Source organism: Kitasatospora sp. NPDC043950 (assembly GCF_056435345.1).
This window is the reverse complement of sequence record NZ_JBWKER010000031.1, coordinates 1-54434: the sequence shown is the minus strand read 5'-3', so window position 1 is coordinate 54434 and position 54434 is coordinate 1. Positions and strand designations below refer to the sequence as shown.

Here is a 54434-nt window from a genome sequence, read left to right as displayed (position 1 = left end):
TGCGCGGGGCGCTCGGTGCGCACCTTCGCCAGCGCCTCGACCAGGAACACCAGACCCTTGAGCGGGACGTCCGCGCTGGAGGTGGTGACGATCCGTCCGGGGACGCGGGCGATCTCCTCGGAGGGCGACCAGAGCCGGGTGTCGGCGCCGATCGGCACCACCGAGATCGCGCCCGGCGCGGCGCCCAGGTGCTCGGCGATCTCGCGCTGCGAGGTGCCGGAGACGGTGATCACGTGGTCCAGCCGGGCGGCGACCCGGCGCTGCATCCGGGTGAAGGCGTACCAGCGGCGCAGCGACAGCCGCTTGACCCGGGTGGTGGCCGCGTCCAGCTCCAACTGCCGGTCCACGGTGATCGGGTGATGGATCGTGGTGACCAGCGGGAAACCGTGCCGGGCCAGGCCGAGCAGGCCGTAGCCGAGCGTCTGGTTGTCGTGCACCACGTCGTAGCGGCCCTTGTGCCGGGCCAGGTACTGGCGGGCGCGCAGCGAGAAGGTCAACGGCTCGGGGAAGCCGCCGGTGCGCATGGTGGCGAACTCCAGCACGTCCACCGGGCTGCGGAACTCGCCGCGGGCGGGCGTGCGGAACGGGTCCTCGGCGCGGTAGAGGTCCAGGCTGGGCAGCTCGACCAGGCGCACCGAACCGGGGCCGTCGACCTCGTCCAGCACCGGGTACGGCTGGGCACCGATCACGTCCACGTGGTGGCCGAGCCTGGCCAGCTCACGGGAGAGGTGGCGCACGTACACGCCCTGACCGCCGCAGAAGGGGTCCCCGCGGTACGACAGCAGGGCAATCCGCAGCGGCTGCGCGGTCATCCTCGGGCCCTCATCTCTAGCTGCTATTCCTGTGCTGCTGCTGTCTCTGCGTTGGCGACGGCGCTGCCGCCGGTCGCTAAAGTAGATCAGGTTTCAGTGGCTGTGGAACTCGTCATCGACCATGTGAACAATGAGAGACCTCGAAGATACCGGCCCGTAGCTTTCCCTCAGGAGCCAGGGCTGGTGATTCCCGCCACGCCGACCCTGCCGACCTTGTGGAGCACGCCGCCACCCACGCGCCCCGGGAGCACTCCTTGCCGCCGCCGACCACCTCCACGAGCCCCACCACCCCGCCCCCCGCGCAGCCGGGCGAGCCGCCGCTGACCGCCCGCCAGGCCGAACGCCGGCGCCGGATCCTGCGGGCCGCCACCGCCCTGGCCGCCCGGGGCGGGTACGAGGCGGTCCAGATGCGGGAGGTCGCGGAGACCGCGCAGGTCGCCCTCGGCACGCTCTACCGGTACTTCCCCTCCAAGGTGCACCTGCTGGTCGCGGTCATGCTGGAGCAGTTGCAGGGCCTCCAGGAGCACATCCGGCGCCACCCGCCGACCGACCCCGAACCGGCCCCGCGGGTCGCCGACACACTCACCCGCGCCTTCCACGCGCTCCAGCGCGAGCCGCTGCTCGCCGAGGCGATGGTCCGGGCCCTGTCCTTCGCGGACCGCTCCGTCGGCGCCGAGGTGGACCAGGTCAGCACCGCCACCGGCCAGCTCATCCTGGACGCCATCGGCCAGTCCGGGCCACCCAGCGAGAGCCAGCGCGCGGCCGTCCGGGTGATCGAGCACACCTGGCACTCCGCCCTGGTCGCCTGGCTCTCCGGCCGCGCCTCGATCGCCGAGGTCCGGGCCGACCTGCACACCGCGGCCCGGCTGCTCACCCTGCCCTGACTGGAACCTGTTCCTGCCCGGGCGGGAGGGGCCGGCCGCCCCCGGCGGTTAAAGTCGACGGACAGCACAACTTCATCCCGTCCCTCCCCCGGGGGAAGCCGGTGCGAATCCGGCGCTGACCCCGCAACCGTGAGCCCGGCCCCCGTGACGGCCCGGGCGAGTCGGACCGCCCGTGGAGGGGCGAGCGGCCAGCCCGGGCCCGCCACGCGCACCGCCCGGCACCGTCGAGGACTACGGAACGGCCCCGCCGGGCCACCACCGCTCACCGAAAGGCACACCTCCACCATGCTCACCGCCGCCCGTCTGGGCGCCGCCGCCCTGTCCGCCGCGCTCCTCGCCGGCGCCACCGCCGGACCGGCCCTCGCCGACAGCCCCGCGCCCACCGCCGCCGCCGTCCCCGACGGCCTCTACGGCAAGGGCGACCCGACGTACGACGGCGTCTGGCGGCAGTCCCTCGCGCTCACCGCGCTCGCGGCGGCCAAGGCCACCCCGGCCGACTCCGCCGTCGGCTGGCTCACCGGACAGCAGTGCGAGGACGGCGGCTGGCCCTCCTTCCGGGCCGCCGGCGCCGCCTGCGACCCCAAGACCGAGGACAGCAACGCCACCGCCGTCGCCGTCCAGGCCCTCGTCGCCCTCGGCGGGCACCAGGAAGCCGTCGACAAGGGCGTCCAGTGGCTCAAGGCCACCCAGAACGCCGACGGCAGCTGGCCCTACAACCCCGGCAGCCCCGGCGACGCCAACTCCACCGGCCTCGCCGTGAACGCCCTCTTCGCCGCGAAGACCGACCCGGCCGGAGTCGCCAAGGCGGGCAAGAACGCCTTCGACGGGCTCGCCCTCTTCCAGCTCGGCTGCGCCGCCCCCGCCGACCAGCGCGGCGCCTTCGCCTACCAGCCCGACCCGTCCTCCGGTGCGCTCGCCCCCAACGCCCTCGCCAGCGCCCAGGCCTCGCTCGCCGCCGCCGGCGGCCACCTCCCGGTCGCCACCACCGCCCGCACCGACGCCGCGCCCAAGGCCCTCGGCTGCGACTCCGCCGCCGCCTCCACCGCGGCTGCTCCGGTCGCGCACGCCGACTCCGGCGAGGCCGCCGGGGCGTACCTCACCGCCCAGCTCGCCGCGGGCGGCAACCACCTCACCCTCACCACCCCCGGCGCCGCCCCCACCCCCGACTACAACGCCACCGCCTGGGCCGCCCTCGGCCTCATCCAGAGCGGCCACCCCCAGCAGGCCGCCGGCGCCGTCGACTGGCTCGCCAAGGAAGGCGCCGGCTGGACCAAGGGCGGCACCGACGCCGCCGCCACCGCCAGCCTCCTGCTCGTCACCCAGGCCGCCCAGCGCGACACCGCCCCGCTGACCGCCGAGCTCACCGCCCTCGGCCCGGCCCTCAAGGCCACCGCCGGCCCCGCCCCGACGACGGCGGCGCCCAAGAAGGACGACGGCATCGGCCAGTACTGGCTGATCATCGTCGGCCTCCTCGTCGGCCTCGGCGGCGGCCTCCTCCTCAGCCTCCAGCGCAAGCGCGGCCAGAGCCTGTGACACACCGCCCCGCGCGCCTGGGCCGCCTGGTCCGCCGCCGTGGCCGCCGCGCTCGCGGCTCGCGGCTCGGCTCGCTGCTCGGTGCGATGCTCGGTGCGGTGCTCCTGCTGGTCGCCTCCGCCGGGGCGCCGGCGGAGGCGGCGACGGGATACCGGTACTGGTCGTTCTGGCGTGCCGGCGGCGACGGGTGGCTGTACCAGCAGCAGGGGCCGGCCGTCGCCGTGCCGCCGGACGGGGCCGTGGACGGGTGGCGGTTCGCGGTGAGTCCGGACGGCGGGCAGGATGCGGCACGGCCCCGGACGGCGGGCGACTTCGCCGCCGTCTGTGCGGACACGCCCGCGCAGGCGGGCCGCAAGCGGGTCGCGGTCGTGCTGGACTTCGGCACCGCCACCGACTCCGGCTCCGGCTCGGCTTCGGGCTCGGGCTCGGGCTCGGCTTCCGGTTCCGGTTCGGGCGAGGCGCCGCCCGAACAGCGGAGCGCGTGCGCCAGCGTCGTCTCGAACGCCACCTCGGCCGAGGTGCTGGCCGCCGTCGCCCCGCCGCTGCGCTACGACGCCAACGGCCTGCTCTGCGCCATCGCGGGCTTCCCGAAGGCTGGGTGCGCCGACCAGCTCGGGTCGGCGGCCAAGCCGGCCGACCCGTCCGGCGACGGCGGCGGCTCGGACTCCGGCCCGGACGTCGGCCTGATCGCCGGTGGCGCGCTGATCGCCGTGCTGGCCGGCGGTGCCGTCTGGCAGGCGCGCCGCCGCCGCACCTCCTGACGCCTCCCGAGCCCTTCTTCCCCCCCTCCCGCACCCCTCCGGACCCCTTCACCTGGACTGACCCATGAGCACCGCCCGCGCCACCCGACCGCCCACCGGACCCCGGCAACTGCACCCCGGGGCCTGGTGGTTGTGGGCGCTCGGGCTGGGCGCGGCGGCGACCCGCACCACCAATCCGGTGATCCTGCTGCTGCTCGCCGCCGTCGCCGGGTACGTGGTCGCGGCCCGGCGAGGCGACGCGCCCTGGTCGCGTTCGTACGGCGCGTTCCTGCGACTGGGCCTGCTGGTGCTGGGCATCCGGCTGGTGTTCGCGGTACTGCTCGGCTCGCCGATTCCGGGCACGCACGTGCTGTTCACACTGCCCGAAGTGCCGCTTCCCACCTGGGCGCAGGGAGTGCGGATCGGCGGCCGGGTGACCGTGGAGGGACTGCTCGCGGCGCTGTACGACGGGCTGCGCCTGGCCACCCTGCTCGCCTGCGTGGGCGCCGCGAACGCGCTGGCCAGCCCAGCCCGACTGCTGCGCGCCCTGCCCGGCGCGCTGTACGAGGCGGGCGTGGCGGTGGTGGTGGCGATGACCTTCGCGCCGAACCTGGTCGCGGACGTCCGCCGGCTGCGGGCGGCCCGCCGCCTGCGCGGCCGCACCGACCGGGGGATCGCCGCCGTGCTGAGCGTCGGACTGCCCGTCCTGGAGGGCGCGTTGGAGCGTTCGGTGGCGCTGGCCGCGGCGATGGACACCCGCGGCTTCGGCCGCACCGCGGACGTCCCGCGCCGACTCGCCCGGGCGACGGCCGCGCTCACCCTGGCCGGCCTGCTCGGGATCTGCCTGGCCGCGTACGGGCTGCTGACCGCGGGCGGCGCGGGCTGGGCGCCGCCGGTGCTGCTGCTGGGCCTGGCCGCCGCCTTCGCCGGACTGCTACTCGGCAGCCGACGATCCGTCAGGACACGCTACCGGCCCGACCCTTGGGCACTGCCCGAGTGGCTGACCGCCGGATCGGGCGCCGCCGTCGCCGGGTTGACCATCTACCTGTCCACGCGCGACCCGGCCGCCTTCGCGCCCACCGTCGTCCCGCCGACCGTCCCCGCACTGCCGCTGGCCGCCGTGCTGGCCGTACTGCTCGGCCTGGTACCGGCATTCGCCGCCCCGACCCCGCCCCGGAGGGCTTCGTGATCACCTTCGAGCAGGTCTCCGTCCGGTACGCGGACGCCGCCGCCCCCGCCGTCGCGGACGTCGACCTGACCGTCCCCGAAGGCGAACTCTGCCTGCTGGTGGGCCCGTCGGGCTCCGGCAAGTCCACCCTACTGGGCGCGGTGAGCGGGCTCGTCCCGCACTTCACCGGCGGCACCCTGCACGGCCGGGTCACGGTCTGCGGCCGGGACACCCGCGAGCACCGGCCGCGCGAACTCGCCGACCTGGTCGGCACGGTGGGCCAGGACCCGCTGGCGCACTTCGTCACCGACACCGTCGAGGACGAACTCGCCTACGGCATGGAGTCCCTGGGCCTGCCCGCCGACGTGATGCGGCGCCGGGTCGAGGAGACCCTCGACCTGCTCGGCCTCGCCGACCTGCGCGACCGCGCCCTCACCTCCCTCTCCGGCGGCCAGCAGCAGCGCGTCGCGATCGGCTCGGTGCTCACCGTGCACCCGCGCGTCCTGGTCCTCGACGAGCCCACCTCGGCGCTGGACCCGGGCGCCGCCGAGGAGGTGCTGGCCGTCCTCCAGCGGCTGGTGCACGACCTCGGCACCACCGTGCTGATGGCCGAGCACCGGCTGGAGCGCGTCGTCCAGTACGCCGACCAGGTGCTGCTGCTCACCCCGGGCGCCCCGCCCGTCCTCGGCGAGCCCGCCGAGGTGATGGAGCACTCGCCGGTGCACCCGCCGGTGGTCGGCCTCGGGCGGCTCGCCGGCTGGCGGCCGCTGCCGCTGTCCGTCCGTGACGCCCGCCGCAAGGCCGCCGGGCTCCGCTCCCGGTTGGACGGTCTGCACCCGGACGCGGCCCCTGTTCCAACCGTTTCGACCGACGCACCGATCGCCGCCGCCGAACGCCTCGCCGTCCGGCGCGGCCCCGTCCAGGCCCTGCGCGGCGTCGACCTGGCGCTGCACCCAGGCGAGATCACCGCTCTGATGGGCCGCAACGGCGCCGGCAAGTCCACCCTGCTGGGCAGCCTGGTCGGCCTGCACGCCCCCGCCTCCGGCCGGGTGACGGTCGGCGGACGCACCCCGCACCGCACCCGCCCGGCCGAACTGATCCGCCAGGTCGGCCTCGTCCCGCAGGACCCGCGCGACCTCCTCTACGGCGAGAGCGTCACCGCCGAATGCGCCGCCGCCGACACCGACGCGGACGCCACCCCCGGCACCTGCCGCGCCCTGGTCGAACGGCTGCTGCCCGGCATCGCCGACACCGCCCACCCGCGCGACCTCTCCGAAGGCCAGCGGCTCACCCTCGCGCTCGCCGTCGTACTCACCGCCCGGCCCCCGCTGCTGCTGCTCGACGAGCCGACCCGCGGCCTCGACTACGCCGCCAAGGCCCGGCTGGTGGAGATCCTGCGCGACCTCGCGGCGGAAGGCCACGCCGTCCTGCTCGCCACCCACGACGTCGAACTCGCCGCCGAACTCGCCCACCGCACGGCGATCCTGGCCGAGGGCGAGATCGTCGCCGACGGCCCGACGGCCGACGTCGTCGTCTCCTCCCCCGCGTTCGCCCCGCAGGTCGCCAAGGTGCTGGCACCCGGCCCATGGCTCACCGTCCGCCAGGTCGCGGAGGCACTGAGCGCATGAGCCGCCCCGCTCCTTCCGGTGCTCCTGCCGGTCGCCCCGTGCCCCTCGGCCGCCGATCCGTAGCGGTCCTGCTCCTGACCTCCCTCGTCGGCGTGGCGGCCTTCGGCTGGCCGCTGCTCGCCTCCACCAAGTCCGCCCTGGTCGGCCACGCCACCGACGCCCCCTGGCTGTTCGCCCTCCTGCTGCCGCTGCTCCTCGCCGTCGTCATCGCCCAGATCTCCGAGGGCCGCACGGCGGGCGGCGGCGCGCCCGGCCTGGACGCCAAGTCCGTGGCCCTGCTCGGGGTGCTGGCGGCGGCGGGCGCGGCACTACGGCCGCTCGGCGCGGGCACGGCGGGGCTGGAGCCCATGTTCTTCCTCATGGTGCTGTCCGGCCGGGTGCTCGGGCCGGGCTTCGGCTTCGTCCTCGGTTCGCTGTCGATGTTCGCGTCCGCGCTGCTCACCGGCGGCGTCGGGCCCTGGCTGCCGTTCCAGATGCTCGCCATGGGCTGGGTCTGCCTCGGCGCCGGCCTCCTCCCGGGCTCCGCGCGCCTGCGCGGCCGGCGCGAGCTCTGGCTGCTCGCGGGCTACGGCGCGCTGGCTTCCGTCCTCTACGGCACGATCATGAACCTCCAGGGCTGGCCGTACATCGCCGGGCTCTCCGGCTCCATCTCCTTCGTCCCCGGCGACCCGCTGCCCGCCAACCTGGTCCGCTTCGCCGCCTACTGCCTCACCACGTCGCTGGGCTGGGACCTCCCCCGCGCCGCCCTCACCGTCGTCCTCTGCCTCACCCTTGGCACCGCCGTCCTGCGTGCCCTGCGCCGCGCCACCCGCCGGGCCGCCTTCGACGCGCCGGTGACGTTCCGGCCGCCGGACTCCCGGCCGCCGAGCAGGTGAACTCCGCAGCCCCGCCCCCTGGTCGACTACGGCAAGGCCCGCGACACGCGCGGAGCCCGGCACTCCCCGCAGACCTGCCCGACACCCGCGACGGGCCGCCCGCACAAGCCGTCCCGCCCGGGGCACTCATGCCGACGCGGCCCCGACCCGCCGCCGCCCTGCGGGGTCAACGGAACGGGCGGCACCTTCGCCAACCGCCCCGCCAGCACGGCCCCCACGCTGTGCGTGACCCTCTCCGGCAAGGGCGCGGCCAGGATCCCCGCCAGCGCCTCCCCGCTCCACCCGCCCGCGAGCAGCCCCTCCACCCGCGCGGCCTGATCGCACAGCGGCTTGCCCGCCAACGCCATCCTGGGATCCCTGCGCCCGAGTTCGAGCAGCAGCGCCATGCCCGCCGTCAACTTCTCGGACGGACGGACGGAGGGAACTTCCGCTTCCTTCACCCTCACCTTTCCGGAAGGGCTTCCCGCCTTCCCGGCGCCCGTCACCCCAGCTCCGGGCCCACCGGCGGCCGGGGGCGCGGGAAGCGGCGGCACGGCGTGAACCGCCTTGCCCGTCACCGGCACTTCGTGCACCGAGACGATCGTCCGCACCTGCCCCGTCACCGGATCCCGCTGCGTCCGCCGCACGTAGTGCCCGGCCGCCTCCAGCTCACGGAGCGCCCGCGCCACCGTCGCCCGGCCCTCGACGCTCTTCGCCGCCAACGTCCGGATGTCCTCCCGCGCACCGTCCGGCAGGCTGAGCAGGTAGCTGAGCAACCCACGCGCCGCCCAACTCAGCGAGTGCTTCCGGACGACGTGGCCGTTGTCGAGGATCGTGTACCCGGGCGAGTGCTTCGGGATACGATGAATGTGCATTCGGGAGTCCCTAACTCCTAGTGCCATTCCCCGGGGTGTTCGCGCACCGCCGGGGCTCACTTTTGCCGCGCACAGGCCGTCCCTCGGAACGCCCGCGCCGACACAATGATCACCGTAATGCGCTAACCGAGCGTCAAACTCCCTACCACATCACCCAAACGGGCGGCGCAAGCGCACACCCCCCAGCGCGCCCCAGGCCCACAAGCCCGGGGCGCACCTCCCAGCCACTGCCGTCAGCCGATCACACAGTCCGGGCCATCCAGCCACACCCGCTGCTCGCCTGCGACGGTGACCGTCACCCCGAACCGATCGAGCCCGGGCGCGCCTTGGCGCTGCCACCAGGCATGGGCAGCCGTCACCTCGTCCCACAGGCTCCGGGGGCCGGACTGCGATACAGCATGCTTGCCGCCCCAGTCGGCAAGGCGGCAATGGGCGTACGACACGCCGTCCCAGACCTCGAACCGGCCGGTGCCGAAGCGGTCATAGCCTGCCCACACCTCCTGCCGGAGGAGATCCGGCATCCGCAGGCCGACCGCGAAGGCGGCGTCGGTGTGGTCGGCCACGGCGGCGGGATCGAGCCCCGACGGACCGCGCCGGACGTCCTCGATATCGAACTGCCCACTCCTCGGCCGCTGGTCGCGCACCCACATGAACGCGACGTCCTCGACGAACGGCCCACTCGCCGAGGTCCCGTCCTCGGAGACGGTGAGCTTGAGCAGACCGCCGTTGCAGAACGGAGTGCCGTAGGGCACGACGATGACGCCGCCGGGCACCGTCTGCTCGATCAGCGCACCAGGGACGCGCTGCACGGCCGCAGTGACGTGGACCCGGTCGTACGGCGCGCCCGCCGGTTGTCCGAGCGTTCCGTCTCCGACAACAGTGGTGACTGGCAGGCGGTTTGCCACCAGCCGACACCGCGCATCGTCGGAGAGGTCGCGGTCCAGTTCCACCGTCGTGACGCTCTCCGCCCCGAGCCGGTGCGCCAGCAACCCTGCCGTCCACCCCGTGCCGGTGCCCACGTCGAGCACTCGCATGCCTTCTTCGACATCGAGGTGCCGGAGCATCTGCGCCACGACCGTGGGCATGGAGCTGGACGAGGACGGCGTGGTGCCGTCCTCGTCCAGCTGGGTCACGAGCGGGATGTCCGAGCCGACCAACTCGTGCCACCGGCATCGGCTTTCTCCCCGGTCGATCCACTCGCCCTCGCAGTGGATCCTGTCCGGTACGAACAGCCGGCGCGGAACGGCTCGGAACGTCGACTCCCAGTCCGCCGACAGCGCCCCGGACTCCCGGAGGCCGTCGGCCAATGCGTCCCAGTTCATGCGATCACTCCCCTCAAGGCTTCGACGGCTTGGGCAGGTTGGTGGGCGGCGCGTCCCGCTGGCCATCGTGCGGTGCGGTGTCCGGCTTTCCGGAGTGCCCACCGCCCTTGCCGCCGCCCGCCTTGCCGGGCCCGTCGCCGCCGGCCCCTCCGCCATGCGTGCCCATGCGCTTCTCCTCTCGTAGTCCTTGCCAAGATCAGATATTGCTCGGGTTGAGACAACAGGGCCGCCCTCACGGGCCGCCGAAACAGAGCGCCAGCAGCATCGCCGCGAGCACGGCCGCTCCCGCAATCGACACCGCGCAGGCGGCGGAGAATGCTTCGTGACGACCACCGGGTGAATCACACCTCACCGGTGTGCGCTCCGATGGTGGCGACGCATCAGCACGCGGGCGTCAACGGCACCGGAGTAGTCGAACCGGGCCGCGGACTCCGCCTCCCGAACGGCCAGTTCGGCGCATTGCGCACAGTCGCCGACCGGCCCCGAAGCGGTATCGCGCCCCGCCCCCATCAGTTCCACCGGGACGCCCAGTTCGCCTCACGTACGCGGGCTTCCAGGTGCTCACGCCGCAGCCGCAGCCACTCGCTGTTCGCGGCCTCGAACCGTACGAAGGCCCGAATGGTTCCGTCGCCGTCCCGCAACCACTCGCCGCCCTGTTCGTCACGTACGCGGTAGCAACGCGCCGCCGGGTCCCAGCGGATGCCGTACCCGTGCGTGGCGGTCGGATCCAGCTCCCGCACCGCCTGCCGCGACAGCCTGGCCGCCCTCACCTCCGCAATCGCTTCCGGCATGGCAAGCTTCCCTCGTACGCCGCCCTCGCACGTCGAGCCCGCGATGCCACCTTTCTGGGCATTCGAGCGAGTCATCTGCGCTTCTCCTTCGTGGCCGGGTAGAGCTCACCACAGGACTGGAATCAGCTCAGGCATGTGAAGAGCCATGAACTTCGAGCGGCAGAGATTTTCGAGCTGCCGACGAACAGACAACTACGCTCGAGGCGGCTGCGGTTAGGGCACAGGCCAATGGCGCATGGTTCATGCAGATCGCGCATGACTGTTTGCCTCGACTCAACTACGCTCGGTTCGCCAGGCAAGGTAACCAGTGCCAGGAGGAGCCATGTCGCGCACGGTCGACGGAGATTCCCCAGCTCGCGGGATCGGAGCTCTGATCCGACGTGCGCGACTGTTGAGTGGCCGGTCGCAGGCCGAGGTGGCCGGCGAACTCGGCTACCACCAGTCGAAGATCAGTCGACTCGAAAGCGGCAGAGGAACTCAGGACGCGGATGTTCTGCGGGCTGTCGCAGCTGTGCTCGATATCCCACCAGAGAGTCTCGGCCTGGCCCCCCGCATCCGTGTGGACCACAAGATGAACGACATGCACCGCCGCAGCTTTCTGGTCGCGAGCGCCGTCTCGCTCGCGACGCCGGCAGTCCAGCCCCAAGCAGGTATCGGGCTCGTGAAGGCACTCCTGCCCGGGCCGACCTCAGCCGGCTGCGCTCCCCAGTCGCAAGCTGCGCTGACAGCTCGGCTCTCCCAAGCTCGCCGACTCTTCTATGCCTGCCGCTATGACGACCTCGAAGGGGCTCTGCCGTCGCTGATCGGCGACTTGCGCCACGCGCGCGACAGCGCCCGCGATAGCGATCGGGACTTGTCCCGTCTACTGGCCACCGCTTACCAAACCACCGCAAGTCTGCTGCTCAAGCTGGGCGACCACGGGCACGCCTGGCTTGCGGTCGGGCGGGCTATGGCCGAGGCCGAGCGCAGTGCCGACCCGGTCGTCACAGCCTCCAGCGTACGGGTCCAGGTTCATGCCCTTGCTCGCGATCGGCACACCTCTGCTGCCGTCACGCTCATCAGGCACACTGCGGACCAGCTCGCAGGAAGCTATGATCGCCGTCCGCCTGAATATCTTGCAGCTCTGGGTCTCATACTGCTTCGAGGCGTGACGGCCGCAAGTGCCGGCGGCGATCGAGGCATGACCGCCGAATTCCTCTCCGAGGCCCGAGAAGTCGCGCGCTACGTCACACTCGATCGGCCCGATGCCTGGGCGAACTTCTGCCCAACCAACGTCGCGCTCCATGCCGTGAGCGCTTCCGTGGTCCTGGGTGATGCCGGAGCGGCACTGCATGCCGCCCAGCCCTTGATGCGCCGGCACATCCCCGTCCCAGAGCGGCGGGCCGCACTCTGGGTGGAGTCCGCGCGGGCGTACAGCCAACAAGGCAGACTGGCCGAGGGATACAAAGCACTCAGAATCGCGGAGAGCTGTGCGCCGGAAGACATCCGTCGGCGCCCCAGTGTGCTGGAGTTGGTTGGCGATATGGCCGCCCGCGACCGACACGGCGCTGTCCCGGAACTTCGCCGCTTCTGCCAGGAATTGGGAGTCCAGACTTGACCGACCAACGCGAGCCGTTCCTCTACGTCGTCGTCTGCGCCTCGGGCATCGCGGACGACGTCGGCACCTTGATCAGCGCCGCCCAGGCCGAAGGCTGGAAGGTCGGCGTCATCGCCACCCCCCATGGGCTCGGGTTCATCGACCCGGAAGCCGTCGAGCGCCAGACCGGCTACCCGATCCGCTCGGCTTGGCGCACTCCCGCAATTCCCCAGCCCCTTCCCCCGGCGGACGCCATCGCCGTAGCGCCCGCCACGTTCAACACCATCAACAAATGGGCCGCCGGGATATCCGACACCCTTGCGCTCGGCATTCTCTGCGAGGCGTACGGGCTCGGCATCCCCACTGCCGTTCAGCCCTACGTCAACTCGGCCCAAGCAGCCCACCCTGCGTACAGCGAGAGCCTGGAACGACTCCGCTCGATGGGCGTCCTGATCGGCGACTACATCCCCCACAAGCCGAAATCCGGCGGAGGCCGCGACAAGTACAACTGGACCCACGTCCTCGACCTGCTTCGCCCCGTACTGGCCCCGGTCACAGAGCAGAACTGACAACGTGCACCCCGGGACCAAGCCCCGGGGCGCACAGGCCGGAGCTGAGACAGCTGAAGCGCGCGGCACCCGCCCGGCCGGGCCCGCGCAGCGCCGGCCAACGGGCAGAGCGGGATCCACAGCCATGCCACCAGCGTAGGGCCGCCGGGTCGATCAAGGCAGCCGGAGAAGGGAATTGGGCACGCCTCGCATCCAGCCGCCCAGGGGATTCCGTCGCGGCGACTACAGTCTCGCCGTGACCGACTCCCCGCACGAAGCCCTGGCCCAGCCGCGCACCGCCGCCGGTGTGCTGTTCTTCGACGAGGAGAACCGCATCCTCCTCGTGAAGCCGACCTACAAGCCCGGTTGGGAGATCCCAGGCGGCTACCTGCACGCGGGCGAGACCCCCAGCGAGGGAGCGGCCCGGGAGGTCAAGGAAGAACTCGGCATCACCCCGCCGATCGGCCGCCTGCTCGTCGCCGACTGGGCACCCCACCCCGCCGAGGGCGACAAGCTCCTCTTCGTCTTCGACGGAGGGGTTCTTCCGACCGCCGAACTCGACCGCATCACCGTCGACCAGGTCGAGATCGGCGAGCACTCCTTTCACCACGTCGACCAACTCGACGCGCTCCTCATCCCCCGGCTCGCCCGCCGAGTCCACGCCGCATACGCCGCCCGAACACAGGGCGAGACCGCCTACCTTGAGCACGGAGCGTCGCACGCGTAAACCAGGGGCCTCTGCGGCAACACCTTTCAAGAGGCACCGAGCCATCGCGACTCGACACGGCAAACCCGCCGTCCGCTACGAAGCGACCGCGCCGGTCACAGCCATCGACGAGTGGCCATGACCAGCTCGGTCATCGTTCGACGCCCGGCTCGTACAAAGGCAGGAAGTGGATGACCGGTTCCTCATACGGATGAGCCGCGCGCACTGCTCGCAGCACAGCCTCGGCCTGCTCGGCATCGCAGACGGATTCGACCCTGCTCTCCTCGCCCTGCCGCACTTCGCCCACTTCACCGTCGTAGGGCCGAGAACCAGGCAAGGGCCTCCATGTCCCCGTGACCCGCCAGGTGCTGGCGCACCGGGCATAGTCGCCGACCCGCCCCGCGCCGGCCGCCTGGAGAGCATCGATCACCTTCTCGACATGACTCTCCGGGACAGCTATCTCGATCTTCAAACGCGCCATGCCCGGACCCTAACAACCAGCGCCGGCCCACACCTTCGCAACCGGCCCTGGATCCCGAGATCCAGCCGACCTGCGAGGCGGCGGCTCCACGCCACGCCGTCACACACCATCCGCGAGGTCGCGCAGCGTCTGCCCGGCCTTCGCGGTCAGGACGAGCGGGCCCTTCCCGTTCGTCCACACGGCCCGCACGTCGAGGCTCCGCAGGCGCCGGCCCTCCGCCCACCTCACCCCGACCGACCCGTCTCGCGACCTTCCATGCGAACCTCCATGTGATCCTCCACACCGGCCGATCTTCGGCCGAACCCCACCCCTCGTCACCGCAACGACTGCCAAGGTTACGTACTGTTCTGAAAGGCGAGTTGACGACAAGTCAGCCAGCCGAACGCAGGACGCCTAGCGACATACGAGGAGAGGGCCCGACATGTCCCGACCAGCACACATCGCCATGGTGAACATCCCGGCACACGGCCACGTCAACCCCAGCCTGGAGGTGATGCGGGAGCTGGTCGCCCGCGGCCACCGGGTCAGCTATGTCAACGACCCGTCGTTCGCCGGGCAGATCGAATCCACCGGCGCCCGACTCGTGCCCCACGACACGACCCTGCCGATCGCCAAGGGCGGGGTCGACCCCAACATCGGGGCCGGCGTGCACACCATGATCTTCGAGGAGGCGCAGGCGATGCTGCCGCGACTGCGCGAGGCCTTCCACGACGACCGGCCCGACCTCGTCCTGTACGACTTCATGGCGTACGCGGGCCGGGCGCTGGCCGACGGCTGGGGCGTGCCGTCCATGCTGATCTCACCGTCCATGATCATCCGGGAGGACTCCCACCTGGCGCGCTTCGAGATGGCGCGGGAGGCCTTGGAGGCGGAGAAGATCCCGGAGCGGTTCGCGCAGTGGCTCGCCGACAACGGCGTGCCGGCGGGCGAACCGTTCGGGTACATGCTGCGCCCGGATCGCGGGCTGGCGCTCATCCCGCGGGTGCTCCAGCCCGAGATCGAGCTGGTCGATCCCCAGATCTTCTCCTTCGCCGGGCCCTGCCTCGGCGCCCGCGAGCACCAGGGCGGTTGGACCCGTCCGGAGGGGGCGCAGAAGGTGCTGCTGGTCTCGCTCGGCTCCACCTTCACCCACCAGCCCGACTTCTACCGCGCGTGCCTGGAGGCCTTCGGCGACCTGCCCGGCTGGCACGTCGTTCTCCAGGTCGGCCAGGCAACCGACCCGGCCGAACTGGGTACGATCCCGGCCAACATCGAAGTGCACCAGTGGGTGCCGCAGTTCGCCGTGCTCCAGCAGGCCGACGCGTTCGTGACCCACGCCGGAATGGGCGGGTGCAGCGAGGGCCTGTACTGCGGGCTGCCGATGGTCGCGGTGCCGCAGGCCGCCGACCAGTTCGACAACGCGGACCGGCTGGTCGAACTCGGCGTCGCCCGCCGGCTGGACACCCCCCAGGCCACCCCGGAGGCGCTGCGCTCCGCCGTGCTGGAGCTGACCGGCGATCCGGCGGTGACCGCCCGGCTGGCCGAGCTCAGCCGCGAGGTCCGCGCCGGCGGCAGCGCGGCCAGGGCCGCCGACCTGGTCGAGGCCGCCCTCATCTGAACCACCCGTCCGCCACCGCCCCGCCGCCCGGGGCGGTGGCGGACACCGCACCGGCCGCCGGGCCCGCACCGCCGCTCCCTCCTCCCCAAGAGACCCTGTTGACCGAGATCATCCTCATGTCCGACCCGCAGGTGGCCGCCGTCCCCGTCCAGGACTGCGGCGACCGCCTCCTGGACGTACGCGAGCACGAACTCCTGCTGGACGACCGCAAGCACGACGACACCGGGGCGTTCGCCCACCTGCGGTCCGGCGTGCTCGACCGGCTCCTCGACGCCCAATCGCACCTCCCGGACGGCCTGCGGCTGCTCTTCGTCGAGGGCTACCGCCCGCCGGCCCTCCAGCGCCGCTACTTCGACCAGTACACCGCCGAGTTGCGCGCCGCGCACCCCAACTGGCCGGCCGCGCAGCTCCGCTCGGCCACGAGCCGCTACGTCTCCCCGCCCGAGATCGCACCACACAGCGCCGGCGCCGCCGTCGACCTCACCCTGGCCGACGCCGACGGCCACGAACTCGACCTCGGCACCCGGGTCAACGCCAACCCGGAGGAAAGCGCCGGAGCGTGCTACACCGACGCCGCCGACCTCTCCCCCGAAGCCCGCACCAACCGGCAACTCCTCAGCCACACCCTCACCCGCGCCGGCCTCGTCAACTACCCCACCGAGTGGTGGCACTGGTCCTACGGCGACCGCTACTGGGCCCTCACAACAGGCGCACCCGCCGCCCTCTACGGCCCCCAACACCGATAGCCCTCACGCGACTGCCCTCCCACGCCCGCCGCAAGCTCCGCCCGACCCGCCGACGACAGGACGGGCCACCCAGAGCGCCCCGGGGCTCGGAAGCCCCGGGGCGCGTCGGTCACTCGGTGAGGCGTCAGGCCTTGGGGCCGGCGGACTGGACGACCTCGAAGGACCAGAGGGTGGAGCCGGAGGCGGCGGGGCGCTTGGGGGCCTCGCCCTCCGGGGCGGCGGGGCGGTGGGCGGCCTGCATGGGGCCCTCCATCCACGCCTTGAAGTCCTCCTCGCTGCGCCAGCGGGTGTAGACGAGGTACTGGTCGGTGCCCTCGACGGGGCGGAGGAGCTCGAACCACTCGAAGCCGTCCGAGTTCTCCACCGCGCCGGCGCGGGAGGCGAAGCGCTGCTCCAGGACCTCCCGCTGCTCGGCGGGAACCGTCAGTACGTTGATCTTGACGACGGACATGCCGCTCCTTCTGCTCCGCCGGGGCCGCGGGTGCGGCCGCCGGTCCGGTGACTGTCTGCGGTCAGCAGTCTCCTACACCTCACACCGCGCGGGTCGGGCGATCCGGGGCCTGTCGATCGTGACGCCCTGCGGCAACTTGCCCGAAGTGCAGGCGGAGAAGGTGCGCGCAAGCCTGGTTGGAGAACCCGAAATCCAACCGAATGGGGCACAGCCATGGGTATCGGCGACAAGTTCCGGGACAAGGCCGAGCAGTTGGAGGAGGAGGCGAAGTCGCGCCTCGGCAGCAAGGCTGGGCGTTACGGCTGTCCCCAGCGCTCCTGAGAAGAGTCCCCGCACCGTCCCATCCCTTATCGGGTGAGGTCAGATGCGAGCACTCTTCCCCGTCTGCACTGTGAGGCGGGCTACGCCTCCGGCGGCACGCTGTAGCGGCTCAGGACGTCGTCCGCCGTGGACTTGTCCAGCAGGCGCAGTTCCCACGGCCCGGAGTTGACGTCGAAGTCCTTGCCGAAGCCAACCCACTTGCCGGCCATGCGGCGGCCGGTCGGGTCGACCAGCAACTGAATGGCGCCGTGGTACCTCGCCCCCTGGTAGTAGCCGTCCTGCGCGGTCTGTTCCACCCAGGAACCCGTCACGACGTTCCGATCAACAGTGAGATCGAATGACAGTGGCGAGTCAGGGTTGGACGACGCACCGGGCAGGGATCGCCCCGTGATCCGGTTCCCGCTCTGGGACAGCACGACGTGATGCAGGCCGGTGAACGTGTTCTCCCGACTGCTGCTGTAGAACTCGTAGTGGCTGACCCATACCCCCGAGTAGTCCTCACCGGTAGGAGTGGGCGCGGCCTGCACGGGCACGCCCGGTTCATCACTGGTCACGTCGTGCCCTCCCGTACCGTCCACGCTGACCCTTGGCGGCAACTGTGGCGAGTCGAAGCCGAGGCGGTCAACGGGAATCTTGGTGACAGCTTCAAGGGCTCGAACGTACACCGGGCGGGGATACCGCACCTCTCCCGACTCCCAGCGCTGAACAAGGCGCTTGCTGGCGTCATTCGGCTCCCCTTGGTCGTCCCCGACCGCCCGCAGCCGCTTCGCGAACTCGTCCTGACTGAGACGGAGCCCGAGGCGTACGGCCCGAAGGGTCTCATTCGGCGTAGTCATGGCTAGACGATAGGCCCAAACGTCGCCCAACGACGCCGAAATGACGTCTTGCCAGGACTCCGGAGTGACGCCCTCACGCCGTCGCAATGGCTCACAAGGTCGGGGCACGATCAGCCTGCTGACAGTCGGAGGACCACGGAATCGGAGTCGGAGAGCGGTGACGATGACACGCGAGGACCACGAGGCCGATCGACACAGGCGACCGCCCGGCAAGCGCGCCAGCCCGGCCTTGATCGCCGCTTGCCGCGCCGACTACCGCGAGGCCAAGGCGGACGACGACCGGCGTCCCCCGGACCCCTTCAAGCACGCCCCGCTGGGGTGGGAGGACGTGACCAGTGGCGCCGCCTGACAGCCGGCCGAGGTGTGCCGTGTGCGCATCCTTCGACAAGATCGACCACGCGTTCGCGGAGTCGCCCCAGCTTCCGGATCAGTCGGTGCTGCGCGAGATCGAACTTCGCCGCCTGGCGCACGAACTCATCTGCAAGGCGGTGGCGCGTGTCGCTTCGTGAGATCGCTCGGCGGAGACCGGACACGCCCGCCCCAAACGCTGATCAGTGCCCCGGCTGCCAGTACTTCGACTTCGCGCAAGCGCAGTACCCGGCCGAGGATTTCCCCACGATCGCGCGGAACTTGGCGCGTAGGCGGGCGCAGCACATCGCGGACAGCGAATGCCTGGTAGTGCACGATGCCGACGAGTGAGCCGGAGTACCTGCCGCCGGACTGGACGAGTTTCCTGGGCGAACCAGTGCCGTACCCGGTTGACCAAGGCGACCAGGACAGCGCCGAGGAGGACGCCTTGCCGCCCTTGGGGCCCGTCCCCGACTCGCCGACCATGGCCCGCCTCAGGATCGCGACGGCGATCGCCAACGCCCGCTCCCGCTGGGGGATTTGAGACTCCCACTCCAAGAGGGTGGGGACCGCAAGGGAAGATCGAGAGAGAGGACAGTGCAATGACCGCCCGTCCCGAATTCGAGTTCGTCACCATCGCGGCGTGCCAGAACACGGTGCGCAAGGCGTGCCCGCAGGTGGCCACCAACATCCCCGGCGTCGTCGCCTTGCGCGACAGCGAGCGGCCCGGTGAGGTGGTCACCATGACCCGTGAGGCGTGGGCGGAGTTCACCTACGCCGTCAAGTGCGGGGAGTTCGACCTGAGCGCGTAGGAGAGTAGTGGACTGTCCGCTGTGTGATCAGCCCGTCGCGTTCGACCCGGAGACAGGCCAAGGCTTCTGCTTCCGGTGCGACCAGTGGGTGACCGTCTACCCGGATCGACCGGATCCGTACCGGTACACGCCCAAGAATCGGCCCTACCGGCCGAGAAGGCACGACCCGAACGACCACCCGGGTAGCAACGGTGGGCAGTCCACGCCCGCATGACCCCGAAAACAGCCCCGTCCATGCATCGTCCCCCGTGACGCATGGGCGGAGCTTCGCCGTTCGGCGACAGTTCCCTCGACGGCCGTGCAGCTTATGTGAGTGGCTTGACACATTCGTTGATCTTGACGACAGACATGCCGCTCCTTCTGCTCCGCCGGGGCCGCGGGTGCGGCCGCCGGTCCGGTGACTGTCTGCGGTCAGCAGTCTCCTACACCTCACACCGCGCGGGTCGGGCGATCCGGGGCCTGTCGATCGTGACGCTCTGCGGCAACTTGCCCGAAGTGCAGGCGGAGAAGGTGCGTGCAAGCCTGGTTGGAGAACCCGAAATCCAACCGAATGGGGCACAGCCATGGGTATCGGCGACAAGTTCCGGGACAAGGCCGAGCAGTTGGAGGAGGAGGCGAAGTCGCGCCTCGGCAGCAAGCCCCCGAAGGGGGACGACGCCCAGCAGAAGGCCGCCCAGACCCAGCAGCAGGGCCAACAGCAGGGTCAGCAGAACCTGGACGACCTCCAGGACGACATCGACGACCGGAAGTAGCGGCGAGGACCGGGCGGGGACGGTCAGGGGTAGGCCCTCGACCGTCCCCGCACCCGTGCCCGGACCGCCGGACCGCCTCGCGGTCAGGCGATCCACGGCGGGAGGAGGCGCTCGGCGTCGCGGGGGGCGAGGCCGCAGGCGCCTTCGGGGGTGACGGCGTCGGGGTTGTAGGCGTGGGCGGGGGACGGTCCGGCGACGATGGCGGTGAAGCCGTCGGCGGTGGTGATCTGGCGGGCGAGGTCGGCGGGGAGGACGAGGGTGTCGCCGGCGGTGAGGGGCACCGGGCCGTCGGGGAGGGTGACGGTGGCGGTGCCGGTGAGCAGCGTCCAGATCTGTTCGACGTCCATGGCGTGCAGCGGGCCGCTCTTTCCGGCCGTCATGTCGACCTGCCACAGGGCGAGGGCGGTTGAGCCCTGGGTGGGTGAGGCGTAGGTGGTCATGACGGCGTTCGGCGTCTCGGTGCGACGGGCGTCGGCGTGGCGGATCACGGGCATGGCGAGGGAACCTCCTAAGATGGTCAATGGCATTGTCTATATGGTCAATGAGGTTGTCTACCTATGTCAAGCGAGCCCGCGAGCACACCCACCAGCGCACCCACGAGCGAACCCGCCCCGCCCGGCTTCGAGTTGCCGCTGCGCCTGCTGCTCGCCTTCCGGACGATCATCGACGAGCTGCACGAGCGCATCGCCCGCGAGGGCCACCCCGACCTGCGGCCCATGCACGGCTTCGTCTTCCAGGCGATCGGACCGCACGGCACCACCGCCGTCGAACTCGGCCGCCGACTCGGCGTCTCCAAGCAGGCCGCCGGCAAGACCATCGAGAACCTGGAGCAGCTCGGCTACGTCGAGCGCGGCGGCGACCCGGCCGACGCCCGCCGCAAGGTGGTCCGGCTGACCGCCCGCGGGGTGGACTGCCTGGTCCGGTCGGCCCGGATCTTCGACGAGCTGCGCGCCGAGTGGTCCGCCACCCTGGGCGAGGAGCGCCTGCGCGAGGTGGAGACGGCCCTGCGCCTGCTCGCCCCCGGCGACCCGTTCCGCCTCGACACCCCTCGCTGGTTCGGGAGTCCGTGAGGGAGGATCAGGAGCGACACGAACCAGGGGCAAGCGGAGGGGGCAGCGGATGAGGCGGCTGGGACGGACGGTTGCGGCGGCGGCCGTACTGGTGCTCGCGGCGTGCTCCTCGCCGGCCCCCGAGTCACCGGCCCCCGAGTCACCGACCCCCGAATCACCAGCCCCCGAGCACATGTCCCCCGAGGCCCGCGGCTACCTCTCCGAGGCCCTGGACCTCATCCAGCAGAAGTCCCTCAACACCGCGAAGGTGGACTGGCCGAAGCTCCGCACCCAGGCCTTCGCCCAGGCGGCCACGGCCCGCACCCCGGCCGACACCCACACCGCGATCAGGGCCGCCGTCACCGCCCTCGACGACCACCACAGCCGCTTCTACCCGCCCGACCAGGCGGCGAGGGTCGACGCCGACCCGGAGGCAGTGAACGCCCCGACCACCCGGCAACTCCCCGGCCGAATAGCCCAGTTGACCCTCCCGGCGGTGAACGGATCGGAGCGCACCTACGCCGAGTACGTCACCCGCGGCCGCGCCGCCGTCGCCGAAGCGAGCGCCTGCGGCTGGGTGGTGGACCTGCGCAACGAGACCGGGGGCGGAATGTGGGCCCCGCTGGCCGTCGCGGCGCCGGTCCTCGGCGACGGCCCGCTGGGCGCCTTCGTCACCGCGGACGGCACCCGCAGCACCTGGTCGGTCCGCGACGGCGTGCCGTACCTGGACGACGCCCCGCAGGCTTCCCCCGCCACCCAGCACGACAAGGCGCCCACCCACCACGACAAGACGCCCGGAACGCCCGTCGCCGTCCTCACCGGCCGCGCGACCGGCAGCGCGGGCGAGGCGGTCGCCATCGCCTTCATCGGCCGCCCGGCCACCCGCAGCTTCGGCCAGCCCACCTACGGGGTGCCCACCGGCAACGCCGCCCACCGGCTGTCGGACGGCGCCGTCCTGCTGCTCACCGGCGCCGCCGAGGCCGACCGCACCGGCAGGGTGCACGAGGGCCCGATCGAGCCGGACGAGGCGGTCGAAACGGCCGACCCCCGCAAGGACGACGACCCCACGCTCGCCGCCGCCGTCACCTGGCTCTCCCACCAGACCCCCTGCGAGGCGGGCTAGAACGACCGCCCCTCGCCCCGGTACGGCGGCTCGTGGGCCGGTCGGTCGGGGCGGTCGCGCCGGTCGGCGCAGAGGGTGGAACTGAGGCGGGTGAGCAGGTCGGCGAGGTCGGCGTACTGCTGCTCGTCCCAGTCGCCGAGCAGGTCGGCGAGTTGCGAGCGCCGGGCGGCGACCAGCTTGACGGCCGCCTCCGCCCCCGGTTCGGTGAGCCGTAGCGGCAGCCCGCCGCTGCGGACGGCGAGGCCCCGGCCCTCGACTTCCCGGACGGCGCTCTCGATGACGGCGATCGGGATGATCCGCCGTTCGGCGAGTTCGGCCGGCTCGACCGAGCCGTGGTGGTGCATCTGCAACAGCAGCCAGCTGGAGGCGGGTTGGAGGTCCAGCCCGGCCCCCTCGGTGATCCGCCGGAAGAGGTCGCGCCGGGCCTCGCGGGAGCTCAGCACCGAGAGCGCGCGGGCGATCTCGTCCAGCGACGAGCGTTGGACGGGGTTGAGGCCGATGGATCCGCTCAGGTCGGGCGCGGTGGCGGTGGAGCGCAGCTTCTGCTCGCGCAGGAACAGTGACAGCACGAAGGCGACCATCGCGACGGGCACCGCGTACAGGAACACCCTGGTGATCGACTCGGCGTACGCGTGGTGGACGGCTTCCTGCGCGACGGCGGGCAGCCGGGTGATCACCCGTGGGTCGGAGGTGATGGCCTCGGGGTGGAAGCCAGGCGGCAGCGGCAGGCCGGTGAGGGCGTCGGCGAGCCGGTCGCGCAGCCCACTGGCGAACAGGGTGCCGAAGATGGAGACGCCGAAGGAGGCGCCGATGGAGCGGAAGAAGGTGGCGCCGGCGGTGGCGACGCCGAGGTCCTGGTAGCCGACGGAGTTCTGCACGATCAGCACCAGTACCTGCATGACCAGGCCCAGCCCGAGGCCGAAGACCAGGAAGTAGAGGCTCATCTCCGTGGTGCTGCTGTGCTCGTCGAGCCGGGAGAGCAGCAGCAGGCCGACGGTGGTGACGGCCGTCCCGGCGATCGGGAAGATCCGGTAGTGGCCGGTGCGGGCGACGATCTGGCCGGAGCCGATCGAGGTGAGCAGCATGCCGAGCACCATCGGCAGCATGTGGATGCCGGACAGGGTGGGCGAGACCTGCATGACGACCTGGAGGAAGGTCGGCAGGTAGGTGAGGGCGCCGAACATCGCGAAGCCGACCACGAAGGAGATCACCGCGACCAGGCTGAACGTCCGGGAGCGGAACAGCCGCAGCGGCAGCACCGGTTCGCTGGCCGTCCGCTCGACCAGGACGAAGGCGAGCAGCAGCACCAGGCCGAGCACGCCGAGCCCGACGATCTGCCAGGAGGTCCAGCCCCAGGTGGTGCCGCCGAGGGAGGTCATCAGCACCAGGCAGGTGGCGACGGCGGCGATCAGCACGGTGCCGAGGTAGTCGATCCGGTGCCGGCGCCTGACCTCCTGGCCGTGCAGGACGGCGGCGATCACCACCAGGGCGACGATGCCGATCGGCAGGTTGATGTAGAAGACCCAGCGCCAGCTGAGGTTGTCGACGAACAGGCCGCCGAGCAGCGGCCCGAGGACGCTGGTCACGCCGAAGACGGCGCCGAAGAGGCCCTGGTACTTGCCGCGGTCCCGGGGGGAGACGAGGTCGCCGACGATGGCCTGGGTGAGCACGATCAGCCCGCCGCCGCCCAGGCCCTGCAGCGCGCGGAAGGCGATGAGTTCGCCCATGTTCTGGGCGATGCCGCAGAGTACGGAGCCGAGCAGGAAGATCACGATGGAGGCCTGGAAGAAGCGCTTCCGGCCGTACATGTCGCCGAGCTTGCCCCAGAGCGGGGTGGCGGCGGTGGAGGCCAGCAGGTAGGCGGTGACCACCCAGGAGATGTGGTCCAGGCCGCCGAGGTCGCTGACGATGGTGGGCAGCGCGGTGGAGACGATGGTCTGGTCGAGGGCGGCGAGCAGCATCGCCAGCAGCAGGGCCCCGATCGGCACCCAGAGGTTGGGGGCGGTGACCTCCGGCGGGCCGGGCTCGTACGCCGGGCTGCGGTCGGACGCGGCGCGCGAGTCCGTCATGGCGGCTCCGTAGGGTCGCGGGCCCCGGCCGAGGCGGCGGGCCCGTGCGGATGATCACTCCCAGCTCACCATGCTGTCAGAAATGCCCCGGTTTGCTCCCTCGGATTGAGCCGAACGTAGCCTCCGGGCCTGCCCGAGCGGACCCTCCGGGCCTGCCGACCCAGGACGCACCGAGCCGAGCCGACCACACCCACCGCACCGACCCCGCCGCCGGCACCGGGGACATCCGCCGCCCCCCGACCGTTCCTCGGGAGACAACCGCCACCAACCGGCACAACACCCCCGCCCGGGTCCGGACGCCCCTGTCCCCCCTCCGGGACGTCCTGCATAATCAGGCGCGATCGTGAGCCCGGGAACCGCCCCGGGGCACGGAGACCGCCCGAGAACCGAGGAGGACCGGCCGATGCCGGACCAGCACTGCCCGACGTGCGGCACCGCACGCTCCACCGGGTGCGGCTGCGTCCCGGACCCGAGCCTCACCGAGACGGCCGTCCTCCCGCACCTCGAAGGCCCGCCGCTGGTCCGCCCGTACGTGCCGCAGGCGGTCGGCCAGGTCGCCGAGGAGCCCGTGGCGGACGTCCCCGCCGTCGACCCGTTCGCGACCGCCGTCCTGCCGCCGGTCGCCCCGGGACAGCCGACCCCCGTCCACCCCGCCGCGCCCCCGCCCGCCGCTGCCCCGCCCGTGGTTCCCCCGCTGGGGCCGGACGCCGACGCCTACGCCACCACCGTGCTGCCGCCGGTGCCCGCCTCCGGGCCGGGCGCTTACGCGGTGGCGACGGCCCCGCAGGCCGCGTCCGGCGGCGACCTCGGAGTCTTCCCCTTCGACCACGCGACGCCCGGGCCCGAGCCGGAGCCCGTCGGCGGCCGGGCCGCGCGCAGAGCCGCCGAGCAGGCCACGCAGAACCCGCTGGCCCGGCACAAGCTGCTGCTGGCCGGGGTGGGCGCCGGCCTGGTCGCGCTCACCATCGGCATCGCGTACGCGGTGACGCCCTCGCCCGCGCCGACGACCCGGCAGGCGCAGCCGCTGCCCACCACCCTGGCGCCCGCGCCGGTGGAGCCGACCGCCCCGGCACCGACGGACCCGGCCACCCCGCCGCCGACCAGCGAGGCGCCGAGTCCGACGTCGTCCCCCACCCGCAAGCCGAGCCCGACGAAGACGGCCACCCCGGCGCCGACGCCGACCACCCAGGCCCCGGCCGCCGCTCCCCCGGCCCCGGCTTCCGCCCCGACCGCGCCCCCGACACCCACGCCCACCCCCACCACCGCGACGCCCACGCCGACTCCGACGCCGACCCCCACCCCGACGCCGACCCCGACCACCCGGGTGCTCCAGATGGGGATGACCGGCGCCGACGTCAAGGACATGCAGCAGCGGTTGTGGGCGGCCGAGTGCGGATACGTCGACAAGTCGATGATCACTGGCACCTTCGACTTCTGGACCAGGTCGGTGCTCGGCGACTACCAGACCAGCAACCGGATCAAGGGCGAGACCTACGTCTACGGCCCGAAGACCCGGGCCGCCCTGGAGGCCGACCCGGGCTGCTGAGCCCCGCGAACAAGGGGTCAGCCGGTGATCGCCCCGAAGATGCTGATGCCCGCCAGCACCACCATGATCGCCGCCGCGACCCGGATGATCAGCTTCATCGGCACGTACTTGAGCAGCTTCTGCCCGCCCACGATGGCGAGCCCGCCGACCGCGCACAGCGCCAGCCAGGCGCCGAGGCCGACGGCCAGCGGATCGGCGTACTTGGCGGCCAGGTTGGCGGTCATGATCTGGGTCAGGTCGCCGAACTCGGCGACCGCGACGACCACGAAGCTGGCCCCGGCCACCTTCCAGAAGCTGTTCGAGGACGGCTCCTTGGCGGCGTGCCCCTCCTCGTCGTCGCCCCCGCCGTGGAACAGCAGCATGGCCGCGCCGGCCAGGAACAGCACGCCGGTGACGCCCTCCACCCAGCGGTGCGGCAGCAGCGAGAGCAGGTGCCCGGCGGCGAGGGCGAGGACGACCTGAACGCCCATCGCGGCGGCGACACCCGCGAAGACGTAGCTGGCACGGTACTTGGTGCCGAGTACGAGGCTGGCCAGCGCGGTCTTGTCCGGCAGTTCGGCCAGGAAGATGATGCCGAACGTCAGCGCGGCCACGGTCAAACTCATCAGAAAGGGTCCCTCGGTCGGGCTGCCCGGCCTCCGCAGGTCCGTCAGGGGACGCTTCGGCCCGACAGCACTGGTCATGGTCACAGCACTGCGGCCGAAGGTCTCGCCGGCACCGACCCCGGAGGATCGGGTGCCCCGGGCGCCGGGCCCGTGAGGGCCAGTATGTCGACGGTCCGGTGGAGGGCTACTCCCCTTCAACGTGCTCAAGGGTACCCGACCGCGTCCGGTGCCCAAGGCGGCCCGGTCCCCGCCCCCCATCCGGCACCCGCCCCGGCCCGGTACCCCACGCTCACCAACCCACGCTCACCAACCCACGCTCACCAGCCCGCGTTCACCAGCCCCCGGCCGACCAGCTCCAGCACCACCACGATCGCCACCGACTCCACCGCCAGCAGCCCGACCAGCACGAACAGCTGCACCGCCCCCGCCTGGACGGGCGAGGCGCCGCCGAGCAGCATGCCGACGAAGGCGCCGGGGAGGGTGACCAGGCCGACCGTCCGGGTCTGGTCGAGGGCGGGCACCAGCGAGGTCGCGGCGGCGGTGCGGCAGATCTCCAGCCGGGCGTCGCGGTCCTCGAAGCCGAGCGCCAGGGCCGCCTCCACCTCGCCGCGGCGCTGCCGCAGCTCGTCGAGGGCGCGCCGCCCGGCCAGCGAGGTGGCGGTGAGCGCGCCGCCGATCAGGATGCCCGCGACGGGGATGACGGACAGGCCCTTGGCCGGCAGCAGCCCGACGGCCAGCAGCAGGGCGAGCACCGGCAGCACGCCGGCGCCGATCGGCGCGGCCGCCCAGACCCAGCCGGGGCCGGGGGTCATCCGCCGCCCGGCGGTGCGCGCCGCGACGGTGAACATCAGCAGCACGAACAGCGCCGACCACCAGAGCGAGCCGACCACCCAGCTGATCACCGCGGCGACGGCGGCCAGTTGCACCACCGCGCGCAGTCCGGCCCGCAGCACCGCGTGCCCGTGGCCGAGCAGGCCCCGGCCGGCGACCGCGACGGCGGCCAGCAGCAGGGCGGCGGTGACCACCCCGAGCATCGGGGTGACGGGTAGCAGCTGGCCGCCCGCGGCGGACAGGGTCACCGGTGTCAGATCCAGCTGGTGAACCACATCCGGTCCTGCCAGGACGTCATCGGGATCACCTCCGCCGTGTACAGCGGGTAGAAGAAGGCGAAGCAGGCGACGATGGCGAGCACGATCAGCCCGGCGCCGGCCGCGCCGATCCGGCGGCGTTCGGGACTGCATCCGGCCGGGCCGAGGATCGCCCCGAGCATCTGCGCGACGGCCAGGCACAGGAACGGCACCAGGACGACCATGTAGAAGGAGAAGACGGTCCGCTCCTGGTACTGGAACCAGGGCAGGTAGATCCCGGCGACGGCGCACAGCACGGCGCCCGAGCGCCAGTCCCGGCGGAAGAACCAGCGCCACAGCAGGTAGACCAGGGCGAAGCAGGCCGTCCACCAGAGCAGCGGGGTGCCGAGGCCGAGGATCTGGGACGCGCAGCCGCCGGTGGCGGTGCAGCCGTGCTGCCCGTTCGGGACCTGCTCCCAGTACATGGAGACGGGGCGGCCGACGACCAGCCAGCTGAAGGGGTTGGACTGGTAGGTGTGCGGGGTGCTCAGCCCGGTGTTGAAGTCGTACATCTGCGAGTGGTAGTGCCACAGGCTGCGCAGCGGCGCGGGCACCCAGCTCATCGACACCTGCGGCAGCGGGACGCCGAGGAAGGTGTCCGGGGACAGGCCGGGGCGGCCGTCGGCCCAGTGCCGGTCGTACCCGCCCTCGCCGTTGCCGCCGCCGGCGAGCCAGCCGGCCCAGGCGCCGACGTACACCACCAGGGCGGAGCCGACCATGGCGAGGAAGGCGGGGACGGCGTCGCGGCGCAGCATCGAGCGCCACGGGCGGCGGGCGCCGGCCCCGCGGCGGCCGGACTGGTCCCACAGGACGGTCAGCAGGCCGAAGGCGGCGAGGATCATCGCGCCGTTCCACTTGACGGCGCAGGCGGCGCCGAGGAGCACCCCGGCGGCGATCCGCCAGGGCCGCAGGCCGAGCCGGACGCGGTCGCCGTCGGTGACGCCGGCCAGCCGGGCGCGGACGTGGTCGCGGTCGATCAGGAGGCTGCCGAAGGCGGCGAGCACGAAGAACATCTGGATGCCGTCGAGCAGCCCGACCCGGCTCATCACCAGCTGGAGGCCGTCGACGGCCATCAGCAGGGCCGCGGTGCAGCCGATCAGGGTGGAGCCGAAGAGCCGGCGGCCGATCCGGGCGAGCATCAGCACGGTGACGGTGCCGAGCAGGGCGGTCATGAACCGCCAGCCGAAGGGGTGCAGGCCGAACAGCTGTTCGCCGATCGCCATCACCCATTTGCCGAGCGGCGGGTGGGCGATGAACTCGGGCGCGGAGGTGAGCGGGATGTGCTGCGGGACGGCCAGGACGTCGGCGTTGGCGTGGTCCGGCCAGCTGCCCTCGTAGCCCTGCCGCAGCAACGACCAGGCGTCCTTGGGGTAGTACGTCTCGTCGAAGACGAAGGCGTTGGGGTAGCCGAGGTTCCAGAACCGCAGGAGGCCCGCGAAGAGCGCGACGCCGATCGGCCCGAGCCAGCCGGACCAGTCGGCCGGCAGGCGGAGCAGCCGGCCCCGGGCCGGTGCCGGGGCGGCGGGGGCCGGGGCCTGGGCCGCCGGGGGGTGCGTGAGCGCCGCTTGCGTCATTGCCTCGCCGATTCGCCTGTCTCCTGTGCCGGCCGGGTCTCCTGTACCGACCGGGCCGGGCGGCCAACAGCCACTGACACTATGTGGCGGTGGTCGCGAAGCCAAGCGCGACGGGCGCCGACCAGGTGACCCGGTCGGCGCCCGTCGACACGCCTGTTCGATCGGCGGTCACGCCGCCGTCTGCAACTCCCGGACGACCGTGGTGCGGACCACGGCCGGGGCCGCGTTGTCCTGCTCCGGCGTGAGGTACGGGCGCAGCCGCAGCGCCAGGACGACGACCAGCAGCGTGGAGCCCGCCATGGCCGCGAGGTAGAGCGGCCAGGTGCCGGAGCCGACCAGCAGCACGCCGACGGCCGGGCCGACCGCGATGGCGATCTGCTTCACCAGGGCGTACCCGGAGTTGTAGGTGCCGAGCAGCCGGGCCGGGGCGAGGTCGGCGACGATCGGGCCCATGGTGGGCGCGAGCAGCGACTCGCCGACGCCGAACAGGGCGTAGATCGAGACGATCGCGACCGTGGCGGCCATGGTCTCGGTCCGGATCAGGCCGGCCACCAGGGCCATCGCCCAGGCGCCGAGCCAGACCACGCCGGCCGCGGCCATCGCGGTGGTGCGGCGGCGGCGCGCGGTGATCCGCACCATGAACATCTGCAGGACGACGATGGTCAGCGCGTTGGCGCCGATCGCGAAGCCCAGGGTGGAGGGCGCGGTGCCGACGGTGTCGGTGGCGAAGGCCGCGACGCCGGACTCGAACTGGCCGTAGCAGGTGAAGAAGATCAGCCCGGCGAGCACGCAGAGCCGCAGCATCGCCTTGTCGGCGACCAGCGCGCGCAGGCCGGTCGGGCCGTCGCTCTTCTCCTGGAGCGGGATCAGCGGGTTGGCCGGCATCCGGGCGGTGCCGGTGACCAGGGCCAGGCCGAGGAAGGTCGCCGCCTCGATGGTGAACAGCCGGGTGAGGCTGGCCGGGTCGGCGACGTTCACGATCTGGCCGCCGACCAGGGCGCCGATGCCCATGCCCAGGTTGACCAGGGTGAACTGGAGCGCGAAGGCGTGCGAGCGGGTCGCGGCCGTCGAGCAGCGGACGATCATCGTGGCGAGCGCCGGCTGGCAGGTGGTGACACCCGCGCCGAACAGGAAGGAGGAGACCAGCAGGGCCGGGGTGCCGGTGGCGTGGCCGAAGGCGAACGCGCCGGTGGCGGCGAGCGCCGTACCGGCCAGCAGGACCGGACGGGGGCCGTACCTGTCGATGCCGCGACCGGTGAACGGCAGGACGGCGAGCGCCGCCAGCGCGAAGACGGTGAACACCATCCCGGCCGCCAGCGAACCCAGCCCGCGCACCTGGTCCACGTACACGAACATGTACGGCATCGTGAAGCCGCTGCCGAACGCGCTGAGCGCGTTGCCGATCTGGACGCGGCGCAGCGGGCCGCCCGCCCCGCGTCGCTGCCGCCCCTGCTGCTTCACCGTGCCGGTCACCGTGCACATCCCTTCCTGGATTCAACTGGATACTCTTAAGTCCAGAAGATTTCAGAGCTAAAGTTTGACAAGATAAATTCTTAGCACTGGAAGAGTGTGGAGTCAAAGGCTTAAGAGATGCACGCCCCCGTGCGACACTGGTCCGCATGACTACGGACAAGCCCCCGCCGGCCACCGCCAGGGAGCTCGGCATCACCGAGCAGGTGGCCGTCTACCAGCGGGAATTCCCCACCGTCGACCCCCAGGTGGAGACCATCGTGCAGACCCTGTCCCGGGTCGCCCGGCGGATGGGCGTGGCCTACGACCGGCAGCTGACTGTGCTGGGAATCACGGCCGCCGAGTGGGAGGTGCTCAAGGCACTGGTGGTCTCCGGCAGCCCGTACCAGCTCGGACCGGGCGAGCTGGCCAAGCGGCTCGGGCTCACCCCGGCCGCGATGACGCACCGGATCGACCGGATGGTGACCGAGGACCTCGTCACCCGGGAGCGCGACGAGACCAACCGGGTCCGGGTGATCATCGAGCTGACCGAGAACGGCCGCGACAAGTGGCTGGAGTCGATGCGGATGGCGGCGGTGTTCGAGGAGGAGCTGCTCCAGGACGTCACGGGCGAGGAGCGGGCCGTGCTGTCCGCGATGCTGGCGCGGATGCTGCGGCGGATCGAGGAGAGCCAGCCGGACGCGCTCGGGCGCACCGCCGACCTGGCCTGAGCCGCGCGCCCGGGTCGCGCCCCCGGGTCGCGCCCCCGAAACGCAACGAGTCCGGCCCGCCGGGGGTGCTCCCCCGGCGGGCCGGACCGCTTGGTTCAGGTGCTGCGAGGGTCCGTCAGGCCCTCAGTCCGTGCCGCCCGAGGGGTCAGCAGGCGCCGTTGTCGGTCCAGACGCCCCACTGGCCGCTCTGGCTCGGGTCATCGCCCTTGGTCCACCACTTGTTGGTGTAGTAGTGGCCCTTCCACGAGACCTTGGTGCCGCCGGCCGCGTAGGTGGTGTTGGCGTCCCAGCTCGGGGCGGCCGGGCAGCCGGCCGGCGAGGTCGGGGTGCCGGTGGGGGTACCGGTCGGGGTACCCGTGGGGGTGCCGGTCGGCGTGCCCGTGGGCGTGCCGGTTGGGGTCTGGGTCGGGGTCGCCGTGCTGCTCGGGGTGCCGGTCGGCGGGGCCGGGCAACCGGCGGCGGAGCCGTTGGTGGCGTTCACCATCGTGTCGAACAGGCCGGTCTTGGTGCCCAGGTCGTACAGCGAGAAGGCGAAGGAGCCGCCGAGGCCGTTGCAGTGCGCGTAGTCGAGCTTGGCCTGGATCGACCGGGTGTCCTCACCGCTCCAGAAGGTGTTGCCGTCGTAGAAGTACGTGGCCTTGGCGTCGTCGTCCCAGAAGGTCCTGGACGGGTTGTCGACGAAGCCCGCGAGCTCCTTGTACATCTGGATGCCGGGGACGTTGCCGGACATCGCCGCGCCGGTCGCCGGGCTGGCGGCGGGCTGGAACAGGCCGTTCTTGCCGTTGTTCTGGACGCCGGTCCAGCCGCGGTAGTAGAACGGCACACCCATGTTGATCTTGTTGGCGGGGAAGCCGCCGGGGATCCCGTAGTCCGCGTCGCCGACCGTCCACGCCTTGATGGCGTTGTCGATCGAGTACTTGCCGTGGCCCGGCTTGACCGGGGTCGACGGGTCGTTCGGGCCCGCGTAGAGCGCGGCCTGGTGGTTGGTCGGCCCCTGGGCGTCCCAGCCGCCGTGCATGTCGTAGGTCATGACGTCGAGGAAGGTGAGGTACTGACCGATCTTGTCGGTCTCGACGTTCATGATCTTGTCCTGGCCGGCGCCGACCGCCGCCGACAGGGCGTAGGTCTTGTTGTCGGCCTTGCCCTGGGCGTCCAGCTGGGTGCGGAACTCCTTCAGCAGCGCCGTGAAGTTCTGCTTGTCGGCCGGGCTGGAGATGTTGCCGGTGTGGCCGCCGCCGCCCGGGTACTCCCAGTCGATGTCGATGCCGTCGAAGATGCCGGCGCCGGAGCCCGGGCCGCCGTAGCCGGCGTCGCTCGGGAGGTTGCCCTTGATGAACATGTCGAGGCAGGACGAGACCAGGTGCTTGCGCGAGGCGTCCGTGGCGGAGGCCGGCGAGAAGTACTTGGAGTAGGTCCAACCGCCGATCGAGAGCAGGATCTTGAGGTTGGGGTTCTTCGCCTTCAGCTTCTTCAGCTGGTTGAAGTTGCCCGCGATCGGCTGGTTCCAGACGTCGCCGACGCCGTCGACCGAGATGTCCGCGCCGAAGCTCTTCTGGTAGTCGGCGAACGCGTCGGCCGCGCCGTCACCCGCGTTGGGGTTGTTGTCGTTCGTGTCGGCGGCCTTGGTCGCCTCGAAACAGCCCAGGTCGGTCGGGTGGATGTTCGCGAAGTCGTAGATCAGGTAGTCGAGCTTCCCGGCCACGCCGGTGTCCTGGATCGTCTTCGGGTAGTACGCGTTGGCGTAGACCGACCACTGGTCGTAGTAGGCGACCTTGATGCCGCCGCTGGTGGCGGCCGCGCCGGTGGTGTTGGTGGTCGCGGCGTTGGCCGCGGCGCCGCCGGTCAGCGCGAGGCCCGCGCCGAGCAGCACGGAGGCGGCGGTGCCGGCCGCGACGGCGGCCAGGCTCTTCGGGCGGCGTCGACGGCCGCCCGTCGGAGCCGGGGTCCCGGCCCTTTCAATGCGTGAACGCAGCATGGGTGCGTGACTCCTGGTTGTGGGGGTTTTCCGTCGTCCCGTGGGGGTGCGCCCGAGGTGGGGTCGGGCGACCGGGACATGACAGCTCAGTGCGGGGAATCGTGCGGGGAATCGAGCGGGATCAGCGGGATCGGGCCTGGACGGACACCGGGATGTGCCGAACCGGCGCCCGCGGCACGAGGCCGTTGACGCCGGTTCAGGGGCTCCCTGCACCTGGGCAATAAAAATGGACTAGACCAACTCCCCCGTCAAGGGGTCCCGTTGGGCCTTGAGCCGCGCTTAAGGTTCGGCCCCCGCCCGGCACCCGCGCTGACCTGCGAGCCAGCAGCGGGAAGTCAGTGGGGGAAGTCAGTGGCGGGGAAGTCAGTAGCGCAGCGCGTTCGCCACCACGGCCTTCAGGCTGCCCGAGAGGTCCCGGTTGCTGCGCGCGGTGGCCTGGGCGCTCCGGCCGGCCGCCACGTCCTGGACCGTCACCGCGGTCGCGTCCTGCACCGTGCCGGAGTCGTCGGTGAAGTCGACCTGGATCACGTACCGGTACGACTGCTGCCCGTGGTTGGTGACGGTCAGCTCCACCTGCGCCCTGCCGTCCGAGCCGGTGCTCACCGCCCCGACGGCCACGTCCCCCTTGGCGTCCAGCCCGCCCTTGATCCCGGAGACCGCCGAGGAGGCCGCCGACACCGCCGCCGAGGCCCGCGCCTCCGCCGAGGCGATCACCGCCCCCGCCCCGCCCGCCACCGAGGCCAGCGCCGAGGCGGCGGAGGCCGCGGCCGAGGCGCCCCGCTCGATCGCGGCGGAGGCCGAGGTGGCCACGCTGCTCGCGCTCTTTCCGGAGGAGCAGCCCGCCAGCGCCGCCGCGGCGACCATGGTGGCGGCCAACACCCCGGCCACCGCCCGGCGTTGGCGGCGCACCGGCGCGTCCAGCTGCCGCGCGGTGATCCGCGGCCTCGAACCGATCCGGGTGAGCGGCTGGCGGTCCATGCGGTCCAGGCGGTCCATGCGGTCCCTCGTTTCTGCCCCGGCGCCGGGCTGCCCGGCACGCCTTCCCGACCACCCTCCGAGGGCCGCCCGGGGGCCGCCAGCAGGACTGGTGCCTCCGGGTGACCGGGGCGAGCAGGCCGGCGAGGGCCGCCCGGGGGCCGCCGGCGCGTCAGGACAGCCCCGAGCCCTCCTGCTCGTCCGCCTCCATCGCGGCCCGCTCCTCGCGCAGCCGCACCACGTGCCGGCGCCGCGCCACCACGCCGTACGCCCCGGCGACGGACCCCGCGAAGGCCACCAGGCCCATCCACGGCTGGTCGAGGACGTGACAGGTCAGGTGGTCCAGCGAGTACCGCCCCGGACCGGCCAGGCCGAGCGCCAGCCCGGCCGCGCCGAGGAAGGCCGGGTACTCGTAGCCGCCGGAGGTCGCGAAGAAGCCCCCGGGGGCGTGCACCGCCACCGCGCCGGCCATCGTCCCGGCCACCACCGCGCCGGCCGCGCCGGTGGCCAGCCCGGCGACCAGCAGCACGCCGCCGCCCGCCTCACCGGCGCCCGCCGCGATGGCGCTCTGCCGGCCCGGGTGGAAGCCCATGTGCTCCATCGCCTGGGCGGTGCCCTCCAGGCCTCCGCCGCCGAACCAGCCGAACAGCTTCTGGGTGCCGTGCGCGATCAGCACCCCGCCGACCGCGCCGCGCAGGGCCAGCAGGCCCAGGTCCTTACGGTTCAGACACATGTCGCATCCTCGTTCCCGGGGAGGTGATCCGACTTCCATGGGAGCCGAGAGCGCGCACCCGTTCGAGCCAGGACGGCCATCCGGGCGAATTCGTCGGCGACCGGGAATGAACCGCTCCCCGGCGAGATTCACGCCACGCCCGACCGCGGGGCGTGGCGTGGCGGAGCGGCCGCACCGGCCACCGCGGTCATGCTTGGCGCATGTTCGTCTTCAATCTGAGCAGCGCCTTCATCACCTTCTTCGCCGTGGTCGGCCCGCCCAAGGTCCTGCTGGCCTTCGCCCGGCTGGCCTCCACCCGGAGCACCCGGGAACTGCGACGGCTGGCGGCGTGGAGCACGATCATCTCGGCGGTGATCGGCCTGGTGCTCGGCTTCACCGCGGACGAGGTCACCACGCTCTTCCACATCAGCGACCAGTCGCTGCAGCTCGCGGGCGGGACGATCTTCTTCATCTACGCGGTCGCGCTGGTCTTCGGCGTCCACCTCGGCGGCGAGAACGAGGACGACGACCACCTGCCGAACCCGATGGTGGACGGCATCCGCGAACTGCTGCTGCCGTACATCGCCAGCCCGCTCGCGGTCACCGCCGTGCTGGTCGCCTCGCTCGCCCGCAACGACTGGAGCTGGAAGGCCACCATCGGCGGGGCCTACCTCGCGGTCGTGGTGATCAACTACGTCTGCGTGGCTCTGCTGGCGCCGCTGATGCAGCGCACCCACCGCACCTCGTTGGAGGTGCTCTCCCGGCTGCTCGGGCTGCTGCTGGCGGCGGTCGGCGTGGAGCTGTTCCTGACCGGCCTGGCCGGGCTCGGGGTCCACCTGCCCGAAGGGCACTGAGCCCGGCCGCCGCCCGTCAGACCGCCACCCGTCAGGCCGCGGCCGCCGCCAGCCGGGCCAGCACCTCGCCGATCCGCTCCCGCACCAGCGGATCGGCGACCAGCCCGTCCGGGCCGACCGCCCCGCGGTCCAGCGGGATGCGGACGCAGGCCCCGTCCACCACCGCCGCGCCGGTGTAACCGAGGACGGTGCGCAGGGTGGCCTCGGCGCCCTGGCCCCGGCCCGGGCCCGCCGCGTTGATCCAGCCGGCGGGTTTGTCCGCGATCTCCGTCCCGCCGACCGTCCAGTCCAGCAGGTTCTTGAAGGAGCCGGGCAGCGTCCCGGCGTACTCGGGGGTGCAGACCAGCAGCGCGTCGGCGGCCCTGACGGCGGCGCGCAGGGCGGCCACCGGCCCGGGCAGCGGGTCGGTGTCGTGGTCCGGGTTGAAGTGCGGCAGGCCGGCCAGCCCCGCGTAGTAGGTGGCCCGCAGGCCCGGGGTGGCGGCGGCCACGGCGGCGGCGGTGCGCAGCACCGTCTCGTTGGCGGAACCGGCCCGCAGGCTCCCGGGCAGCAGCAGGATGTGGCGCTCGTTCGGCATGCCGAGGAACCTACCGTTCCGGCCCCGGGCCGCACTGCGGTCGCGACGGCGCCATCGCGCTGTGGCGCTGTGGCGCTGTGGCGCTGTGGCGCTACGGCTCCTACGCCCCGGCGGGCGCGACCACCGGCCGCCAGGGCACCGGGCTGGAGAGGATCATCGAGCTGGACGGCTGGCCGTAGCCGCCGAGCCGGTCGCACAGGGCCTCGAAATCGGCCATCGTGGGCACCGCGACCAGCAGCGCGCAGCAGGCCCCTCCGGTGACCCGGTGCAACTGGAGCACCTCCGGCCAGGCAGCCACCTGGGGGTCGCGCAGCACGCAGCGCGGGCCGTAGCACTGGATCTGGACCAGCGCGGTGATCGGCAGTCCGGCCCGGCTGAGGTCCACGTGGGCGTGGTACCCGGTGATCACGCCGTCGGACTCCAGTCGGCGGACCCGTTCGGCCACCGCGGGTGCGGACAGGCTCACCCGGCGGGAGAGTTCGTTGTAGGAGAGCCTGGCGTCGGTCTGCAACTCGGCCAGCAGGCGGCGGTCGACGGCGTCCATGGCGGCTCCCGGAGTGACTGGAACGGGTGGTTTCGCGATCGTAAAGCGAATCGGCCGAACGCCTCGCGAACAACAGCCCGGATCGCGGTTGCGGTGTCCGTCGACCATTCAACCGGGGGGTCGCACCGCCGCACAATGGGCACCCCGGTGGAACCAGGCCATCCGTCTGGTCGCCGGTCCGGGCGACGGGCCCGGGTGGATCAGGAGGAATCGGGATGGGGCACGACACGGTGGAGACGCCCAGCCTGTCGTTCGGTCGGCGCGGGGAGCCGGATCGGGGCACCCCGTACGCCCGCTACGTGTGCCTGGACGAGCTGCACAGCCTGCAGCACCCGCGCAGCAAGGTGCCGGCCGAGCTGTCGTTCATCGTCACCACGCAGGTGATGGAGCTGCTGTTCGACCTGTTGCGGCACGAGTGGACGCTCGCCCAGCGCGCGCTGCGCGAGGACGACCTGCCCGCCGCACTGGCCGCGCTGCGGCGCGGCACCCACGTGCAGGACGTGCTGGTGGAGTCCTGGGACCTGCTGGCCACCATGACGCCGCAGGAGTTCAACGGCTTCCGCGCGGCGTTCGGCCAGGCCTCCGGCTTCCAGTCCGCGGCCTTCCTGCACCTGGAGTTCCTGCTCGGCAACAAGAACGCCGCACTGCTCACGATGTACGACGGGATGCCGCGGACGCAGGCCGAGCTGACCGAGGCGCTGCGCTCCCCCGGCCTGTACGACGACGCGCTGGCCCTGCTGGCACGGCGCGGCCTGCCGCTGCGCCCGGAGCCCTCCGAGGAGCGCTACCGCGCCAGCGACGAGGTCGCCGCGGCCTGGCGCCTGGTCTACACCGACCCGGAGCACGCCGGACTGCGGCCGCTCGCCGAGGCGCTGCTGGACGTCGCCGAGCGGGTCACCCGCTGGCGCCAGCGCCACCTGTCCGCGGTCAAGCGGACCATGGGCGGCAAGCCCGGCTCGGGCGGCTCCAGCGGGCTGAGCTGGCTGCGCAGGTCCGCCGAGCAGGACGTGTTCCCGGAGCTGTGGACGATCCGGGACGAGCTGTGAACGAGGGGATGGGCATGGTCACGCGCGAGGAGTGCGCGGCGCTGGACGCCGTCGACCCGCTGGCGGCGTTCCGCAAGGAGTTCGCCCTGCCGGACGGGGTGGTCTACCTGGACGGGAACTCGCTCGGCGCGCTGCCGGTGCGCACCGCGGAGCGGGTGCGGCAGGTGGTCGAGGAGGAGTGGGGCCGGGAGCTGATCCGCAGCTGGAACGACGCGGGCTGGTTCGAGCAGCCCTACCGGCTGGGGCGGCGGATCGCCCCGCTGGTCGGGGCCGGGCCGGAGGAGGTGGTGGTCTGCGACACCACCTCGGTGAACCTGTTCAAGGTGCTCGTCGCCGCGCTGCGGCTGCGCCCCGGGCGGCGCACGGTGCTGGGCGACGGCGAGGCGTTCCCGACCGACCTGTACATCGCCGAGGGCGCCACCGGCCTGGTCGAGGGCGCGCGCAGCGTGCTGGTCCGGCCCGAGGAGCTGGACCGGCACCTGGACGGCGACGTCGCCGCGGTCGTCCTCTCGCACGTGGACTACCGCACCGGCGAGCTGCTGGACCTGCCCGGGATCACCGCCCGGGTGCAGGCCGCGGGCGCGCTGATGATCTGGGACGTCTGCCACTCGGTGGGCGCGCTGCCGGTCGGACTCGGCGCCGCGGGAGCGGACTTCGCGGTCGGCTGCACCTACAAGTACCTGAACGGCGGCCCCGGCTCGCCGGCCTTCCTGTACGTCGCCGAGCGGCACCTCGCGGCCGGCCCGCGGCAGCCGCTGAGCGGCTGGTTCGGGCACGCCCGCCCGTTCGCCTTCGAGCCCGGGTACGACCCCAAGCCGGGCATCGGGCGCTTCCTGACCAGTTCGCCGTCGCTGCTCGGGCAGGCCGCGCTGGGCGCGAGCCTGGACGTCTGGGAGCGCGCCGACCCGGCCGCCGTCCGGGCGAAGAGCCTGGCCCTGACCGACCTGTTCATCGGACTGGTCGAGGGGTTGGACGGGATCGAGGTGGTGACCCCGCGCGAGCACGCCCGGCGGGGCAGCCAGGTCGCGCTGCGGCACGCCGACGGCTATCCGGTGGTGCAGGCGCTGATCGCGCGCGGCGTGATCGGGGACTTCCGCGCGCCCGACCTCATGCGGTTCGGCTTCACCCCGCTGTACCTCTCGTACACCGACGCCTGGGACGCGGCCCGGGAGCTGGCCGAGGTGCTGGCCGGCGGGGAGTGGCGGGAGGAGCGGTTCTCCCTCCGGGGCGAGGTGACCTGAGGCCCGGCGCCGCGCCGCGGCCCGCCATGGAACAGTGACGCACGTCATGCCCAGGTAAAGTTCGACCCTCATCACCCTTGGGAAACCTCCTGATTGACTCACCGTCAGCCACAAGGGGAGGTTTGCGTGAACATCGAACTCGGACCGCTTTCGCCCGAACCCTTCATGCTGGCCCTGGGGTTGACCCTGTTCTTCCTGATCACGTGGACGCTGGGCCACCGCATCCTCCCCCGCGTCGAGCGGATTCAGGCCGAGCGGTGGGACGCGACCGAGGGCCGCGCCGAACGCGCCGAAGCCATCCGCGCCGAAGCCGAGGCCGCCCACGACGCCGGCCGGCAGGAACTGGCTCAGGCCCGGCACGAGGCGGCCCGGATCCGACAGGAGTACGCCGAGCAGGGCGCGGCGGCCGTCGCCGCGGCCCGCGCGGAGGGCATCCGCGACCGGGACCGGCTGGTCACCGCCACCCACGCGCGGATCGCCGCCGACCGGGCCGAAGCCGCCGAACAACTCCGGCAGGACGTAGGAGAGTTGGCCGTGACGCTGGCCGGCCGGGTGGTCGGTGAACCGGTGCACGCCGTCGCCGCCGGCCGCCGCACGGTGGACCGCTTCTTCCGCTCCCGCTGAGCCGCCGTCGGCCCCTCGCCCGTGCTGGGCGAGGGGCCGACGCATGCCTGCGGCGGGCCGTCGACACGGCCCAGGCCGCCCGGTCGGGGTCGACACGGGCGGCCTGGGCCGTTGTTGCTGCTCGGGCGTCCTTGCGCTGGGCAGGCCCTAGCTGTGGCGACCGCGACGGCGGGCGGCCAGGACGGCGAGACCGCCGAGGCCGAGCAGGCCGACGCCGGCCAGGCCGAAGACCACCGGGGCGTTGCCCGCGCCGGTGGAGGGCAGCTCACCACCGCCACCGGGGTGGTGACTGGTCGGGTGCTCGGACGGGTGGTGGCTGGTCGGGGCCGGACCCGAGCTGGACGGACTGGCCGAGGGCGAGGAGGACGGTGACGACGACGGCGAGGAAGAGGGCGACGACGACGGCGAGGAGGACGGGGAGGAAGAGGGCGAGGAGGACGGTGACGACGACGGCGAAGAGGAGGGCGACGACGACGGCGAGGAGGACGGGGAGGAAGAGGGCGAGGTGGACGGCGACGGGCTCGGCGTCGTCTGGCAGTCCGGCAGGTCCCCGTCGAACGGGTAGCTGTGGATCTCGTAACCGCCGGTGCCGGTGTGGATCAGGTTGCCCGCGAGGTACACCCGGCCGTTCATCCCGGGCTGGGCGATGGTCGTGGTGCCGCCCGGGTTGCCGGCCAGGACCGAGCCCTGGAACTGGGCGCTGCCGAGGATCTGCGCCGAGGTCGCGGTCGGGAAGTTGTACATCAGCTTCGACCGCATGTCGGTGGTCTGGTCCCCGGCCAGGCCGGTGCCCGTGTAGGTGTTGATGATCGGGCTGTCCCCGAGCATGTTCACCACGACGGTGGCCCCGGCCGGGATGTTGTTGAAGACCAGTCCGATCTGCCCGCCGCTCGGCGAGGCGAGGTTCTGGGTGACGTTGAAGACCTGCTTCAGGCTGGTCCCGTCACCGGTGAGGGTCGCCTGGCTGGAGGAGATGTCGACGGTGCCGGTCGCGGCGGCCTTGCCGACGCAGTCGGAGATCTCCTCGATCTGGGTGAGCACCGTCTGGTACGGGGCGGCGGCGTTCGGGTCCTGGATCGACTGGCCGGTGGGGTCGATGCTGACGGTGCCGGTGACGCTGCCCGCGTGGCGCAGGTTGCCGAAGGCCGGGCCGTGGGAGTCGCTCCCGCCGATCAGGATCGAGTTGCCGGTCACGACGTCGACGTTGCCGCCGGTGGTGACGAAGTCGCTGCCGTTGGGCGGCACGACGCGCGAGCCGACGCCGACGACGCCCATGTTGTAGATGCCGCCGCCGTTCTTCTCGACGGTCAGGTTCCCCAGCGCGACGATCTTGCCCTCGGCCTCCGCGGCGCGACCGGTCACGGTGTAGTCGCCGCCGGTGAAGACGTTGATGCTGGCGTCCCGGCCGGGGAAGTCGCCGTTGTTCGGCGGCGGCCAGGTGGCGGGGCAGTCGGGGCCCGTGCAGGCGCCCAGCGGCGGGGCGAGCGGCGCGGCCGAACCGACCGTCAGCACGGCCGCCAGCGGCAGCGCCGCGACGACGGTCGCCACGGCGACCCGGACGGTCCGACGCCTGCGGGTGGCGGGTTCTCTTCTCACGGCGGTCGTTCTGTGATCCGGCGTACCGGTGCCCTGACCCATCGACACATTCCTCCGCGCATAGGAAAAGGAGCAGGTGCGCACAACCTGCCCCGTTCGTACTATCTGCTGGCGATCCCGCAGATCCGGGACATCCAACATCAAATCGGGCGATTCCTACCCTACAGATCCTCAGATCCGATCCGAGAATCCACCGCGCGGCGCAGCAGTCGCCTCCCACCGGCCCTGCCCGGACGACCTCCGCGCCGCCCCCGCCCGACGCCCGCGCCCGTTAGGTTGGAGCAATGACCTCCGAGGCCCAGGACCAGAGCACGCCGCTCGTCGCCGTCGCGTCCGCCGACGCCGTACTGCGGCACCCCGAAGCGGGCGAGCACCTGCTCACCCCCCTCGAACTCGAACGCGCCGCCCGCTTCCGGCACGAGTCCGGGCGGATCGACTTCACCGCCGGCCACGTGCTGGTCCGGCTCTGCGCCGCCCGGCTGCTCGACGTCCCGGCGGCCTCGCTCACGCTCGCCCAGCAGTGCCCGGACTGCGGCCTGGCCGACCACGGCAAGCCGTACCTGCCGGACCACCCCGAGGTGCACGTGAGCCTGTCGCACACCCGGGGCGTGGTCGCGGCCGGAGCCGGCCACCAGCCGGTCGGGGTGGACGTCGAGCTGGCCGCGCGCGGTGGGTCGCTGGGCGCGGTCGCCCGCCGGGTGCTCTCCCCCGCCGAACTGCGCCTGGTCGAGACGGCACCGGAGCCGGACCAGGCGTTCCTGCGGCTGTGGGTGCGCAAGGAGTCGCTGATCAAGATCGGGCGGGCCACCCTGGACACCCTGGCCTCCGTCGACCTGTCCGACCTGCCCCTGGACGTCCCGCCCGGCGCCCCGCTGCGCAGCCGCCACCAGGACCTGCACCTGCTCGACTGGGCCGACCCGGAGCACGGCGCCGCCGTCGCGGCGGTCAGCACCGCCGCGCCGAGGATCGTCCGGCTGACGACGGCGGGCTGACCAGGGCGGAGCTCCGCCGTCCTGCGGAACGAGCACGCCCACCCGCGCGGCGGGCCCCCGGATAAGCGGTGTTAGCGTGCCTGATCGCGGGCGCGCCGCCACCGGACGCCCGCCGCACCAGCTGCCCACCGCCGGATGTAAGGGTGTCCCCGCCATGGCCAAGTTCCTGCTGAGCCTGCACGTCCTCGCGTCGGTCCTGTTCATAGGCCCGGTCGCGGTGGCCGTCAGCATGTTCCCGCGCCGGGCCAAGGCCGCGCTGGCCGGCGGGCCGGACCAGGCCTCGGACGCGGGCGTGCTGCGGATCCTGCACCGGATCACCCAGGTCTACGCCCTGCTGGGGGTCGCGGTGCCGGTGATGGGCATCGGCCTCGCCCAGGTGATGGACGTGCTCGGGCAGTCCTGGATCATCGTCTCGATGGTGCTCACCGCGATCGCCGCGCTCTCGCTGCTGCTCTTCGTCCTGCCCGGGCAGCAGGCCGCGGTGGACGCGCTCGGCGCCGACACCGCGCCGGGGCAGCACGCCAAGGCCGTCCAGGGCCTGCGGCTGCTGCCGATGACGGCCGGGGTGTTCAACCTGCTGTGGGCGGTGGTCGTGGTGCTGATGGTCATCCGGCCGGGGTCGAGCACCGGCGTCTGAGCCGGGCTCCCGAAGCCGTACCGAACGAGGGACTCCACCGCCCAGGCGTGCCGCCCGGAGCCACGCCGACCGGGCCGGAAGGCCCTCTCCCCTGGAGCGGGCCCGGTCCAGTACCGTCCTGGCCATGACGATCATGGCGGGCATGGGCAGCCCGACAGGTACCGGAGTCGGTCCGCTGCTGCGCGGCTGGCGCGAACGGCGACAGCTCAGCCAGCTGCAACTGGCCCTGCGGGCGGACTCCTCGACCCGGCACCTCAGCTTCGTCGAGAACGGCCGGTCCCGCCCGAGCCGGGAGCTGGTGCTGCGGCTCGCCGAGCACCTGGACGTCCCGGTCCGCGAGCGCAACACCCTGCTGCTCGCGGCCGGCTACGCCCCGCACTTCCCCGAGACGCCGTTGGACGACCCGTCGATGGACGCGCTGCGCGGCGGCCTGGAGCGGCTGCTCGCCGCCCACGACCCGTACCCGGCGCTGGTCGTCGACGGGACCTTCCGGGTGCTGGCGGCCAACCGCTCGCTCGGGCTGCTCCTCGACGGCGTCGCCCCGCACCTGCTGGAACCGCCGCTCAACGCGATGCGGATCGCCCTGCACCCCGAGGGGCTGGCGCCGCGCATCGTGAACCTGCCGCAGTGGCGGCGGCACCTGCTGGAGCGGGTGGAGCACCGGATCGAGCTGCTGCGCGGCGAGGCGCTGCGGCGGCTGTACGAGGAGGTCGCCGGCTACCCGACGGCGGCGGACGACCCGGGCCCGGGCGGGGAGCAGGCGGACGGCGCCGGGCTGTTCCCGTTCGCGCTGCCGATGCGGATCCGGCACGAGGGGCGGGTGCTGTCGTTCCTGTCCACCATCACGACCTTCAACACGCCGCTGGACGTGACGGTCTCCGAGCTGGCCATGGAGACCCTCCTGCCGGCCGACGCGGAGACGGTGCGGTTCCTCCAGGACGCGGTCGGCCCGGAGTGCTGACCCCGGTTCAGGTGCGGCGCCCCTCGGTGCCGCCCCCGACGCCCCCGACGCGGCCGACGCGACCGTCGCGTCGGCGCAGCGCGGTGAACTGGAGGACGGCGAACAGGGCCACCACCACCGCCTGCACCGGGATCCAGACGGCACCGGCCGTGGTCGGCTCCAGCCAGGCCGCCATCGCCACCAGGCTGAGCACCACCCAGACGGCGTTGAGGTCGATCACCGCCCGCACCGCGAGCCGCGGCGGCCACCGGCGGGCGGCCAGGGCGCCGACCCCGAGGGCGTAGCCGGTGAGGAAGAGCCCGAGGGCGAGCAGGACACTACGGCCGACCCCGAGCAGTTCGCCGACCGGGCCGGCGAAGGCCAGGTAGACGAGGCCGTTGCCGCCGGTGACCAGGGCGTCCAGGGCGAGCACGCCGCGCACCGTCCACCGGGGGGAGGCGGAGCCGGGGCGGGCGGGCGTGAGGGTGTTCGCGGACATGGCGGGTCAGCCTCCTGACGGGGATGGGGCCCGGCGGCGGTGACGCCGGCCGGGCCCCCCACCCTGCCCGCCCGGCCGCCGGGCGTCGATTACCCCGCAGGTAAGGGCCCGGGGCCGAGACCGGTCGCCGGGGTGCTCAGGGCCGCGCCCCCGGCGACCGGCCGCCTCAGCCCGGCAGCCCGAAGAGCCCGGCGGCGTTGTCGTGGCAGACGGCCCGCAGCCACTCCTCCCCCAGCCCCAGCCCGGCCAGCGCCTCCAGTTGGTGCACGTACCGGTACGGGATGTTGGGGAAGTCACTGCCGAGCAGGACGCGGTCCTGGAGGCCGCGCAGGCGCGGCAGTTCGGCGCGCGGGAACGGGACGTCGGCCTCGGCGAAGTCCGTGAAGGCGATCGTGGTGTCCAGCCGGACGGCCGGGTGGCGCTCGGCGAGGTCGAGGAAGTCGCGGTACTCGGGCATGCCGAGGTGGGCGACCACCAGGACCAGTCCGGGGTGGCGCTTCAGCACCTCGCCGATCGGACCGGGGCCGGTGAAGTCGCCCGGCACCGGTCCGGACCCGCAGTGGGTGACCACCGGCGTGCCGGTCTCGGCGAGCAGCCCCCACACCTCGTCCAGCTGCCGGTCCGCCGGGTCGTAGCCGCCGACCTGCACGTGCGCCTTGAACACCCGGGCGCCGTCCTCGATCGCGCGGGCCACGTAGCCGGGCGCCTCGGGCTCGGGGAAGAACGTCGCGGTGTGCAGGCACTCCTGGGTGCGGGCGGCGAAGTCGGCCGACCAAGCGTTCAGCCAGCCGGCCATGCCGGGCCTGTGCGGGTAGAGCATCGAGGTGAACGCCCGGACGCCGAAGTCCCGCAGCCGCTGGACGCGCTGCTCCTCGGCCTCGCGGTAGGTGATCGGCCAGGGCCGGTTCACCAGCGGGCCGGCCGCGTCGAAGTACGCCCACACCTTGTCGAGGACGTTCTTCGGCATGAAGTGGGTGTGCACGTCGATGAGGCCTGGCAGGCCCAGGGCCTGCCAGAACGCGCGGACCTCCTGGGATTCGCTCACGCCGGCACCGGGCGGGCCCGGTCGATGATCCCGGCGGTGTCGACGCCGGACGGCAGGGTGCCGAAGGCGGAGCCGCGGTCGCCGGCGAGGCGGGTGGCGCAGAACGCGTCGGCCACCGCCGGGCTGCCGTGGCGGACCAGCAGCGCGCCCTGGAAGGCCAGCGCCATCGACTCGACCAGCCGGCGCGTCCGGTACTCCAGGTCGGCCTGGTCGGTGAGCTGCTTGCGCAGGTCGGCGACGGCCGCGTCCAGCCGGCGGTCCGCCCCGGCGGCGGCGTCGAGCTCGCCGAGGAAGGCCTCGACCGTCTCCGGGCGCTTCGCCATGGCGCGCAGCGCGTCCAGGGCGGCGACGTTGCCGGAGCCCTCCCAGATCGACACCAGCGGCGCCTCCCGGTAGAGCCGGGGCATCCCGGACTCCTCGACGTAGCCGTTGCCGCCCAGGCACTCCAGCGCCTCGGCGGCGTGCGCCGGGCCGCGCTTGCAGACCCAGTACTTGGCCACCGCCAGGCCCAACCGCCGTACCAGCGCCTCGGGTTCGTCCCCGGCCAGGGCCAGGTCGGTGCTCTGGGCGAGCCGCATCGCGACGGCGGTGGCCGCCTCGGACTCCACCACCAGGTCGGCGAGCACGTTGCGCATCAGCGGCTGGTCCACCAGCGGCCGGCCGAACGCGCGCCGGTGCAGGGCGTGGTGCACGGCCCGGGTGGCGCCGTAGCGCATGCCGGAGGCGGCGCCGACGGTGCAGTCCAGACGGGTCATGTTGACCATCTCGATGATGGTCGCCACCCCGCGCCCCTCCTCGCCGACCAGCCAGCCGACCGCGCCGTCGTACTCCAGCTCGGCGGAGGCGTTGGACTTGTTGCCGAGCTTGTCCTTGAGCCGCATCAGCTGGAGGCGGTTACGGGTGCCGTCCGGGAGGACGCGCGGCAGCATGAAGCAGCTGAGCCCGCCCGGCGCCTGGGCGAGCGTCAGGAACAGGTCGGACATCGGCGCCGAGGTGAACCACTTGTGGCCGGTCAGCCGGTAGGTGCCGTCCGGGTGCGGGGTCGCGGTGGTGGTGTTGGTGCGGACGTCCGAGCCGCCCTGCTTCTCGGTCATCGACATGCCGGCGATCAGCCCGCGCTTGGTGCGCGGCTCGCGCAGCCCGAAGTCGTACGTGGTGGCGGCCAGCAGCGGCTCCAACTCGCCCGCCAGGGAGGGGTTCGCGCGCAGGGCCGGGACGGCGGCGTAGGTCATCGAGATCGGGCAGGTGTGGCCGGCCTCGACCTGCCCCCAGACGAAGAACTTGGCGGCCCGGGCGGAGTGGGCGCCGGGCCGCTCGTCCCGCCAGGGCGCGGCGTGCAGGCCGTGGGAGACGGCGGTGCGCATCAGCTCGTGCCAGGCCGGGTGGAACTCGACCTCGTCGACGCGGTGGCCGAAGCGGTCGTGGGTGCGCAGGACGGGCGGGTTCTCGTTGGCCAGCCGGCCCCACTCGGCGGCCTGCTCGGAGCCGGCCAGGCGGCCGAGCTCGTGCAGCTCGGCCTCGGCCCAGCCGGCGCCGGCCCGGTGCAGGGCGGCGAGCAGGGTCGGATCGGCGGCGGTGTCGTGTCCGTACGGCAGGGGCACCTGGTTGGTGACCTCATGCGTCGCTGTCATCGCGTCCTCCCAGGGCACGCAGAGTGAAGGAGACCAGGGCGGGGACCACGTCGGTGGTGCCCGCCGGCTTCGTGGGCGCGGCCGTCCGTGCGGGCGCGGCCGTTGCCTCAGGCGCGGGCGCGGGCGCGGCCGCGAGCGGGCCGGCCAGCGCCTCGCCGACCGCACCGACCAGCGCGGCGGCGGTCAGCACCGGGTCCTGCTCGGGGAGTTCGCCGCTCGCCACGGCGGCGGCGATCTCGGTGGCGATCACGTCCCGGAACGCCCGGCGGAACACCAGGCGCTCGCTGTCCACGACCGCGTCGGCCGGCTCGACCAGCAGCGCGTACGCCAGCCGGGGCGCGCGCAGGGCGCGGGCGGCGAAGGTCTCGACGACCGCGGCGATCCGCTGCCGCGGGCCCTCCCGGAGGGCGACGGCCGCGTTGACGGCCGCCATCTCGTGGGTGACCACCCGGCGGAACAGCTGCACGGACAGCTCGGCCTTGTTGGCGAAGTGCTGGTAGAGGCTTCCGGTGGCGATCCCGGCGCGGTCCGCCACGGCGGCCATCGTGCAGCCGCCGTAGCCGCGTTCGGCGAGCAGCAGGACGGCCGCCTGCAGCACGGCCTCGCGCTGGGTGTCCAGCCGGGCTTGGACGGCGGGCGTGCGTCGGTAGGCCATGAAAGCATTGAAGCACTGATTCAGTGCTTCGGTGAGGGGTCGGCCCCGCCAGATGCGCGAGGAGGCCGCCCCCGGCTGGGGACGGCCTCCTCCAAGGCGTCACACGGTGTCACGGCCTGCCGGTTACAGCGGGTGGCGCGCTACAGCGGGTGGCGCTGCGACTCCAGCTTCAGGCCCTCCTCGTCGAGCGGGCCGAACGGCGGGATCTGCTGCTTCTTGCCGAGCGAGCGGGCGGCGTCCTGGTCGCCCAGGCCGGCCCACTCCAGCACCTTGGCGGTCGCCTCCGCCGACTGCGCGGCCGGCAGCTGGCCGATGTTGGAGCCGTGGTTGCCGCCCGGCACGGTGTAGACGTAGCTGTCGTCACTGCCCCGGCCGAGCTTGAACGGCTTGGCGCCCCACGGGTCGTTGCCGCCGTAGACGTAGATGATCCGCTCGGCGTCGTGCTTCACCCAGCGGTCGATGTCCCGCATCGCGTTCGGGTTGAAGGAGATCGGGATCTCCTTCGGCACGTACGACCGGGCCGAGTACAGCTCCTTGTAGTCGTAGTGCAGCACGCCCTTGAGGTGCGAGACGTCGAAGAACGGCGCACCCAGCTCGGTCGCGGCCTGGTAGTAGTACGCGGTGTACTTCGCCAGCGACTGGTCGCTGTTGCCGGTGATGCCGGACTGCGAGTCGAACCACGCGTACAGCGCGTCGTCGGTCGCGGTGGCCGCGGCCGGGACCTTGGCGCAGTCCGCCTCGGTGCTGTACTGCCAGAACGCCCAGACCACGTCGAGCACGCCCGCCTCGTACGCCCGGTCCGGCGTGCCGAGGGTGTTGAAGGTCGAGCCGGCGGCCTTGTTGTCGGCCACGTAGCGGGTCTCCAGGCGGTCGCGGCGCACCAGCAGCTCGCGCTGGGCGGCGTTCAGCGCGGCCCGGCACTCGGGGGTGCCGACGGTACGGAAGAAGTTGGTGTAGGCCGCGTAGTCGTTGACGTCGGTGTTGTTCGGCGCCACGTACGCGATCGTGCCCGCGACGTCGTCCGGGTAGAAGCGGCGGAAGTAGGTGGAGGACATGCCGCCCTTGCTGGCGCCGGTGGAGAGCCACTCCTGCTGGTAGATCCGCTTGAGCGCGGTCACCAGCCGGTGCGAGTCGGCGGCCTGCTGGCGGATGCCGGCCTTGGACCAGTCCGCCGGCTCGGGGCGCGACGGGGTGAAGTACCGGTACTCGATGGACACCTGGTTGCCGTCCACCAGCCGGGTCGGCTCGGTGCGGGACGGGTTGGTGCCCAACGTGTAGCCGTTGGTGTAGAAGACGGTCGGGCGGTCGTAGCCCCGGTGCAGCACGCTGAAGCGCTGCTGGAAGGTGCCCAGCCAGGGGCGGAAGTGGTCGATCGGCTGGGTGTAGGTGAGCAGGAAGTAGCGGTGGCCGGTGGTGGTCGGCTTCTCCTCGGTGATCGTCACCCCGGGGATCGCCGCCAGCCGGTCCTTGATGTCGGCATTCGGGTCGTCGGCGGGGCTCCGGCCGTGGGCGGCCCCGGCGGCGTCGGCGCCCTGGGCACCGGCGGCCAGCGCCGGGGTCGCCAGGCCGCCGAGCGCGAGCAGCGGTATCAGCAGGACGGAAACCAGCAGCCTTCGCAGCGTGGTGGTCATCAACTCTCCATTGGTCACACGGATATGACTGCCGCCCTGTCGGGACGACAGCGCGGCGCGGGTGGTGCGGCGGCCGCCCGGTGGACGGCCGAATGGGCCACCCGCCGTTCGCGGGTGGCCCATCGGGGATCGGTGCTGGTCAGCGGGGTCGCCCCGGTTCCGTCACGTCGTGACGGTCGAGCGCGGGGTGGCGGTCAGGTCAGGTCGGGTCAGGGCCGTCCCGACGGTCAGGTCAGGGCCTTCGCGACGGTCGAGTCAGGGCCGTCCCGACGGTCGAGTCAGGGCCGTCCCGACGGTCGAGTCAGGGCCGGACCAGGGTGCAGCCGGGCAGGGTGAGGTCGAACCGGTTGCCGGCGGCGAAGCAGGCCGGGATGCCGTAGGTCTCCTGGGCGTAGCCGATGCCCTGGTGCACCGTCACCGAGCCGTTCTCGTCGACCTCACACGGGTTGTCGAGGGTGCAGGACTCGCCGTTCTCGTTGATCGTGTTGTTGACCGCGACCACCTGCCCGGTGTTCGCGTCCACCACCGGCGAGCCGGAGGTGCCGCCGATCACGTTGCAGCCGGAGGTGTAGCGGACCGAGTCCTTGAAGGTCCAGTCGGCCTCGTTCAACTGGTAGGCGAAGCCGTCGATCGAGCAGGAGTAGATCTTCTTCCAGTAACCCGAGACGACCTTGATCGAGGTGCCCTGCGTGGGGTGGGCGGCGGAGATGGTCAGCGGGGCGATCCCGTACCGGGACTGGATCGAGGCGTAGCTGGTGTTCAGCTGGTAGATCGACACGTCGGTGTCGGTCATGGCGCCGTAGACCACCTTGGTCGCGCGCAGGGTGCCGAGCCCGCTGCCGCTGGAGCTGAGGAGGGTGAAGGTCCGGCTGGAGGGCTGGTTGAGGATCACCTCACCGGGGCCGGGCATGCCGGACTCCAGGCAGTGGCCGTTGGACAGGACGAGGGCCGGGTCGCTCGCGGCCGAGCCTGGCATCCGGACCAGCGAACCGGAACAGTTGTTGAGCGCCACCGTCCCGGCGAAGTTGACGGCGCGGGGGGCCGCCTTGGTGTCGGTGACCTGGGCCTGGTCGCTCAGGGACTGGCCGTCCCGGGCCGCGACGGACACGGCGGCGGGGGCCTCCGCGGTGGCGGCCTGGGCCGGGAGGGCGCCGGCGAGGGCGGTTGCTCCGGCGACCAGGACGGTGGCGAGCATGCCTATGAGCGGCTTCTTCATGAGAGACCTCTCGGTGTGGGGGTGCACCAAAGCTGTCGCGGACATGACTCACTGTCAAGAGTCAAGACGACACCAAGAAAGCACTTCGGCCGCAATGGCTCGTTCGCGCGGTGGCGGCGGTGCGCCGGCCCCTCCCTTCGCACCGCCGATCGCGTCAACCCGCCCCACGGCCCCCGTCCGCCACGTACTGTGGCGACATCGGACGGGTGACCACAGGGGGCAGGAGTGACTACCGAGTACCGCAGCGACGCGCCGTCGGAGCCCACGGGGGCGGGTGGGCGGTTGCTCGCCGTGAGCGACCTGCACATCTCCTACCAGGAGAACCGCGACCTCGTGGAGAAGCTCCGGCCCACCAGCCCCGACGACTGGCTGCTCGTCGCCGGAGACGTCGCCGAGCTCACCACCAGCATCGAGTGGGCGCTCGGGCTACTCGCCGAACGCTTCGCCCGCGTGGTGTGGGCCCCCGGCAACCACGAGCTGTGGACCCACCCCGAGGACCCGGTGCAGCTGCGCGGCGTGGCCCGCTACGACCACCTGGTCGACCTCTGCCGGAGCCTCGGCGTGCTGACCCCCGAGGACCCGTACCCGCTCTGGCAGGGCGCCGGCGGACCGGTCCGCATCGCCCCGCTCTTCCTCCTGTACGACTACTCCTTCCGCGCGCCGGGCACGACCACCAAGGAGGAGTCCCTGGCGGCCGCCTACGAGAGCGGCATCGTCTGCGCGGACGAGCGGATGCTCCACCCGGACCCGTTCCCGGACCGCGACTCCTGGTGCCGCGAGCGCGTCCGGCTGACCGAGCAGCGGCTGGCGGCCTGCGACCCGGACGTACCGCTCGTCCTGGTCAACCACTACCCGCTGGTCCGCCACCCGACCGAGATCCTCTGGTACCCCGAGTTCGCCCAGTGGTGCGGCACCGAACTGACCGCGGACTGGCACCGCCGCTTCAACACCGCGGCGATGATCTACGGCCATCTGCACATCCCCCGCAAGACCAGCTACGACGGTGTCCCGTTCGAGGAGGTCTCGCTCGGCTACCCGCGCGAGTGGCGCAAGCGCGGGCTGCCGGAGCCGCTGCTGCGCGAGGTCTTCCCGCAGGCGTAGGTGCGCCCTGCCCCGCCGCCTGACCGTCCGGCGGCGGGGCAGGGCGATCGCCGAGGGGTCAGGCCTCCCCCGCCTTCTCCCCCGCCTTCTCCTGCGCCTCCTCGAAGGTCGCCGACGCCTCCGGCCGGGCGAGCGTGACCACCAGGTCGCCGTCGCTCACCTCCGCGATCAGCGTGTCGCCCTCCTGCACCGTGCCGTCCAGCAGCAGGTTGGACACCCGGTTGTCCAGCTCCGACTGGATCGTCCGGCGCAGCGGCCGGGCCCCGAACTCCGGCTGGTACCCGCGGTTGACCAGCCACTCCTTGGCCGCCTCGGTGACCTCCAACTGCACGTCCTGCGCCTTGAGCCGGCGCCGGCTGCGCTCCAGCAGCAGGTCGACCACCGACAGCAGGTCCTTCCGGGTGAGCGCGTGGAAGACGATCACCTCGTCGATCCGGTTCAGGAACTCCGGCCGGAACTGCTGGCGCAGGTCGCGCATCAGGTCGTCGCGGATCTCGTCCACGTTCCCGGCGTGGTCGAGGATGCGCTGCGAGCCGATGTTGCTGGTCATGATCACCACGGTGTTGCGGAAGTCGACCGTCCGCCCCTGGGCGTCGGTCAGCCGCCCGTCGTCCAGCACCTGGAGCAGCAGGTTGAAGACGTCCGGGTGCGCCTTCTCCACCTCGTCGAAGAGCAGCACGCTGTACGGCTTGCGGCGGACGGCCTCGGTCAGCTGCCCGGCCTCGTCGTAGCCGACGTACCCGGGCGGGGAGCCGACCAGCCGGGAGACGGTGTGCTTCTCCTGGAACTCGCTCATGTCGAAGCGGATCATCCGGTCCGGGTCGCCGAACAGCAGCGCCGCCAGCGCCTTCGCCAGCTCGGTCTTGCCCACGCCGGTCGGCCCGAGGAAGAGGAAGGAGCCGGTCGGCCGGTCCGGGTCGCCCATCCCGGCCCGGCCGCGGCGCACCGCCTGGGCGACCGCGGTGACCGCCTCGTCCTGGCCGATCACCTTCTCGTGCAGGTGCTCCTCCAGCTTGAGCAGCCGCTCCCGCTCGGTCGCGTTCAACTCCGCGACCGGGATGCCGGTCCGGGACGACAGCACCTGCGCGATGTCGTCGGCGGTCACGTCGACGACCTCCTCGCGGGACTCGGCGACGGCCGCCAGCTCGTCCTCGGTCTGCCGCAGCTCGGCCTTCAGGTTGGCCGCCCGCACGAACTCCTCGTCCGCGACGGCCTCGTCCAACTCCCGCTTCAGCTTGGTGATCCGGTCCTGCACCCCGGTCGCCTCGGTCGAGCCGCTCAGGCTGCGCAGCCGCACCCGGGCGCCGGCCTGGTCCAGCAGGTCGATCGCCTTGTCCGGCAGGAAGCGGTCGCTGACGTACCGGTCGGACAGCGTCGCCGCCGCGTCCAGCGCCTCGTCGGTGAACCGCACCTGGTGGTGCGCCTCGTACGCGTCCCGCAGCCCCCGCAGGATCTCGACCGTCTCCTCGACGCTCGGCTCGGGCACCAGCACCGGCTGGAAGCGGCGCTCCAGCGCGGCGTCCTTCTCCACGTGCTTGCGGTACTCGTCCAGCGTCGTCGCGCCGACCACGCTCAGTTCGCCGCGTGCCAGCGCCGGCTTGAGGATGTTGCCGGCGTCCATCGACCCCTCGCCGCCGGAGCCCGCGCCGACCACGGTGTGCAGCTCGTCCAGGAACAGGATCACGCTCTTCTCGGCCGCCGTGACCTCGTCGATCACCTTCTTCAGCCGCTCCTCGAACTCGCCCCGGTACTTGGAGCCGGCCACCAGGGCGGTCAGGTCGAGGGTGACGACCCGCTTGTCCCGCAGGCTCTGCGGCACGTCCCCGGAGACGATCCGCTGCGCCAGCCCCTCCACGATCGCGGTCTTGCCGACACCCGGCTCGCCGATCAGCACCGGGTTGTTCTTGGTCCGGCGGGAGAGGATCTCGACGGTCTGCTCGATCTCCTCGGCCCGCCCGACCACCGGGTCCAGCCGGCCCGAGCGCGCCGCCTCGGTGAGGTCCAGCCCGTACTCGTCCAGCGTCGGCGTCTCGCTCGGGTGCGCGCCCGTGCTGCTGCGCTCCCCGCCGACGCCGCGCCCCTCCAGCACCGTCTTCAGCGCCTCCTGCGAGGGCGCCGCGTTGCGCAGCGCCGTCCCCGCCCCGGACCGCTCCTGGTCCAGCAGCGCGCCGAGGATGTGCTCCGGCCCGATGTACGAGGCCCCGGCCGCCTGCGAACGGGCGTGCGCCGCCAGCAGCGCACGCTTGGCCGACGGCGTCAGCGCGGGCTGCCCGCCGTCCACCGCCGCCGGGTCCCCGGACGGCAGCGACCGCTCCAGGTCACCGGCCAGCTGGTCCGGGTCGATCCCCGCCCGCTCCAGCATCCGGCGCGACGGCTCCACCCGGGTGGCCGCCCAGGCCAGGTGCCCGGTGTCGAGGTCGCTGGTCCCGTCCTCGCCGGCCCGGTGCGCGGCCAGCCCCAGCAGCTCCTGCGAGGACTCGCTCAGCAACCGCCCGATCGGCACCCGCTGCACGGCGGGCGGGGAGGCCATCGGACTCATCCCGAAGAAGCGGCTGAGTAGATCGGAGAACGGATCGCTCGATCCGAACGGTGGCATGGTCACGGAGGATCACCTCTCCCAAGCGGTGTGCAGCCACCCAAACACAGCCCGCCCCACCCCGCCTCCCGAGCCCCGCCCCCTCCCGCCCCCTGACGGCACCCCCCAACTCCCCCGCCCCGTCGACCGCACCGACGGAGCGGCCCGGGAAACGACGGAGGGGCGGGGGGGGGGGGGGGGGGTGGTGGGGGGGGGGGTGGGGGGGGGGGGGGGGGGGGGGGGGGGGGGGGGAGGCGCGCGGGGGGGGGGGGGGGGGGGGGGGGGGGGAAGAGGGGGGGGGGGGGGGGGGGGGT

At 72.7% G+C, this 54434-nt stretch carries 55 protein-coding genes and 1 riboswitch (1 of these 56 running past the window's edge); of the genes, 28 read left to right on the top strand and 27 right to left on the bottom strand.

Features of this window, described 5'->3' with window-relative positions; translation table 11 throughout:
- Positions 1–812 carry the 5' portion of a glycosyltransferase family 4 protein gene (locus AC07BF_RS21595; protein WP_079135554.1) on the bottom strand. Its footprint begins 499 nt before the window's first position, so 812 of the gene's 1311 nt are visible here — the first part of the coding sequence; its start codon is at positions 810–812; the stop codon falls past the left edge of the window.
- A gap of 254 nt (positions 813–1066) precedes the next feature.
- Here AC07BF_RS21595 and AC07BF_RS21590 point away from each other — a divergent pair, with 254 nt between their 5' ends.
- The 6 genes from AC07BF_RS21590 to AC07BF_RS21565 all read left to right on the top strand — a co-directional run bounded on the left by AC07BF_RS21590 (position 1067) and on the right by AC07BF_RS21565 (position 7640).
- Positions 1067–1696 carry a TetR family transcriptional regulator gene (locus AC07BF_RS21590; protein WP_063351068.1) on the top strand — a complete coding sequence of 210 codons (630 nt, stop codon included), beginning with the start codon at positions 1067–1069 and terminating at the stop codon, positions 1694–1696.
- A gap of 92 nt (positions 1697–1788) precedes the next feature.
- A riboswitch (cobalamin riboswitch) is annotated at positions 1789–1864 on the top strand.
- A 117-nt stretch (positions 1865–1981) separates the two neighbouring features.
- Positions 1982–3229, top strand: a complete 1248-nt coding sequence (locus AC07BF_RS21585; RefSeq protein ID WP_478333780.1) for a prenyltransferase/squalene oxidase repeat-containing protein — start codon at positions 1982–1984, stop codon at positions 3227–3229.
- A gap of 86 nt (positions 3230–3315) precedes the next feature.
- Positions 3316–3990 (top strand): SCO2322 family protein, encoded by a 675-nt coding sequence (locus AC07BF_RS21580; protein ID WP_363628635.1) that lies wholly within the window; start codon positions 3316–3318, stop codon positions 3988–3990.
- Positions 3991–4054: 64 nt separating this feature from the next.
- Positions 4055–5158 carry a CbiQ family ECF transporter T component gene (locus tag AC07BF_RS21575; protein WP_478333779.1) on the top strand — a complete coding sequence of 368 codons (1104 nt, stop codon included), beginning with the start codon at positions 4055–4057 and terminating at the stop codon, positions 5156–5158.
- Positions 5155–6765, top strand: coding sequence for an ABC transporter ATP-binding protein (locus AC07BF_RS21570; RefSeq protein ID WP_363580806.1), 1611 nt, complete (start codon positions 5155–5157; stop codon positions 6763–6765). Before AC07BF_RS21575 ends, AC07BF_RS21570 begins: the two co-directional genes overlap by 4 nt.
- A complete protein-coding gene (locus tag AC07BF_RS21565; protein ID WP_363580804.1) occupies positions 6762–7640 on the top strand; it encodes an ECF transporter S component in 879 nt (292 codons plus the stop codon). The genes AC07BF_RS21570 and AC07BF_RS21565 overlap by 4 nt, the downstream gene beginning before the upstream one ends.
- Positions 7641–7666: 26 nt before the next feature.
- Here AC07BF_RS21565 and AC07BF_RS21560 read toward each other — a convergent pair whose 3' ends face one another.
- From AC07BF_RS21560 to AC07BF_RS21545, 4 genes are all read right to left on the bottom strand, one after another.
- Positions 7667–8494 carry a helix-turn-helix domain-containing protein gene (locus AC07BF_RS21560; RefSeq protein ID WP_478333786.1) on the bottom strand — a complete coding sequence of 276 codons (828 nt, stop codon included), beginning with the start codon at positions 8492–8494 and terminating at the stop codon, positions 7667–7669.
- Between the two features lie 233 nt (positions 8495–8727).
- The gene (locus AC07BF_RS21555) at positions 8728–9816 is read right to left on the bottom strand and encodes a methyltransferase domain-containing protein (protein ID WP_478333778.1); all 1089 of its coding nucleotides are present in this window, start codon (positions 9814–9816) and stop codon (positions 8728–8730) included.
- Positions 9817–9829: 13 nt separating this feature from the next.
- Positions 9830–9982, bottom strand: coding sequence for a hypothetical protein (locus tag AC07BF_RS21550; protein ID WP_478333777.1), 153 nt, complete (start codon positions 9980–9982; stop codon positions 9830–9832).
- Positions 9983–10325: 343 nt separating this feature from the next.
- Positions 10326–10682 carry a hypothetical protein gene (locus AC07BF_RS21545; RefSeq protein ID WP_478333776.1) on the bottom strand — a complete coding sequence of 119 codons (357 nt, stop codon included), beginning with the start codon at positions 10680–10682 and terminating at the stop codon, positions 10326–10328.
- Positions 10683–10929: 247 nt separating this feature from the next.
- Here AC07BF_RS21545 and AC07BF_RS21540 point away from each other — a divergent pair, with 247 nt between their 5' ends.
- The 3 genes from AC07BF_RS21540 to AC07BF_RS21530 all read left to right on the top strand — a co-directional run bounded on the left by AC07BF_RS21540 (position 10930) and on the right by AC07BF_RS21530 (position 13458).
- The gene (locus AC07BF_RS21540) at positions 10930–12204 is read left to right on the top strand and encodes a helix-turn-helix domain-containing protein (protein WP_478333775.1); all 1275 of its coding nucleotides are present in this window, start codon (positions 10930–10932) and stop codon (positions 12202–12204) included.
- A complete protein-coding gene (locus AC07BF_RS21535; RefSeq protein ID WP_478333774.1) occupies positions 12201–12752 on the top strand; it encodes a flavoprotein in 552 nt (183 codons plus the stop codon). Before AC07BF_RS21540 ends, AC07BF_RS21535 begins: the two co-directional genes overlap by 4 nt.
- A 235-nt stretch (positions 12753–12987) precedes the next feature.
- Positions 12988–13458 (top strand): NUDIX domain-containing protein, encoded by a 471-nt coding sequence (locus AC07BF_RS21530; RefSeq protein WP_400805526.1) that lies wholly within the window; start codon positions 12988–12990, stop codon positions 13456–13458.
- Between the two features lie 130 nt (positions 13459–13588).
- Here the strand turns inward: AC07BF_RS21530 and AC07BF_RS21525 are convergent, their stop codons facing one another.
- The gene (locus tag AC07BF_RS21525) at positions 13589–13918 is read right to left on the bottom strand and encodes a YqfO family protein (protein WP_400805524.1); all 330 of its coding nucleotides are present in this window, start codon (positions 13916–13918) and stop codon (positions 13589–13591) included.
- Between the two features lie 421 nt (positions 13919–14339).
- Here AC07BF_RS21525 and AC07BF_RS21520 point away from each other — a divergent pair, with 421 nt between their 5' ends.
- Complete coding sequence (locus AC07BF_RS21520; RefSeq protein ID WP_478333773.1) at positions 14340–15515, top strand: macrolide family glycosyltransferase; 1176 nt, start codon at positions 14340–14342, stop codon at positions 15513–15515.
- Between the two features lie 98 nt (positions 15516–15613).
- Positions 15614–16261, top strand: coding sequence for a M15 family metallopeptidase (locus AC07BF_RS21515; RefSeq protein WP_400805522.1), 648 nt, complete (start codon positions 15614–15616; stop codon positions 16259–16261).
- A gap of 124 nt (positions 16262–16385) precedes the next feature.
- Here AC07BF_RS21515 and AC07BF_RS21510 read toward each other — a convergent pair whose 3' ends face one another.
- Together AC07BF_RS21510 and AC07BF_RS21505 are read right to left on the bottom strand one after the other, a co-directional pair.
- Positions 16386–16712 (bottom strand): antibiotic biosynthesis monooxygenase family protein, encoded by a 327-nt coding sequence (locus tag AC07BF_RS21510; RefSeq protein ID WP_363580788.1) that lies wholly within the window; start codon positions 16710–16712, stop codon positions 16386–16388.
- Between the two features lie 401 nt (positions 16713–17113).
- Positions 17114–17869, bottom strand: coding sequence for a helix-turn-helix domain-containing protein (locus tag AC07BF_RS21505; protein WP_400985354.1), 756 nt, complete (start codon positions 17867–17869; stop codon positions 17114–17116).
- 157 nt (positions 17870–18026) lie between these two features.
- Here AC07BF_RS21505 and AC07BF_RS21500 point away from each other — a divergent pair, with 157 nt between their 5' ends.
- The 5 genes from AC07BF_RS21500 to AC07BF_RS21480 all read left to right on the top strand — a co-directional run bounded on the left by AC07BF_RS21500 (position 18027) and on the right by AC07BF_RS21480 (position 19781).
- Positions 18027–18218 (top strand): hypothetical protein, encoded by a 192-nt coding sequence (locus AC07BF_RS21500; protein ID WP_478333772.1) that lies wholly within the window; start codon positions 18027–18029, stop codon positions 18216–18218.
- 19 nt (positions 18219–18237) lie between these two features.
- Positions 18238–18378 carry a hypothetical protein gene (locus AC07BF_RS21495; protein WP_363580782.1) on the top strand — a complete coding sequence of 47 codons (141 nt, stop codon included), beginning with the start codon at positions 18238–18240 and terminating at the stop codon, positions 18376–18378.
- A 176-nt stretch (positions 18379–18554) separates the two neighbouring features.
- Entirely contained in the window at positions 18555–18761 is a 207-nt protein-coding gene (locus AC07BF_RS21490) for a hypothetical protein (RefSeq protein ID WP_478333771.1), read from the top strand.
- Between the two features lie 58 nt (positions 18762–18819).
- The gene (locus AC07BF_RS21485; protein WP_400805518.1) at positions 18820–19029 is read left to right on the top strand and encodes a DUF397 domain-containing protein; all 210 of its coding nucleotides are present in this window, start codon (positions 18820–18822) and stop codon (positions 19027–19029) included.
- A 563-nt stretch (positions 19030–19592) separates the two neighbouring features.
- Positions 19593–19781 carry a hypothetical protein gene (locus AC07BF_RS21480; RefSeq protein WP_363580777.1) on the top strand — a complete coding sequence of 63 codons (189 nt, stop codon included), beginning with the start codon at positions 19593–19595 and terminating at the stop codon, positions 19779–19781.
- A gap of 83 nt (positions 19782–19864) precedes the next feature.
- Here AC07BF_RS21480 and AC07BF_RS21475 read toward each other — a convergent pair whose 3' ends face one another.
- A complete protein-coding gene (locus AC07BF_RS21475) occupies positions 19865–20275 on the bottom strand; it encodes a cupin domain-containing protein (RefSeq protein WP_363628603.1) in 411 nt (136 codons plus the stop codon).
- A gap of 63 nt (positions 20276–20338) precedes the next feature.
- Here AC07BF_RS21475 and AC07BF_RS21470 point away from each other — a divergent pair, with 63 nt between their 5' ends.
- Both AC07BF_RS21470 and AC07BF_RS21465 read left to right on the top strand, forming a co-directional pair.
- Positions 20339–20851: a MarR family winged helix-turn-helix transcriptional regulator gene (locus tag AC07BF_RS21470; RefSeq protein ID WP_478333770.1), complete on the top strand. Its 513-nt coding sequence runs from the start codon at positions 20339–20341 to the stop codon at positions 20849–20851.
- Positions 20852–20900: 49 nt separating this feature from the next.
- Complete coding sequence (locus tag AC07BF_RS21465; RefSeq protein ID WP_478316175.1) at positions 20901–21953, top strand: S41 family peptidase; 1053 nt, start codon at positions 20901–20903, stop codon at positions 21951–21953.
- Here the strand turns inward: AC07BF_RS21465 and AC07BF_RS21460 are convergent.
- The gene (locus AC07BF_RS21460) at positions 21950–24022 is read right to left on the bottom strand and encodes an MFS transporter (protein WP_363580769.1); all 2073 of its coding nucleotides are present in this window, start codon (positions 24020–24022) and stop codon (positions 21950–21952) included. The two genes, AC07BF_RS21465 and AC07BF_RS21460, sit on opposite strands and share 4 nt — an antisense overlap.
- A gap of 403 nt (positions 24023–24425) precedes the next feature.
- Between AC07BF_RS21460 and AC07BF_RS21455 the strand changes: the two genes are divergently transcribed.
- Positions 24426–25568 (top strand): peptidoglycan-binding domain-containing protein, encoded by a 1143-nt coding sequence (locus AC07BF_RS21455; protein ID WP_478333769.1) that lies wholly within the window; start codon positions 24426–24428, stop codon positions 25566–25568.
- Positions 25569–25585: 17 nt separating this feature from the next.
- Here the strand turns inward: AC07BF_RS21455 and AC07BF_RS21450 are convergent, their stop codons facing one another.
- The 4 genes from AC07BF_RS21450 to AC07BF_RS21435 form a co-directional block, all read right to left on the bottom strand.
- Entirely contained in the window at positions 25586–26176 is a 591-nt protein-coding gene (locus AC07BF_RS21450; RefSeq protein WP_350878273.1) for a TMEM165/GDT1 family protein, read from the bottom strand.
- Between the two features lie 314 nt (positions 26177–26490).
- The gene (locus tag AC07BF_RS21445) at positions 26491–27207 is read right to left on the bottom strand and encodes an ABC transporter permease (RefSeq protein WP_478333785.1); all 717 of its coding nucleotides are present in this window, start codon (positions 27205–27207) and stop codon (positions 26491–26493) included.
- A gap of 50 nt (positions 27208–27257) precedes the next feature.
- On the bottom strand, positions 27258–28874 hold the full coding sequence (locus tag AC07BF_RS21440; RefSeq protein WP_363628611.1) for a dolichyl-phosphate-mannose--protein mannosyltransferase: 1617 nt from the start codon (positions 28872–28874) through the stop codon (positions 27258–27260).
- Between the two features lie 168 nt (positions 28875–29042).
- The gene (locus tag AC07BF_RS21435; protein ID WP_363580764.1) at positions 29043–30347 is read right to left on the bottom strand and encodes an MFS transporter; all 1305 of its coding nucleotides are present in this window, start codon (positions 30345–30347) and stop codon (positions 29043–29045) included.
- 146 nt (positions 30348–30493) lie between these two features.
- On the opposite strand from AC07BF_RS21435, the gene AC07BF_RS21430 reads away from it, so the two are divergent.
- Positions 30494–31054, top strand: a complete 561-nt coding sequence (locus AC07BF_RS21430; RefSeq protein ID WP_363580762.1) for a MarR family winged helix-turn-helix transcriptional regulator — start codon at positions 30494–30496, stop codon at positions 31052–31054.
- A gap of 145 nt (positions 31055–31199) precedes the next feature.
- On the opposite strand, the gene AC07BF_RS21425 is transcribed toward AC07BF_RS21430, so the two are convergent.
- The 3 genes from AC07BF_RS21425 to AC07BF_RS21415 form a co-directional block, all read right to left on the bottom strand.
- Positions 31200–33029 (bottom strand): glycosyl hydrolase family 18 protein, encoded by a 1830-nt coding sequence (locus tag AC07BF_RS21425; protein WP_363580760.1) that lies wholly within the window; start codon positions 33027–33029, stop codon positions 31200–31202.
- A gap of 363 nt (positions 33030–33392) precedes the next feature.
- The gene (locus AC07BF_RS21420) at positions 33393–34025 is read right to left on the bottom strand and encodes a hypothetical protein (protein ID WP_363580758.1); all 633 of its coding nucleotides are present in this window, start codon (positions 34023–34025) and stop codon (positions 33393–33395) included.
- A gap of 151 nt (positions 34026–34176) precedes the next feature.
- Positions 34177–34737 (bottom strand): DoxX family protein, encoded by a 561-nt coding sequence (locus AC07BF_RS21415; protein WP_363580756.1) that lies wholly within the window; start codon positions 34735–34737, stop codon positions 34177–34179.
- 200 nt (positions 34738–34937) lie between these two features.
- Between AC07BF_RS21415 and AC07BF_RS21410 the strand changes: the two genes are divergently transcribed.
- A complete protein-coding gene (locus AC07BF_RS21410; protein WP_363580754.1) occupies positions 34938–35570 on the top strand; it encodes a MarC family protein in 633 nt (210 codons plus the stop codon).
- Positions 35571–35601: 31 nt separating this feature from the next.
- Here AC07BF_RS21410 and AC07BF_RS21405 read toward each other — a convergent pair whose 3' ends face one another.
- Complete coding sequence (locus AC07BF_RS21405; protein ID WP_363580752.1) at positions 35602–36147, bottom strand: NADPH-dependent FMN reductase; 546 nt, start codon at positions 36145–36147, stop codon at positions 35602–35604.
- Between the two features lie 100 nt (positions 36148–36247).
- A complete protein-coding gene (locus tag AC07BF_RS21400) occupies positions 36248–36691 on the bottom strand; it encodes an Lrp/AsnC family transcriptional regulator (RefSeq protein WP_063347413.1) in 444 nt (147 codons plus the stop codon).
- A gap of 215 nt (positions 36692–36906) precedes the next feature.
- Between AC07BF_RS21400 and AC07BF_RS21395 the strand changes: the two genes are divergently transcribed.
- The 3 genes from AC07BF_RS21395 (at position 36907) to AC07BF_RS21385 (ending at position 39602) form a co-directional block, all read left to right on the top strand.
- Positions 36907–37737 carry a tryptophan 2,3-dioxygenase gene (locus AC07BF_RS21395; RefSeq protein ID WP_363580750.1) on the top strand — a complete coding sequence of 277 codons (831 nt, stop codon included), beginning with the start codon at positions 36907–36909 and terminating at the stop codon, positions 37735–37737.
- Positions 37738–37751: 14 nt separating this feature from the next.
- Positions 37752–38978, top strand: a complete 1227-nt coding sequence (kynU, locus tag AC07BF_RS21390) for a kynureninase (RefSeq protein WP_363580748.1) — start codon at positions 37752–37754, stop codon at positions 38976–38978.
- 126 nt (positions 38979–39104) lie between these two features.
- A complete protein-coding gene (locus AC07BF_RS21385) occupies positions 39105–39602 on the top strand; it encodes a F0F1 ATP synthase subunit B family protein (protein ID WP_363580746.1) in 498 nt (165 codons plus the stop codon).
- Between the two features lie 147 nt (positions 39603–39749).
- Here the strand turns inward: AC07BF_RS21385 and AC07BF_RS21380 are convergent, their stop codons facing one another.
- Positions 39750–41198 (bottom strand): choice-of-anchor A family protein, encoded by a 1449-nt coding sequence (locus AC07BF_RS21380; protein WP_363580744.1) that lies wholly within the window; start codon positions 41196–41198, stop codon positions 39750–39752.
- Between the two features lie 284 nt (positions 41199–41482).
- Between AC07BF_RS21380 and AC07BF_RS21375 the strand changes: the two genes are divergently transcribed.
- The 3 genes from AC07BF_RS21375 (at position 41483) to AC07BF_RS21365 (ending at position 43788) form a co-directional block, all read left to right on the top strand.
- The gene (locus tag AC07BF_RS21375; protein WP_363580742.1) at positions 41483–42190 is read left to right on the top strand and encodes a 4'-phosphopantetheinyl transferase family protein; all 708 of its coding nucleotides are present in this window, start codon (positions 41483–41485) and stop codon (positions 42188–42190) included.
- A gap of 154 nt (positions 42191–42344) precedes the next feature.
- Positions 42345–42827 carry a DUF2269 family protein gene (locus AC07BF_RS21370; protein WP_400805503.1) on the top strand — a complete coding sequence of 161 codons (483 nt, stop codon included), beginning with the start codon at positions 42345–42347 and terminating at the stop codon, positions 42825–42827.
- A 124-nt stretch (positions 42828–42951) separates the two neighbouring features.
- On the top strand, positions 42952–43788 hold the full coding sequence (locus AC07BF_RS21365; RefSeq protein ID WP_400805501.1) for a helix-turn-helix domain-containing protein: 837 nt from the start codon (positions 42952–42954) through the stop codon (positions 43786–43788).
- 7 nt (positions 43789–43795) lie between these two features.
- On the opposite strand, the gene AC07BF_RS21360 is transcribed toward AC07BF_RS21365, so the two are convergent.
- The 6 genes from AC07BF_RS21360 to AC07BF_RS21335 all read right to left on the bottom strand — a co-directional run bounded on the left by AC07BF_RS21360 (position 43796) and on the right by AC07BF_RS21335 (position 50444).
- Positions 43796–44266 carry a hypothetical protein gene (locus AC07BF_RS21360; RefSeq protein WP_400805499.1) on the bottom strand — a complete coding sequence of 157 codons (471 nt, stop codon included), beginning with the start codon at positions 44264–44266 and terminating at the stop codon, positions 43796–43798.
- A gap of 166 nt (positions 44267–44432) precedes the next feature.
- A complete protein-coding gene (locus AC07BF_RS21355; RefSeq protein WP_400805497.1) occupies positions 44433–45311 on the bottom strand; it encodes an amidohydrolase family protein in 879 nt (292 codons plus the stop codon).
- Positions 45308–46942 (bottom strand): acyl-CoA dehydrogenase family protein, encoded by a 1635-nt coding sequence (locus AC07BF_RS21350; protein ID WP_400805496.1) that lies wholly within the window; start codon positions 46940–46942, stop codon positions 45308–45310. The genes AC07BF_RS21355 and AC07BF_RS21350 overlap by 4 nt, the downstream gene beginning before the upstream one ends.
- Positions 46926–47597, bottom strand: coding sequence for a TetR/AcrR family transcriptional regulator (locus tag AC07BF_RS21345; RefSeq protein ID WP_400805495.1), 672 nt, complete (start codon positions 47595–47597; stop codon positions 46926–46928). The genes AC07BF_RS21350 and AC07BF_RS21345 overlap by 17 nt, the downstream gene beginning before the upstream one ends.
- Before the next feature lie 140 nt (positions 47598–47737).
- Positions 47738–49228 (bottom strand): S28 family serine protease, encoded by a 1491-nt coding sequence (locus tag AC07BF_RS21340; RefSeq protein ID WP_363580730.1) that lies wholly within the window; start codon positions 49226–49228, stop codon positions 47738–47740.
- Between the two features lie 301 nt (positions 49229–49529).
- A complete protein-coding gene (locus tag AC07BF_RS21335; RefSeq protein WP_363580728.1) occupies positions 49530–50444 on the bottom strand; it encodes a S1 family peptidase in 915 nt (304 codons plus the stop codon).
- 225 nt (positions 50445–50669) lie between these two features.
- Between AC07BF_RS21335 and AC07BF_RS21330 the strand changes: the two genes are divergently transcribed.
- Positions 50670–51545, top strand: coding sequence for a metallophosphoesterase family protein (locus AC07BF_RS21330; protein WP_350878102.1), 876 nt, complete (start codon positions 50670–50672; stop codon positions 51543–51545).
- A gap of 58 nt (positions 51546–51603) precedes the next feature.
- Here AC07BF_RS21330 and AC07BF_RS21325 read toward each other — a convergent pair whose 3' ends face one another.
- On the bottom strand, positions 51604–54141 hold the full coding sequence (locus AC07BF_RS21325; RefSeq protein ID WP_478333784.1) for an ATP-dependent Clp protease ATP-binding subunit: 2538 nt from the start codon (positions 54139–54141) through the stop codon (positions 51604–51606).
- Positions 54142–54434 lie beyond the last annotated feature (293 nt).

What these genes read in the sequence shown, in the direction of transcription:
- AC07BF_RS21585 (WP_478333780.1), top strand. Translation starts at nt 1,982, where the DNA reads ATGCTCACCGCCGCCCGTCTGGGCGCCGCCGCCCTGTCCGCCGCGCTC.
- AC07BF_RS21580 (WP_363628635.1), top strand. Translation starts at nt 3,316, where the DNA reads ATGCTCGGTGCGGTGCTCCTGCTGGTCGCCTCCGCCGGGGCGCCGGCG.
- AC07BF_RS21575 (WP_478333779.1), top strand. Translation starts at nt 4,055, where the DNA reads ATGAGCACCGCCCGCGCCACCCGACCGCCCACCGGACCCCGGCAACTG.
- AC07BF_RS21565 (WP_363580804.1), top strand. Translation starts at nt 6,762, where the DNA reads ATGAGCCGCCCCGCTCCTTCCGGTGCTCCTGCCGGTCGCCCCGTGCCC.
- AC07BF_RS21560 (WP_478333786.1), bottom strand. Translation starts at nt 8,494, where the DNA reads ATGCACATTCATCGTATCCCGAAGCACTCGCCCGGGTACACGATCCTC.
- AC07BF_RS21555 (WP_478333778.1), bottom strand. Translation starts at nt 9,816, where the DNA reads ATGAACTGGGACGCATTGGCCGACGGCCTCCGGGAGTCCGGGGCGCTG.
- AC07BF_RS21550 (WP_478333777.1), bottom strand. Translation starts at nt 9,982, where the DNA reads ATGGGCACGCATGGCGGAGGGGCCGGCGGCGACGGGCCCGGCAAGGCG.
- AC07BF_RS21545 (WP_478333776.1), bottom strand. Translation starts at nt 10,682, where the DNA reads ATGACTCGCTCGAATGCCCAGAAAGGTGGCATCGCGGGCTCGACGTGC.
- AC07BF_RS21540 (WP_478333775.1), top strand. Translation starts at nt 10,930, where the DNA reads ATGTCGCGCACGGTCGACGGAGATTCCCCAGCTCGCGGGATCGGAGCT.
- AC07BF_RS21525 (WP_400805524.1), bottom strand. Translation starts at nt 13,918, where the DNA reads ATGGCGCGTTTGAAGATCGAGATAGCTGTCCCGGAGAGTCATGTCGAG.
- AC07BF_RS21520 (WP_478333773.1), top strand. Translation starts at nt 14,340, where the DNA reads ATGTCCCGACCAGCACACATCGCCATGGTGAACATCCCGGCACACGGC.
- AC07BF_RS21510 (WP_363580788.1), bottom strand. Translation starts at nt 16,712, where the DNA reads ATGTCCGTCGTCAAGATCAACGTACTGACGGTTCCCGCCGAGCAGCGG.
- AC07BF_RS21505 (WP_400985354.1), bottom strand. Translation starts at nt 17,869, where the DNA reads ATGACTACGCCGAATGAGACCCTTCGGGCCGTACGCCTCGGGCTCCGT.
- AC07BF_RS21490 (WP_478333771.1), top strand. Translation starts at nt 18,555, where the DNA reads ATGCCGACGAGTGAGCCGGAGTACCTGCCGCCGGACTGGACGAGTTTC.
- AC07BF_RS21485 (WP_400805518.1), top strand. Translation starts at nt 18,820, where the DNA reads ATGACCGCCCGTCCCGAATTCGAGTTCGTCACCATCGCGGCGTGCCAG.
- AC07BF_RS21480 (WP_363580777.1), top strand. Translation starts at nt 19,593, where the DNA reads ATGGGTATCGGCGACAAGTTCCGGGACAAGGCCGAGCAGTTGGAGGAG.
- AC07BF_RS21475 (WP_363628603.1), bottom strand. Translation starts at nt 20,275, where the DNA reads ATGCCCGTGATCCGCCACGCCGACGCCCGTCGCACCGAGACGCCGAAC.
- AC07BF_RS21470 (WP_478333770.1), top strand. Translation starts at nt 20,339, where the DNA reads ATGTCAAGCGAGCCCGCGAGCACACCCACCAGCGCACCCACGAGCGAA.
- AC07BF_RS21465 (WP_478316175.1), top strand. Translation starts at nt 20,901, where the DNA reads ATGAGGCGGCTGGGACGGACGGTTGCGGCGGCGGCCGTACTGGTGCTC.
- AC07BF_RS21460 (WP_363580769.1), bottom strand. Translation starts at nt 24,022, where the DNA reads ATGACGGACTCGCGCGCCGCGTCCGACCGCAGCCCGGCGTACGAGCCC.
- AC07BF_RS21455 (WP_478333769.1), top strand. Translation starts at nt 24,426, where the DNA reads ATGCCGGACCAGCACTGCCCGACGTGCGGCACCGCACGCTCCACCGGG.
- AC07BF_RS21445 (WP_478333785.1), bottom strand. Translation starts at nt 27,207, where the DNA reads ATGCTCGGGGTGGTCACCGCCGCCCTGCTGCTGGCCGCCGTCGCGGTC.
- AC07BF_RS21440 (WP_363628611.1), bottom strand. Translation starts at nt 28,874, where the DNA reads ATGACGCAAGCGGCGCTCACGCACCCCCCGGCGGCCCAGGCCCCGGCC.
- AC07BF_RS21430 (WP_363580762.1), top strand. Translation starts at nt 30,494, where the DNA reads ATGACTACGGACAAGCCCCCGCCGGCCACCGCCAGGGAGCTCGGCATC.
- AC07BF_RS21425 (WP_363580760.1), bottom strand. Translation starts at nt 33,029, where the DNA reads ATGCTGCGTTCACGCATTGAAAGGGCCGGGACCCCGGCTCCGACGGGC.
- AC07BF_RS21420 (WP_363580758.1), bottom strand. Translation starts at nt 34,025, where the DNA reads ATGGACCGCCTGGACCGCATGGACCGCCAGCCGCTCACCCGGATCGGT.
- AC07BF_RS21415 (WP_363580756.1), bottom strand. Translation starts at nt 34,737, where the DNA reads ATGTGTCTGAACCGTAAGGACCTGGGCCTGCTGGCCCTGCGCGGCGCG.
- AC07BF_RS21410 (WP_363580754.1), top strand. Translation starts at nt 34,938, where the DNA reads ATGTTCGTCTTCAATCTGAGCAGCGCCTTCATCACCTTCTTCGCCGTG.
- AC07BF_RS21405 (WP_363580752.1), bottom strand. Translation starts at nt 36,147, where the DNA reads ATGCCGAACGAGCGCCACATCCTGCTGCTGCCCGGGAGCCTGCGGGCC.
- AC07BF_RS21400 (WP_063347413.1), bottom strand. Translation starts at nt 36,691, where the DNA reads ATGGACGCCGTCGACCGCCGCCTGCTGGCCGAGTTGCAGACCGACGCC.
- AC07BF_RS21395 (WP_363580750.1), top strand. Translation starts at nt 36,907, where the DNA reads ATGGGGCACGACACGGTGGAGACGCCCAGCCTGTCGTTCGGTCGGCGC.
- kynU (WP_363580748.1), top strand. Translation starts at nt 37,752, where the DNA reads ATGGTCACGCGCGAGGAGTGCGCGGCGCTGGACGCCGTCGACCCGCTG.
- AC07BF_RS21375 (WP_363580742.1), top strand. Translation starts at nt 41,483, where the DNA reads ATGACCTCCGAGGCCCAGGACCAGAGCACGCCGCTCGTCGCCGTCGCG.
- AC07BF_RS21370 (WP_400805503.1), top strand. Translation starts at nt 42,345, where the DNA reads ATGGCCAAGTTCCTGCTGAGCCTGCACGTCCTCGCGTCGGTCCTGTTC.
- AC07BF_RS21365 (WP_400805501.1), top strand. Translation starts at nt 42,952, where the DNA reads ATGACGATCATGGCGGGCATGGGCAGCCCGACAGGTACCGGAGTCGGT.
- AC07BF_RS21360 (WP_400805499.1), bottom strand. Translation starts at nt 44,266, where the DNA reads ATGTCCGCGAACACCCTCACGCCCGCCCGCCCCGGCTCCGCCTCCCCC.
- AC07BF_RS21350 (WP_400805496.1), bottom strand. Translation starts at nt 46,942, where the DNA reads ATGACAGCGACGCATGAGGTCACCAACCAGGTGCCCCTGCCGTACGGA.
- AC07BF_RS21345 (WP_400805495.1), bottom strand. Translation starts at nt 47,597, where the DNA reads ATGGCCTACCGACGCACGCCCGCCGTCCAAGCCCGGCTGGACACCCAG.
- AC07BF_RS21340 (WP_363580730.1), bottom strand. Translation starts at nt 49,228, where the DNA reads ATGACCACCACGCTGCGAAGGCTGCTGGTTTCCGTCCTGCTGATACCG.
- AC07BF_RS21335 (WP_363580728.1), bottom strand. Translation starts at nt 50,444, where the DNA reads ATGAAGAAGCCGCTCATAGGCATGCTCGCCACCGTCCTGGTCGCCGGA.
- AC07BF_RS21325 (WP_478333784.1), bottom strand. Translation starts at nt 54,141, where the DNA reads ATGCCACCGTTCGGATCGAGCGATCCGTTCTCCGATCTACTCAGCCGC.